We start from the raw sequence: 57671 nt of genomic DNA on the forward strand, positions 1-57671 counted from the left end.
GCAGCTCGGCGCGCTCGGACGCGGCCTTCAGCGCGGCCCGCTGGACGGCGGTGAGGGCGGTGCCGACCTGGGCGAGTTCATCGCCGGCGAGGCGGCGCATGGGGGCCTCGGCGTCGATGTCGACGCCCTGTCCGGCGTGCAGCTTGCGCATGGCCTGCGGCAGCCGGTGGCCGGCCACCTCCAGCGCGGAGTTGCGCAGGTCCAGCAGTTCGACGATCAGGCCGCGGCCGACGATCACGGAGACCAGCAGCGACAGCAGCACACCGACCAGACCGAGCACCACGGCGATCCCGGACGCGCCGAGCGTGTCCCAGCCGAACGGGTCGGCCTTCGCCGTCTCGCCCGTGCCGGCGCCGTCCTCGGCGGCGGCGAGTCCCTTGAGGACGCCGGACACGGCCGTGTCCCAGCCCGTCAGCGCGGACGCCGACACGGCCTTCTCGCCGGGGCCCGCGCTCTGCACGCCGTCCTCGACGCTCCGCACGCGCGCGTACGCGTCGGCGTCCAGTACCTCCTCGTACGCCGGCCGGTGTGCGGACTGGAGGTCGGAGACGCCGGGGGCGAGCAGTTCGCGCTGGGTGGCGACGGCGCCGACGAACAGCGCGTACTCGTCCTTCGTGAGCTTTCCGCGGGCCTGCGCGGCCCCCAGCAGCGCCTGCTCCCGGGCCACCGCCTCGCGGGCCCGGCCCAGTTCGAGCAGCACGCGCGCCTCGGACGCCGAGTCGGTGGTGTCGTCGCCGGTGAGCGCGCCGATCGCGGCGAAGCCGTGCTGGACGATCGTCGAGTAGCGCGTGTAGGCGACGGAGGCCGAGGCGCCCTTGGCGGTCGCCTCGTCGCGCAGTGCGGTGAGCCCGCCGGCGTCGGCCTCCAGGGCGTCCAGCCGCTTGGGGAGCGCGGTGTCGAGGAGTGCGGCGTCGGAGCTGGAGGAGTTGATGCCGTCCACCAGGTCGGCGGCGGCCTCGTTGGTGACCGTGCCGGCCTTCCGGAAGGCGTCGGGCGCGTCCGCGTACCGCAGGGCGGCGGTCCGCTCGGCCTGCAACGCGTTGATGAACTCGCCGACCGGCTGGAGCAGTTCGGCGTTGACGTCCTTGGCCCGCTCGGTGTCCCCGATGCTGGAGGCGGTCGTCACCGCCGCGAAGCCCCACAGGGCCATGAGGGACACGACGGGAAGCATGAGCAGGGCGACGATCTTCGCCCGCACCGATCTCGGGCGCAGACGGGCTGATGTGCGGAGGATGCGCATGGTGCCTCGTTGGGTGGGTGAGGTGAGGTGGGGTGGCGATGCGGGGGGGGCGGGCGCGGTGTCCCGTGGAGGCGTGTGGCAGGCGTGGGCACCGCTCGGGACCGGCGCGTGCGCGTCCCGTTCACGCCTCCCCCGTCTCGGCGTGCGGCCGGTGACTCGGGGTCAGGCGGCGGTCGGTTGCGCGTACCGGGCGGACGGTTCACCGTGCACGCCCGCGCGCACGCCGGTCGGCGTGAGCGCGCGGGCCTCGCACACCGCTCAGGCCGTGGTCAGTTCGACCTGGCGCAGGAGTTCCGCGGCGACCGCCGCCTCGTGGCGCTTGCCGGTCGGGGAGAGGGCGACGTACGCGGAGGTGAGGAAGAGGAAGGAGCCGAGCACGACGGCCAGCGGGAAGATGAACTCCGTGGCGGTGGCGCCGGGCAGGGCGGCGCTGCTGGGCGCGAGGTTGATGCTGACGGCCCACATCGCGGTGTAGTGCATGCTGCTGACCGCGAGCCCCATGACGAGGGCGGCGACGGCGGCCAGCACGGGGCCGCGCACGATCAGGGTGAGGGTGAGCGCGGCGGTCGCGGCGACGACGGCGATCGCGACCGAGGCGATGACCAGGGTCGGGTCGTAGCCGACCCGGCCGTGCAGGTTGAGGGCGGCCATGCCGGTGTAGTGCATGGCGGCGACGCCGAGCCCGGTGCCGAGGCCGCCGAGGACGACCGACGTCACGCGCGAGCGGCCGTAGCCGGCGGTGAAGACGCCGGCCGCGACCACGCCGACGGCCATCAGCAGGCTGAGGACGGTGAGCGGGACGTCGAAGCGGATCGGGGTGCCGTCGACGCTGAAGCCCAGCATGGCGATGAAGTGCATCGTCCAGATGCCGGAGCCGATGGCGAGGGAGGCCAGCAGGAGCCAGTTGCGTTTGGAGGCGCCGTCCGCCTCGAGTGCCCGGACGGTGCAGCGCAGTCCGAGCGCCGAGCCGACGCAGGCCATTGCATAGGAGAGGACGGGGGTGACCCATCCGGCGCTGAAGTGATCCATGTGCCCCATGGGGACTTCCTCTCGGCCGTGGCGCGAACAGGGCGCGCACACGCGGTACCGCCGGTAACAGCAGACGGGGGTTGGCTGATCATGCCATCCGCCCCTGAGACACAGACGGCGCGAAAGGGACCATGGAGACCATGTCGAACATCGAGTTTCCGTGACGTGGGTTACACCTCCGAACGTATAACTATGCAGGTCAAACGCATTCCTCACACCCTCCCCGAGCCCTTCACCTCGCCCCGCTCGTACCTCCACATCGCATCCACAAGGTCTGCATCCGGCCACCTTTCGGCATCGAGCGGTCGCAGTCGGCGCGCGGCCTCCGCACAGCGCGGATCACCGCGCAGCGCGAGCCCGCGGGCGGCGTGCACCCGGGTCTTGCGCAGTTCGTCGTCGCCGAGTCCGGCGAGCACGTCGGTGAGCCCGGGCGCCTCCCCGCGACAGTGCGTCAGCCAGTAGGCCGCGCGCTCGCGCACGGCGGGATCGGGGTCCCGCGCCAACGCGTACACGGCGTCCAGCTTGTGCCGGGGCATGGCCGTGAGCTCGTAGCGCAGGGTCTCGATCGCCTCGCGCCGCACCCGCGGATCCGGATGCCCGACGTACGACAGCCCGACGGCGTCGACCTCGTCGGAGCGGTCCGAGCCCCCCGACTCCTCGCTCAGCCCGCTCAGCACCTGGGCGAGCACCTCGGGGTCCCGCTCCTCCCGGGCCCAGGGCAGGAACACCTCGGACGCCTCCTTCTCGACCACCGTCGAGGACCGCGGGAACATCCCGCCGAACCCGATGACGAGGCACCGCAGCACATCCGCGGCGAAGAGCCGGCGCAGCCGGTCGGGATGATCGCGCAGCGCCTCGGCGGCTGCCCAGTCCTCGGCCCCCAGACAGCCGGCGAGGCGGATCACCACATCGGTCCAGACCCCGTGGTCCCGGTCCGGACGGGTCAGCGCCCGCGCGAGCAGCTCGTCGAACGGCACCGGCATCCGGAAGCGCTCCTCCAGCACGGTCAGGACGCCGAGATGGCCGTCCCACACGGTCCGGCCGCCGAGCGAGAAGCTCTCGTAGCAGGAGGTGCGCAGGGGCTCCTCCCACACCCGCCGCCGTGCGACCGGCCCGTCCGCGCCCGTGCTGCGGCGCAGCTCGGCCTCGATGTCGGCCTCGGCCCAGTACTGGGCGCGGGCGAGCAGTGCGGCGCGGGCGTCGGCGTCGAGGAGCACGGGCTCCGGCAGCAGCCGAGCGCTCATCGTGGACGAGCCGCCGTCCACCGCCCGGGTCAGCGCGGTGTCGCCGCCGGGCAGTCCCGGATCCCCGCCCGGCACCCCGTCCAGCGGGCGCAGCGGATCGGCCCCGGCGTCCATCAGCGCCTCGGCGACCGGTTCGTCGTACGCGGCCACGGCCAGGCAGAGCAGCGGAACACCGTCCGCGGGGTCGCAATGCTCGGGGTCGCCCCCGTCGTCCAGCAACTCCCGCACCGCGTCCGCGTCCCCCCGCCGAACAGCCGCGACGAGCTCGACCGACCCCATGCGCCCACCTCCCCCACGCCGGTCCTCTCAACGGACCGACAGCCGGGGGATCCTAGGACGCGCAGGCCCTTCGGGGCAGCCGAATTACCGGGGGCCGCCCTCGATCACCGTCGCGCCCGGTGCCGGGCCCGACGCCACGCGCACGCTCCTGCAGGTGCCCGAGACGGTCAGCGCTTCCGCGATCTTCGCCGCGGAGGCGGCATCGCGGGCGAGGTGGGCGGTGGTCGGGCCCGAGCCGGAGACGAGGGTGGCGAGGGCGCCGGCCGCACGGCCCGCGGCGAGGGTGTCGGCGAGTTCGGGGAAGAGGGACAGCGCGGCGGGCTGCAACTCGTTGGAGAGGGTGGCCGCGAGGGCGTCGGGGTCGCCCTTGGCGAGGGCGTCGAGAAGATCGCGCGAGGCGATCGGCTCGGGGATGTCCCGGCCCTCCGCCAGCCGGTCGAACTCCCGGAACACCGCCGGCGTCGACAGCCCCCGCTCGGCCATCGCGAACACCCAGTGGAAGGCGCCGCCGACCTCCAGCGCCGTCAGCTTCTCGCCGCGCCCGGTGCCGAGGGCGGCGCCGCCGACCAGGCTGAACGGCACGTCGCTGCCCAACTCGGCGCAGATCTCCAGGAGTTCGTCCTGGGAGGCGCCCGTGCCCCACAGCGCGTCGCAGGCGACCAGCGCGCCCGCGCCGTCCGCGCTGCCGCCCGCCATGCCCCCGGCCACGGGGATGTCCTTGGCGATGTGGAGGTGCACATCGGCCTCGCGGCCGTAGCGCTCGGCCAGCGCGATCGCGGCCCGCGCCGCCAGGTTCGTGACGTCCAGGGGGACCTGGTCCGCGTCCGGGCCCTCGCAGGTGACGCGCAGTTCGGCGGCCGGGGTCACGGTGACCTCGTCGTACAGACCGACCGCGAGGAAGACGTTCGCCAGGTCGTGGAAGCCGTCCGCGCGGGCGGCGCCCACCGCGAGCTGCACATTGACCTTGGCGGGCACCCGTACGGTGACGCTCACTCGGAGTCCTTCTGCTTGTTCTCGGCGATGGCGGCGAACTCCTCGACCGAGAGGGCCTCCCCGCGGGCCTGCGGAGAGACGCCGGCCGCCACGAGGGCCGCCTCCGCCAGCGCGGCGGAGCCCGCCCACCCGGCGAGCGCGGCCCGCAGGGTCTTGCGGCGCTGGGCGAACGCCGCGTCGACGACGGCGAAGACCTCGCGCCTCGACGCCGAGGTCTTGATCGGCTCGGCCCGCCGCACCAGCGACACCAGCCCGCTGTCGACGTTCGGCGCGGGCCAGAACACGTTGCGGCCGATCGCACCGGCCCGCTTGACCTCCGCGTACCAGTTCGCCTTGACCGACGGCACGCCGTACACCTTCGAGCCGGGCCCGGCGGCGAGCCGGTCGGCGACCTCCGACTGGACCATGACGAGGGTCCGCTCGATGCTCGGGAACGTCTCCAGCATGTGCAGCAGCACGGGCACGGCCACGTTGTACGGCAGGTTCGCGACCAGCGCGGTCGGCGCGAGCCCCGGCAGCTCGGTCACCTGCATCGCGTCGGAGTGCACCAGTGCGAAGCGCTCCGCGCGCTGCGGCATGCGCGCCGCGATCGTGGCGGGGAGCGCGCTCGCCAGGACGTCGTCGATCTCGACGGCCGTGACCCGGTCGGCGGCCTCCAGCAGCGCGAGGGTGAGGGAGCCGAGCCCCGGGCCGACCTCGACGACCACGTCGTCGGGCCGGACCCCCGCGGTGCGGACGATCCGGCGGACCGTGTTTGCGTCGATCACGAAGTTCTGGCCGCGCTGCTTGGTGGGCCGCACGCCGAGGACGGCCGCCAGCTCACGGATGTCGGCGGGGCCCAGAAGGGCGTCGGGGGCGGGGCTGGTACTCACGGGACAAGGGTACGGGGCCGCACGGTCGCCTCCCGTCCCTCACCCGTGCAGCCGCTTCCCGCAGTGCGGCCAGGGGCTCGCCCCGCGTCGCACGTACAGCTTCTTGGCACGCGACGTCTGCTCCGCCGCCGGTGCGTCCTGGGGGCGGCCGCTGCCGCCGAGGCTCTGCCAGGTACGGGTGTCGAACTGGTACAGCCCGCCATACGTGCCCGAGGGGTCGACGGCGTTCGGCCGGCCGCCCGACTCGCAGACCGCGAGCCCCTGCCAGTCCAGACCGTCGGCCCCCTGCACGGACTTCGGCAGTGGCTTCGTGCCGACCTTCACCACCTGCGCGCGCGGCTCGCGCACGACCTCGTCCCGGATCCGCCTCGGCTTCTGCCGTACGCCGTTGACCGTGCGCAGGGAGTACGTGATCCGCCGCAGCCCGGGCTGCCCGGCCCGCTCGACCACCTCCGTGCCCTTGAACAGCGAGGCGTCCTCGGCGCGGCGCACCTCGAACGGGATCTGCTCCTCCCGCACCTCCTCGGCGCCGGTGATCCGCAGCACGGTGACCGTCTGTCCGTCGCGCGGGAAGCTGCCGGGCGCCACCGACGTGGCGTCCTGCCCGCGCAGGGTGATCCCGGCCGCCTGCACGGCCTCCTGCACGGTCGCCGCGTTGGTGCGGACGGTGCGGGCCCGGCCGTCGGCCATCACCGTGACGGAGCGCTCGGTGCGCACGTCCAGCGCGAGCCCCGCGCGCCCGATGGGCTGGGAGCGCGAGACGGACATGTACGCGCCCTGCGCACGCACCCCCAGCTGCTGGAGCGCCTCCTCCACCGTGTCCGCGGTCGTCCACAGCTCGTGCCGCCGGCCGTCCAGGGTGAGCCGGACGGGCCGCCCGTAACGCACCGCGATCTCGTCGCCGCTGGCGAGGGCCGTGCCGGGGGCGGGGGCCACCACGTCGTGCTCGCCCACCTGCACGCCCTCCTCGGCGAGGAGTTCGGTCACGTCGTCGGCGAAGGTGTGCAGGGCGCGCGGCTTGCCGTCGACGGACAGCTCGACCGCCTTGTCCTCGGCGACGAACGCGGTGGTGCCGCCGGCCAGGAAGGCGACGACGAGCGCCTGCGGAAGCAGTCGGCGCATCGTGGACTCCGGGCGCTCGGCGGAGCGCGTCCTGCGCCGGCGCGCGGCCCGGCCTCCCCCGCCCGGACCCGTGCTCTGCCGCGGAAACAGCGGCTCGGACAGCTGGAGCGTCTCGGACAGCTGGAGCGTCTCGGGCGGCTGGAACGCCTCCGGCGGCCGGGGCGGCGCTTCACCGGCGTCACCGGCCGCGTACACCCCGAACTGCTCCTCGTACGCGGGCCGGTAGGTGTCGTCGTACGTCCCGGGGGCCGCGTACACGCCGTAGGCGACCGTCTCGGCGTTGTGCAGGTCCACGTACGGCCCGTCACCGCCGTACGGCTCGTACTCGAGGTGCTGGGAATTGCTCACGCCGACACGCTCCAGGAGTGGGGTCCGGATCGGGCCCCCAGAACCTAGCGGAGTGGCGGTCACTCTCCAAAGTGGCGCGGCTACCGAGAGTTGTGTTCGAGCTGGTCGCGTCGGGGTCAGTAGCCGAACGCGCGTGCCGTGTTGACGGCGAGTGCGGTGGCCAGGGCGTCCTCGTCGAGACCCCGGACGGCGGCCATGGCGCGCACCGTGACCGGAATGAGATACGGGGCGTTCGGCCGTCCGCGGTAGGGCGCCGGGGTCAGGAACGGGGCGTCGGTCTCCACCAGGAGCAGCTCAAGCGGGGCCACGGCCACGGCGTCCCGGAGGCTCTGGGCGTTCTTGAAGGTGACGTTGCCGGCGAAGGACATGAAGTACCCGGCGCGGGCGCAGATCTCGGCCATCTCGGCGTCGCCGGAGTAGCAGTGGAAGACGGTGCGCTCCGGGGCGCCCTCCTCCTTCAGGACGCGCAGGACGTCCGCGTGCGCGTCCCGGTCGTGGATGACCAGGGCCTTGCCGTGCCGCTTGGCGATCTCGATGTGGGCGCGGAAGGAGTCCTCCTGCGCCTCCTTGCCCTCGGGGCCGGTGCGGAAGTAGTCGAGTCCCGTCTCGCCGACGCCCTTGACGTGCGGAAGCGCGGCCAGGCGGTCGATCTCGGCGAGCGCCTGTTCGAGCGCCCCGGAGCCGCCCGGCTCGCGCGCGCTCTGCCGGGACCAGCCGTCGGGGTCGCCGTGCACGATGCGCGGAGCCTCGTTCGGATGCAGGGCGACGGCGGCGTGCACGTTGTCGTGCGCCGCCGCCGTCTCGGCCGCCCACCGGGAGCCCCGTACGTCACAGCCGACCTGGACGACCGTCGTCACCCCGACCGACGCGGCCTTCGCCAGAGCCTCCTCCACCGTCCCCGACTGCATGTCGAGGTGCGTGTGGGAGTCGGCGACCGCCACCCCGAGGGGAGCCGGAAGCGGCGGCGCGTCGTTCTTGTCGGAGTACGAAGACATACCCCGATCCTACGAAGGCGCAAGGACCAGCGCCCCAAAGGGGCGCGGGGAACTGCGCGACCAGCCACGACGGAGCCGCGGGCAAGCACGGCCCGTCCGGCGGAGCCCTCAGCCGGCCTTGCGGAACGGATGCAGCAGGTCCGACAGATGCCAGTGGTGGTGCTCCCCGGGCCGGTCCTCGGACTGCTCCCCGGACCGCTCCTCGGTCGCCGCCGTGACCGGCTCGGCGACCGGACGGGCCGGGGGCACCGTGCGCTGCCGGGCAGCGCTCTGCACCGATGACACCTGCCCCGCCCGCATGATCCGCACGACGTGCCCCTCGCAGTTCTGGCACGCGGGCCGGCTCAGCGGCGACGGCACGACGCGGCCGTTCGCCACGTAGAGAACGAACTGGTGGCCGTCGGCGTCGGTGTGGTGCTCTATCTCGTACGACTGCTCCCAGCCGTGTCCGCAGCGCATGCACGCGAAGGAGTACGACTCGTTGACGACGGCGCTCGCGCCGCTGCGGAGGCCGGTCTGCCCTGTGATCTCACTCATGCCAGCTCCTGTGGAAGCGAGGGACGGGTGCCGTCCCCGTCACCCAGTGGACTCCTCGGCCCGGGTGAACGCAGCAGGCCTGTGCACTGTTGGAGGCGATTTGGGCTTCCCTTGCCGAAGAGGCCTCGCACAGGGGGGTGGGCTTTGCCTTCGGTGACAGTCCTTTGCCCGCACATGGGGCGCACGCTCAGACGACATGCGCCCTGCTCAGAGGGGGTGTGCGCCGGGTGTGAGCCCCTTCATGACCCGGCGGTGACAGCCGTCACAGAGCCCCGGCGTTCTTCGCCGCGACCACCGCGTCGAACACCTCCCGCTTGGGCAGACCGGCCTCCGCCGCCACCGCCACGATGGCCTCCTTGCGGCGCTCGCCCGCCTCCTCGCGCACCCGCACCCGCCGCACCAGCTCCGCCGCGTCGAGCTCCTCGGGCCCGCGCTCGGGAGCCCCGGTGACGACGACGGTGATCTCGCCGCGCACGCCCTGCGCGGCCCACTCCGCGAGCTCGCCGAGCGGCCCGCGCTTGATCTCCTCGTAGGTCTTGGTCAGCTCACGGCACACGGCGGCCCGCCGGTCCGCGCCGAACACCTCGGCCATCGCGGCGAGGGTGTCGTCCAGCCGGTGGGGGGCCTCGAAGTAGACCAGCGTCCGGCGCTCCTCGGCGACCTCGCGCAGCCGCGACAGCCGCTCGCCCGCCTTCCGCGGCAGGAACCCCTCGAAGCAGAACCGGTCGACCGGCAGCCCGGACAGCGCCAGCGCGGTGAGCACCGCGGACGGGCCGGGGACGGCCGTGACCTTGATGTCCTGCTCCACGGCCGCCGCGACCAGCCGGTACCCGGGGTCGGAGACGGACGGCATCCCGGCGTCGGTGACGAGCAACACCCGCTTGCCGGCGACGAGTTCCTCGACCAGCTCGGGCGTGCGGGCGGACTCGTTGCCCTCGAAGTACGACACCACCCGGCCCTTGGGCGTCACGCCCAGCGCCTGGGTCAGCCGCCGCAGCCGGCGCGTGTCCTCGGCGGCGATCACGTCGGCGCCGGTCAGCTCCTCGGCGAGGCGGGGCGGGGCGTCGGAGACGTCGCCGATGGGCGTCCCGGCGAGGACGAGGACTCCGGGCTGGGTTCCGGGCGTGGTTCGGGGCATGGCTGTCACGTTTCCATCCTCCCAGGGGGACGGACACGGGACTCACACAGCCGTGTTCCCTACGATGGCGCGGTGACCAGTACCGCGTCCTCCACGGACTCCACGGACTACCGGCCGGGCCGGCCGCCGCACGATCAGCGGCCGACATGGCAGCAGCGGCTGCGGCGTTTCGGATACACGGCGGAGCCCTCCGCCGACGTCCGGGAGCGGCTGGTGCCACCGTTCGCGCAGCCCAGCCCGCGGTTGTGGCAGGCGCTCGGCATCCCGCACGCGTGGGCGGAGCGGATCGCGCGCTGGTCCTCCTGGGGCGGCCCGCTGCTGGTCACGCTGCTGGCGGGCGTGATCAGGTTCTGGCACCTGGGCAGCCCGAAGAAGGTGATATTCGACGAGACGTACTACGCCAAGGACGCGTGGGCGGTCGTCCACCGCGGATTCGAGGTCAACTGGCCCAAGACCACCGACGCCCTCCTCGCCAAGGGCGGCGAGGTCTCGATCCCGACGGACGCGGCCTATGTGGTGCATCCGCCGGTCGGCAAGTACGTCATCGGGCTCGGCGAGCTGATCTTCGGGTTCGATCCGTTCGGCTGGCGCTTCATGACGGCCGTCCTCGGCACCCTCTCCGTGCTGCTGCTGTGCCGGATCGGCCGCCGGATCTTCCGCTCCACCTTCCTCGGCTGCCTCGCGGGCGCGCTGATGGCGGTCGACGGGCTGCACTTCGTGATGAGCCGCACCGCGCTGCTCGACGGGGTGCTGATGTTCTTCGTGCTGGGCGCGTTCGGCTGCCTGGTGGCCGACCGGGACTGGGCGCGCCGGAAACTGGCCGCCGCGCTCCCGCCGGACGTGGACGGCCGCTACCGCCCCGACGCGCACCTCGCCGAGACCACCCGCATCGGCTGGCGGCCCTGGCGCTGGGGCGCGGGCGTGATGCTGGGCCTGGCCATCGGCACGAAGTGGAACGGCCTCTACATCCTGGTCGCGTTCTGCCTGATGGCGGTGTTGTGGGACGTCGGCTCGCGCAAGGTGGCGGGCGCCCAGCACCCGTACCTGGCGGTGCTGAAGCGGGACACGCCGCTTGCGTTCCTGTCCACGGTCCCGGTCGCGCTGGCCGTCTACCTGGTGTCGTGGACGGGCTGGATCCGCTCCTCGGCCGACGGCTCCGGCGGCTACTACCGCAACTGGGCGGCCACCGACGGCGAGGGCGGCAACTGGACCTGGCTCCCGGACTGGCTGCGCAGCCTGTGGCACTACGAGCACGAGGTGTACGAGTTCCACACCCACCTGACCTCGCCGCACACCTACCAGTCGAACCCGTGGAGCTGGCTCGTCCTGGGCCGCCCGGTCTCGTACTTCTACGAGTCCCCCGCCCCGGGCGTCGACGGCTGCCCGACCGACGCGGGCGAGAAGTGCGCCCGCGAGGTCCTGGCGATCGGCACCCCGCTGCTGTGGTGGGCGGCCTGCTTCGCGATCCTGTTCGTGCTGTGGCGCTGGTTCTTCCGCCGCGACTGGCGCGCGGGCGCGATCGCCTGCGGCATCGCGGCCGGCTACCTGCCCTGGTTCATGTACCAGGAACGCACGATCTTCCTCTTCTACGCCGTCGTCTTCCTGCCCTTCCTCTGCCTGGCGGTGGCGATGATGATCGGCGCGCTGGTCGGCCCACCGGGTTCGACGGACACCCGCCGGGTCGCAGGAGCAACAGGCGCAGGAGTCCTCGTCCTGCTCATCGCCTGGAACTTCATCTATTTCTGGCAGCTCTACACGGGCCAGGCGATCCCGATCGATGACTGGCGGTCACGTATGTGGCTGGACACATGGGTCTAACGATTGAGGAAACTGCTGCCCCTGTCGCCACTCTTTCCGCTTACTGTGAGCCCGGACAGTACTTTCTGAACGTGTTCAGAAACGCCCGTCCCCGCCCAGGGCGGGGAGGGCGCCAACGGGGAGGGTGCACAGCATGCGCAAGGGGGCCAAGGCAGTCATAGTCGGCTCGGTCTTCGCCGTGATGGTGGGCGGAGCCGGGTACGGCGCCTTCAACATCGTCAACGCGCTGAACGGGGGCGGCGGGGGCGGGGGCACGGCGGGATCGAGCGAGCCGGTGGTGGTGAAGACCGGGCCGCCGAGCGGTTCCGAGGTCAAGGACACCAGCACCAAGTTCTTCACGGCCTGGGAGCAGGGGCAGGCCGCGGCCGCCGCCCAGCTCACCAACAACGCGGCGAAGGCCGAGCCGCTGCTGACCTCGTACGGCCAGGCCGCGCACATCACCGGGGTGAAGATCACACCGGGCGCGGCCGTCGGCGACAGCGTGCCGTTCAGTGTGCGGGCGACGGTGTCGTACGAGGGGAAGTCCAAACCGCTCGTCTACAAGAGCGAGTTGACGGTCGTGCGGGGCGTCACCACCGGGAAGGCGCTGGTGGACTGGGAGCCGTCGGTCGTCCATCCCGAGCTGAAGAGCATGGACGACACGCTGGTCACGGGCGCGTCGTCGGCGCCGCCGATCGAGGCCGTGGACCGGGACGGCACGGTGCTGACGAAGGAGAAGTACCCCTCCCTGGGACCGATCCTGGACGAGCTGCGCGCCAAGTACGGCGACAAGGCGGGCGGCACCGCCGGCGTCGAGCTGGCCATCAGACACGCCACGACGGACACCGCGGACACGCCCCTGCTGACCCTCGCCGAGGGCAAGGCGGGCAAGCTGCCCACCACCCTCAGCGCGGGCGTGCAGGCGGCCGCGGAGAAGGCCGTGAAGAGGTACGCCCAGTCGTCGGTGGTGGCCGTCAAGCCGACCACCGGCGAGGTGCTCGCGGTCGCCAACAACCGGACGGACGGCTTCAACGCCGCGTTCCTGGGCGAGGTGGCGCCCGGCTCCACCATGAAGATCATCAGCTCGGCCACCCTCATCGACAACGGGCTCACCACCGCGAACGGACCGGCGCCCTGTCCGTCGTCGGCCGTGTCGGAGAGTCAGACCTTCCAGAACATCACGGGCATGAAGCCGAACGAGAACGCGACGCTCTCCGAGAGCTTCGCCCGCTCCTGCAACACGGCGTTCGTGAAGTTCGCGGACGAGGTGAAGGTCGACTCGCTGACCAATGAGGCCCGCGACCGCTTCGGGATCGGCCTCGACTGGCAGACCGGCATCCCGTCCTTCGACGGCTCCGTCCCGGCCGCCGGCGGCCCGGACACCGCGGCCGGCCTGATCGGTCAGGGCAAGGTCCAGATGAACCCGCTGAACATGGCCTCCGTCACAGCGACCGCGATGACGGGCGCCTTCCGACAGCCGGTGATCGTGCCGCTGAGCCTCGACGACCGCACTCCGGCCAAGGCGAGCGGACTGTCGTCGAGCACCGTGCAGCAGCTGCGCTCGATGATGAACCGGACCGCGACCAGCGGCACCGCCGCCGAGGTGATGGCCGGGCTGAGCGGCAGGATCGGCGCGAAGACCGGCTCCGCCGAGGTCGACGGGAAGGCCACGTCCGACAGTTGGTTCACCGGGTACCGCAACGACATCGCCGCGGCCGCACTGACCCAGGGCGGCGGCCACGGCGTCGACGCGTCCGGCCCGATCGTGGTGCAGGTGCTGCAGGCGGGGTGACCCGGAACGGGCGTGGCCTGAACCGGCACAAGGGTGGCTGACGTCACACGTGACGTCACCCGCACAGGACGGGACTCTAGTGTGGTTGCCGTCGTTGGGGTCAGTGAGGGCAACGAGGGCAGCGGGGCTGGGGGGAGAGCCCCTGGGGATCCGGAGGATCTGGCAGTGGGCAAGAGAAGGCGTGTCGAAGAGCAGCGCAAGAAGCGGCGTCCCGCCGTGGCCGGCGGCATGATCGCCGTCGTGGTCGGCGGGGCCGGCTTCGGCGTCTACGCGCTGTACGCGGGCGGGGCGGCCGCCGACGAGGGCTCGGCCGCGGCGGCCAACGGCCGCCAGGTGCCGAGAGTCAGGGCCGACGCGCCCTCGGCGACCGAGGCGAAGACCGCCGCCACGCAGTTCCTGACGTCGTGGCAGCAGGGGAAGGTCGCCCAGGCGGCCGCCGCCACGGACGACTCGACGGCCGCCACCGCCCTGCTGACCGGCTACACCAAGGACGCCCACATCACCGGTGTCACGCTCACCGCGGGCAAGGCCACCGGCACCAAGATCCCGTTCTCGGTGAAGGGCACGGTGAAGTACAAGGACGTCAGCAAGCCGCTGACGTACTCCAGCGCTCTCACCGTCGTCCGCAACTCCAAGAACGGCAAGGCGCAGGTCGACTGGCACGCGTCCGTCGTCCACCCGGATCTGCAGGACGGCGACAAGCTCGTCACCGGCGAGGCCGGCACCCCGCCGGTGAAGGCCGTCGACCGGGACGGCGGCGAGCTGACGGCCGCCAAGTACCCCTCCCTGGGCACGGTCCTGGACGGGCTGCGGGAGAAGTACGGCAAGAAGGCCGGCGGCAAGGCGGGCGTGGAGCTCCAGGTCGTCCGCGGCAAGGCGGCCAAGGCGAAGAAGGCCTCCGACAAGACGCTGCTGGAGCTCAGCGAGGGCACGCCGGGCACGGTGAAGACCACGCTGAGCCCGACCCTCCAGGCCGCCGCCGAGCGGCAGGTGGCGGCCACCGCGCGCTCGTCGGTCGTCGTGATGCGGCCCTCCACGGGCGAGATCCTCGCGGTCGCCAACGCGAGCAAGGGCTTCAACACCGCGTTCAACGGCTCGCTCGCGCCCGGCTCCACGATGAAGGTCATCACGTCGTCGCTGCTCATCGAGAAGGACCTGGCCTCGGCGGACAAGGTGCACCCCTGTCCGAAGACGTTCACCTACGGCGGCTGGAAGTTCCACAACGACGACGACTTCCAGATCGACGGCGGCACGTTCAAGGCGAGCTTCGCGCGCTCCTGCAACACCGCCTTCATCAGCCAGGCCCCCGAGCTGAGCAACGACAGCCTGACCAAGCAGGCGCAGCAGGTGTTCGGCCTGTCGATGAACAACTGGGCCATCGGGGTGCCGTCCTTCGACGGTTCGGTGCCGGTGCAGTCGGCGGCCCAGATGGCGGCCTCGCTGATCGGTCAGGGCGGGGTCCGGATGAACCCGCTGAACATGGCGTCGGTCGCCGCCACCGTGAAGGCGGGCACCTTCCACCAGCCGTATCTGGTCGCCCCGTCGGTGGACGACCGCACGCTGGCGACGGCCTCGCGCACGATGTCGGCGTCGACGCTGTCGCAGCTGCGGGAGCTGATGAACTACACGGCCGCGGCCGGCACCGCCGCCGAGGCGATGTCCGGTCTGGGCCCCGACTACGGCGCGAAGACGGGCTCGGCGGAGGTCGACAACCAGGACAAGCCCAACGGCTGGTTCACCGCCTACCGCGGCGATCTGGCGGCCGCGGGCGTCGTCCAGGCGGGCGGCCACGGCGGCGACACGGCAGGCCCGATCGTGGCGGCGCTGCTGAAGCTGGGCGGCTGAGCCGCGGCCGTCAGTGGGTGCCCGGTCAGCGGGTGTCCGGCTAGTGCGTCACCGGCTGCGCCGTGGCCAGATAGGTGCGGCGCAGGAACCGCAGCAGCGTCTTGGACTCGAACTGCACGACCGAGACGCCCTGCGCGGAGTGGAACTCGACGACGGCCTGTACGCGCCCCAGCGGCCACACCCGCACCTCGCCGGTGCCGGTCGGGGCGCGCAGGCCCTGTTCGAGGAGGGTGCGGGAGAACGTCCACTCGTGGCGGTCGGGCAGTCCGACGCGCACCGCGCGGGGGTCGTCCTCCGGGTCGTAGCGCAGGATGACGGGGACTGACTCGCGTTCGTCCTCGGCCTGATCGGCGTCCGTGACGATGTGGGCTCGCGCGTACTGTTCGACTACAGACATCGGCCGACCCTCTCACGCAGCGTTACCTGTGCGGAAGCTGTGCGTCCGCTCCCCTCCCAATGTCCCATATTTTGCGGAATACGCTTCCTGTCGCAGGCGTATCTCACATGTGCGATATGGAAGCGGTGCCGGAACGGTGCGGGAGTGACGCGGCACCGGGATGCGAGTAACAAGCTCCTCGCTCTTGCGAACCGTTCGCATTAAGCCACTATCATCGTCGGGTGCACGTACCCGACGGATTCATCGACGCCCCGACCTCCGCTGCCGCCGGAGTCGTCGCCGCAGGCGCCATCGCCGTGGCCCTGCGCGGCGCGCGCCGCGAGCTCGACGAGCGCACGGCGCCGCTGGCCGGCCTCGTCGCGGCGTTCATCTTCGCCGTGCAGATGCTGAACTTCCCCGTCGCCGCGGGCACCAGCGGCCATCTCCTGGGCGGAGCGCTGGCCGCGATACTCGTCGGCCCCTGTACAGCGGTCCTGTGCGTCTCCGTGGTGCTGCTGATGCAGGGCATCCTCTTCGCCGACGGCGGCCTGACCGCGCTCGGCGTGAACATCACCGTCATGGCCTGTGTGACGACGGTCGTCGCGTACGCCGTCTTCCGCGGCCTGGTGAAGGTGCTGCCGCGCACCCGCCGCTCGGTGACCGGGGCCTCCTTCGCCGCCGCGCTCCTGTCCGTCCCGGCCGCGGCTCTCGCCTTCACCCTCATCTACTGGATCGGCGGGACCACCGACATCCCGATCGGCAAGGTCGCCACCGCGATGGTCGGCGTGCATGTGCTGATCGGCATCGGCGAGGCTACGATCACCGCGCTCACCGTGGGCGCCGTCATCGCCGTCCGACCGGATCTCGTCCATGGCGCGCGCGGCCTCACGCAGAAGCTGCGGCTGCGGGTGAACGGCGACCTCGTGGACGCGCCCGCCGCCGAGGAGGCGCGCACGGCGCCCGCGGCGGCGCGCACCTCCCGGCGCACGCTGTGGGTGACCGGTCTGGTCACCTCCCTCGTGCTGGCCGGCTTCGTCAGCTTCTACGCCTCCGCGAACCCCGACGGCCTGGAGAAGGTCGCCGCCGACAAGGGCATCGACGAGAAGGTCGAGGAGCACGCGGCCGCCGACTCGCCGCTCGCCGACTACGGCGTCAAGGACGTCGAGAACGCCCGCCTGTCCGGCGGCCTCGCGGGGGTCGTCGGCGTCGGCGTGACCGTCGTCGCGGGCACCGCCGTGTTCTGGGCGGTCCGCAGGCGCCGGGCGGACGACGTGTCCCCGGCGAGCACGGGCGTCTGAGGTGGGCGCGGGCCACGCACACCGGCTCTACCGGCACGGGCACTCGCCGGTGCACGCCCTGCCGCCGCACACCAAGCTCGCCGCCGCCTTCGGCTTCGTGGTCGTCGTGGTGTCGACGCCCCGCGAGGCGATGTGGGCGTTCGGCCTGTACGCCGTCCTGCTGGCCTTCGTCGCGCATCGCGCGCGCGTGCCCGCCGGTTTCCTGCTGAAGCGGCTGCTGATCGAGGTGCCCTTCGTCGCGTTCGCCGTGCTGATGCCGTTCGTGGCGGAGGGCGAGCGGGTGGACGTCCTCGGGCTGTCCCTCAGCGTCAACGGGCTCTGGGGGGCGTGGAACGTCCTCGCGAAGGGCACGCTGGGCGTCGCCGCCTCCGTCCTCCTGGCGTCCACCACGGAGCTGCGGGAACTCCTCCTCGGCCTCCAGCGCCTGAAGCTGCCCCCGCTGCTCGTGCAGATCGCGTCCTTCATGATCCGCTACGGCGATGTCATCGCGGACGAGATGCGGCGCATGCGGATCGCGCGGGAGTCGCGCGGCTTCGAGGCGCGGGGCGTGCGGCACTGGGGGGTGCTCGCGAAGTCGGCGGGCGCGCTGTTCATCCGCTCCTACGAACGCGGCGAGCGCGTGCACCTGGCCATGGTCAGCCGCGGGTACGCCGGTTCGATGCCGGTGATCGACGAGGTGACCGCGTCCCGGGCGCAGTGGTCGTACGCGCTGACCCTCCCGTTCGCCGCCCTCGTCGTCTGCGTGTTGGGATGGGCCCTGTGAGTACTGCTTCCGCCCCGGCTTCCCTCGAGGTCTCGGGCCTCGCCTTCGCCTATCCCGACGGCCATCAGGCCCTGTTCGGCGTGGACTTCTCCGTCGCGCGCGGGGAACGCGTCGCGCTGCTCGGGCCGAACGGCGCCGGCAAGACCACCCTCGTGCTGCACCTCAACGGCATCCTGACCGGCGGCGCGGGCACGGTGACGGTGGCCGGGCTGCCCGTCGGCAGGCAGCACATGGCGGAGATCCGACGGAAGGTCGGCATCGTCTTCCAGGACCCGGACGACCAGCTGTTCATGCCGACCGTCCGCGAGGACGTCGCCTTCGGACCGGCCGCGGCCGGGCTGAAGGGCCCGGAGCTGGAGGCGCGGGTCGACCACGCGCTCGCGCAGGTCGGCATGGGCGAGTTCAAGGACCGTCCGCCGCACCACCTCTCCTTCGGCCAGCGGCGGCGCGTCGCCGTCGCCACGGTGCTCGCGATGGAGCCGGAGATCCTCGTCCTGGACGAGCCGTCCTCCAACCTCGACCCCGCCTCGCGCCGCGAACTGGCCGACATCCTGCGGTCGTTGGACGTCACGGTGCTCATGGTCACGCACGACCTGCCGTACGCCCTGGAGCTGTGCCCGCGCGCCCTGATCCTGAGCGAGGGCGTGATCGCGGCGGACGGCCGGACCGGTGAACTGCTCGCCGACGACACCCTCATGCGCGCGCATCGCCTGGAGTTGCCCTTCGGGTTCGACCCGCGCTCCGCGACAATGGGCGCGTGACGAACCAGGCACCCCCCGCCGAGGCGCCCATCGCCGACGGCTCACTGCGCCTCGACGAGCAGCTGTGCTTCGCGCTGTACGCGGCCCAGCGCGCGGTGACCGCCGCGTACCGGCCGCTCCTGGACGAGCTGGGCCTCACCTACCCCCAGTACCTCGTGCTGCTGGTCCTGTGGGAGCGCGGCGAGACGACCGTCAAGGAGCTGGCGTCGGCCCTGCGGCTGGACTACGGCACGATGTCGCCGCTGCTGAAGCGGCTGGAGGCGGCGGGTCTGGTGCGCCGGGAGCGCTCGGCTCGGGACGAGCGCTCGGTCCTGGTGGCGTGCACCGGGCGTGGCGAGGAACTCAAGGGGCGCGCGGAGCGGGTGCCCGCCGGTCTGCTCGCGTCGACGGGGCTGGAGACGACGGAGGTCGCGCGGTTGCGCGCGGAGCTGTGGGGGCTCGCCGAGCGGGCGCAGGGCGCTGCGGAACGCGCCCGCTGAGCCACCCTCCCTGGTGTCCGCAGCCCCCACCTGAAGTTACCCGCGGTTACTACCCCCTGGTAAACAAGTGCCTCCGTACCGGCCGGTACCTTGTGCACGATGTAATCGGGGAAGATTTGGGGGAGGTACCGCCGTGACCGAAGGCTCCGCCGTCGACACTGCCGTCGAGGCCGTCGAGGCCGTCGACAGTCGTCCGACGAAGATCATGTACGTGGCCGAGGCGACCGCGCACGGAGGTCGCGACGGATACGTGACCAGTCAGGACGGCCAGATCGAGCTGAAGGTGGCGATGCCGCCGGAACTGGGCGGCGACGGCAACGGCACCAACCCGGAGCAGCTCTTCGCGGCCGGTTACAGCTCCTGCTTCCACAACGCGCTGATCCTCGTCGGCAACCGGGCCGGCTTCGACCTGACCGGGTCGACGGTGGCGGCGAAGGTCGGGATCGGCCCGAACAAGACCAAGGGATACGGGCTGGCCGTCGCCCTCAGCGTCTCGCTCCCCGTCCTGGACGCCGAGGTCGCCGCGAAGCTGGTGGACGCGGCCCACCAGGTCTGCCCGTACTCGAACGCCACCCGCGGGAACATTGACGTAACGATCCTGCTTGGCTGAAGGGAGAGCCCGGCGGCGAGACGAGGAGTGCGGACGTGAACGTGAACGGCGTGGTGGCCGAGGGCTTCGAGCCGGTCCGTGAGGCGTTCGCGGCGAACTTCGAGATGCTCGGGGACCGGGGCGCGGCGGTGGCCGTCTACCGGGACGGACACAAGGTCGTCGACCTGTGGGCCGGCACGAAGGACGTCGACGGCACGGCCCCCTGGGAACCCGGCACCGCGCAGATCGTGCGGTCGGCGACCAAGGGCGTCGCCTCCGCCGTCCTCCTGCTGCTGCACCAGCGCGGTGAGCTGGACCTCGACGCGCCGGTGGGGACGTACTGGCCGGAGTACAAGACCGCGGGCAAGGAGCGGACGCTCGTGCGGCAGGTGCTCGCGCACCGCGCGGGCGTGCCCGTGCTGGACCGCCCGCTGACGCCGGCCGAGGCCGCCGACCCCGATCTCGGCGCGGCGGCGGTCGCGGCCCAGACGCCCGTCTGGGAGCCCGGGACGGACCACGGGTACCACGCGCAGACCTACAGCTGGCTGACCGGCGAGCTGGTGCGCCGGATCACCGGGCGGCCCATCGGGGAGTGGATCGCCGAGGAGATCGCCGGCCCCGTCGGCGCGGACCTCTGGCTCGGGCTGCCCGCGGATGCCGCCGCGCGCGTGGGACGGGTGGGACACGTGGACGCGCCCGTCCGGGCCGGGGCGCTGAGGACCCGGCCCAAGCAGGCCGTCACCGACGCCTACGCCGATCCCGCCTCCCTCACCCGCCGCGCCTTCGCCGCGATCACCCCGCTCCCCGACGAGAACGACCCGGCCTACCGCGCCGCCGCCCTGCCCGCGTCCAACGGCATCGCCACCGCCGACGGTCTGGCCCGCTTCTACGCATCGCTGATCGGCGAGGTCGAGGGCGGACGCAGGCTGCTGCACCCGGAGACGGTGCGCCTCGCGCGCGGGGAACAGTCGTCCGGCCCCGACCGGGTGCTCGTGGTGAACACCCGGTTCGGCCTCGGCTACATGCTGCACGGCGCCGCGTCCCCGCTGCTGTCCCCCGGCGCCTTCGGCCACCCGGGCCGCGGCGGCGCCCTCGGCCTGGCCGACCCGGAGTCCGGGATCGCGTTCGGCTATGTGACGAACGGCTTCAGGACGAGCGTGACGGCGGACCCGAGGGCACAGGCGCTGCTGCGGGCGGTACGGACGGCAGCGGCCCGCTGACTCTCACACGTTGATCGAGTGGGACGTCCGTCCCGACGCGCCGTCGATCTCCATGTGGGCCTTGGTGAGCAGCTGCATGGCGATCTCGTTGAGGGCGCGGGCGCCGGCGATCTCCTCGCCGACCCGGGGCTGGTTGTCGTCCACGTTGTGCCGGCTGGCGTGCCCGTGGGACCGGACCTCGGTCCCGTCGGGCAGCCGTACCAGCGCGACCGCGCGTGTGTGCCGTTCGTCCTCCTCGAACTCCAGCTCGACATGCCATCCGACAGTGGTGTGCATCATGACGATCGCCTCCGGAACTCCTGTGTCTCCAGGGTGCTCCTCCGCGCGGTCGCCCGCAGTTCAGGACAGCAGGCGGATCCCGTCCGGCACGGCGATGCCGAACTCGACGTCCAGCACCCGGCGCGCCTCCGCCTCGTCGGTCAGCTCACGCTGCTCGACGATGCCGTCGGCGTGGGTCTCGGTGAGGAGTGGGCCGTTGAGCAGGACATGGCCGTCGGGGGTGACGCGCTGGACGTAGGCGCGGCGGCTGAACGGCGAGCGGGGGTTGGTGGCGATGTGCCAGTTGATCACCTCGAAGTCGGGCCGCTCGAAGGGTTCGACGGTGAACGCGTACTGCGCCCGCCAGAACTCCCCCGTGGCCCCCTCGGCCCCCGTGGCCCCCTCGGACCCCGCGTGCGCCTCCAGCACCCACAGCTCCAGCGGCCCGCGATGCGGGGCGTGCACCAGGCGATGACGGCGCCCCGCGCCGTGGAACTCGACGCCGGCGATCAGCGGGACGGGTTCGAGCAGCGCCCCCGGCGCACCGAACCCGACGTCGGCGAGGTACGGCTGCGGATCGCCGGGGGCTTCGACGAGGAGCGCCATGTGCGTGCGCGGCCGCTCCTCGAACCGCTCCGCGCCCACGACGACCCGAGCCGTCAACAGGGTCACCCGAAACCCCAACGCCTCCAGGACGAACGACAGCAGCGAGTTGTGCTCGTAGCAGTACCCGCCCCGCCGACTGCGGACGAGCTTGGCGATCAGATCGGCGGGCGCGAGCGAGGGAGCCGAACCGCCCAGCGGATCCAGGTTCTCGAAAGGAAGGGCACGCGTGTGCGCCAGATGCACCCCGCGCAGGGTCTGCAGATCGGCGCGGCGCTCCCCTCCCCAGCCGATCCGCCGGAGGTAGGCGTCGAGGTCGTCGGGGCCGAACGGTGTGGTCTCAACCATGAGTTCACGGTAGGCGCACGCTCACCCCGGCGACCTCGGCCACGGGCCCGGAGCGGCCTCGTGCGCTGGTCGTAGTCCCACCGGGGGCGGGTCAGCCCGTGTGCAGCATCAGCCCTATCCCTACGACGAGAAGGCCTGCGGCGACGAGCCGGGGCGCACCGAACCGTTCCTTGAAGAACAGGGCGCCGATGGCTGCTCCGACGAGGATCGACGATTCGCGCAACGCCGCGATCGGCGCCAGTTCGGCGCGGGTCTGGGCCCACAGGACGAGGGCGTACGCGAGGACGGACAGTGCGGCGCCGAGGAGGCCGACGGCGGCGAAGGGGCGCAGGAGGGCGACGGTCCGGCCGCGCCAGCGGTGGACGGCGTAGGCCGGGACGACGAAGCCCTGCACGGCCATCAGCCAGGCGATGTATCCCAGGGAGGACCCCGAGGCGCGGACGCCGAGGCCGTCGACGACGGTGTACGCGGCGATGGTCAGTCCGGTCGCCAGCGCGGCGCCGATCGCCGCCCAGTTCGGCCGCCGGCCGCGCAGCCCCCACAGGGCGACGCCGGTCAGCCCCGCGCAGGACACGGCGATGCCGGCGGCCGCCCAGCCGTCGGGCACCTCGTGCGCGAAGACGGCGGCCAGGACGGTGACGACGAGGGGCGCGGAGCCGCGCGCGATCGGGTACGCCTGCCCGAAGTCGCCGAGCCGGAACGACCGCATGAGCAGCGCGTAGTAGGCGATGTGGATGAGCGAGGAGCCCAGCAGGTACGGCCACGCGGCCGCCGCCGGGAACGCGGTGAACGGTGCGAGCGCGAGCCCGATGACCATGCCGCCGCCGGCGATCAGCGTGAACCCGACGAGTTTGTCGGTGATCCGGTGGGCGATGGCGTTCCAGCCGGCGTGGGTGACCGCGGCGACCAGGACGGCCGTGGTGACCAGCGGCGTCACGCGGTGCGCTCGCGGACGTCCACGAGGGTGGCGTCGGCGTGCTTGACGAGGTCTGCGGGGGCCATGGGGAACACGGTGTGCGGGGTGCCCGCGGCGGCCCAGACGACGTCGTGGGCGAGGAGACTGCGGTCGGCCAGCACCGTGGTCCGGGTGCGGTGGCCGAAGGGCGGGACGCCTCCGATCGCGTAGCCGGTCGTCTCGCGTACGACGTCGGCGGCGGCCCTGGTGACCTTCCCGGCGGCGAGTTCCCTGCGCACCAGCTCCACGTCGACCCGCGAGGCCCCGTCCATCAGCACCAGCACCGGCACGCCGTCCGCCGCGAAGATCAGCGACTTGCAGATCTGACTCAGCTCGCAGCCGATCGCGGCGGCCGCCTCGGCTGCGGTCCGGGTCGCCTCGGGGAAGCTGCGCGTCGGAAGGTCGTCCAGGCCGAGGGCGCGGAGGGCTTCGGCGAAACGGGGGTGCGCGGCAGACGTCGTCATGCGGGCACGCTAACGGTCGGTGTAGGGGGCAGGCGAGTGGATTCTGCGCGCGATGACGTGCCGTCAGGCGTCGCAGCTGTGCCGTCAGGCGTCGGGAACTGTGCCGTCAGGCGTCGAAGCTGTGGCGTGAGGCCTCGATGTGGCCGAGGTGGCGGTGGGTCCAGTCGCACATCGCGTCGACCGTCGCGCGCAGGCCCCGGCCCGCCTCGGTGAGGGTGTACTCGACGCGCGGCGGCACGGTGGGGTGCACGGTCCGCTCGGCGAGGCCGTTGCGCTCCAGCATGCGGAGGTTCTGGGTGAGCATCTTGTGGCTGATGCCCTCGACCTCGTCCCGCAGCTCGCTGAAGCGGAGGGTGCGTTCGCCGAGGGCCTCGATGATCAGGAGCGCCCACTTGTTGGCGACGTCCGAGAAGATCTCGCGCGCGAGGGAGTCGGCGCGCCTGAGGTCCGCCATTTCCTCGGGCGTGCCGTTGAACTGCTTGGTCACCATCAGGTTCCCCAGTCACCGAAAAGTGCGTTCTTCCATGTCAGCAGCCACTCTCTTACGGTTCCCCAGTAACCACAAGAGAGCACGGAAGCAGGCCATGTCATGCCCATCACCCTGATGAATCCCGCCGGACTGCCGACGATCGACGTCTACCGGCAGGTGTCGGTCGCGTCCGGTTCGAAGCTGGTCTTCGTCGCCGGACAGGTCGCCTGGGACGCCGACGGAGTCACGGTCGGCGAAGGCGACCTCGCGGCGCAGGTCGAGCGGTGCTACCTCAACGTCGGCACGGCCCTGGCGGCGGCCGGCGCCTCCTTCGACGACGTGGCGAAGCTGACCGTCTACGTCGTCGACTGGACGCCCGACAAGATGCCCCTGTTCCTGGAGGGCGCGGCACGGGCGTTCGCGAAGCTGGGGGTGACCCCGGTACCGCCGGGCACACTGCTGGGCGTCGCGGCGCTGGACGTCCCTGACCACCTGGTCGAGATCGAGGCGACGGCCGTCGTCGACTGAGCGCCGTCGGTCAGATGCGCCAGGTGCCGGAGTACTGGATGTGCAGACGGGCCGGCACGTGGCGACGGGCGTCGGCGTGCGGCCAGGGTCCGGTGCCGAGCTCGACGCAGAAGTGCCCGGCGCCGGCGTCCGGGTGGCGGTGTGCGTAGGACGGGGCCTCGTCGACCAGGCCGCGCAGCGCGGTGCCGTGTTCCCGGAACGCGGTGGCACTGCCCACGACGAAGAGGGTGTGCGCGGCGATGTCGAAGTCGAGGTGGTCGCGGTACTCGCGGTGGTGACGCCGGTCGTAGTCGATGGCCGTCTCGTCGGGGAAGTCCTGGTCCGGGGTGGTCGCGGTATGGGGTTTGCCCGCACCGAGGCGGGCTCTGATCCGCTTCCACGACGCGGTCGGAAACTGCAGGCTGTGGTGGGCCAGGACCAGATCCAGCGAGACCGGCTCACCGTCGCCGACGACGCCCTCGGGGACCGGGTTGGCCCGGATCGGCAGATGGACCAGCGACCGGGCGGACCGGGCGGCCAGCGCCCACAGCGCGACGAGCTGGGCCGCGCCGTCCCGGTCGGCGTACATCGACAGCCAGTGCCGGTCGTCGCGCAGCGCCAGCCGTCCGGGGGCCGGGTCCGCCCGGATCACCCGGAACTCGTCGCCGCCCAGCCGTACCTGGTGTATCCGTACCCGAGTGCTCATCCGGCCCAAGGATACGAAGATCTCTCGGATGCGGGATCGGGCGGTCCTTGAAGGCTGCCGCCCGGACCGACGCCCGGGGCATGGACGAGCGGCGCGCCCGACCCTGAAGGAAGGGTCGGACGCGCCGCGGGCCGTGCGGGTTGGTCAGTGGCGGTCGCCGCCGTGGTGCTGACGGTCACCGCCGTGGTCGCGGTCGCCGCCGTGGTGCTGACGGTCGCCGCCGTGGTTGCGGTCGCCGTGGTTGCGGTCGCCGCCGTGGTGGCGGTCGTGGCCCCAGGACTCCTCGTCGACGAAGCGGTCGCGGTCGTTGCGCAGGGTGGCGGTGTCGGCGCGGTTGCCCCACACCTCACGTCGACGGTCCTGGAACAGGTCGCTGCGGGTGTCGCGGCCCTCACCGGTGTGGATGCGGACAGTGGCGCGGGGGGCCAGACGGTAGCGGCGGAACGTGTAGGTCTCGCCGCTCTCGTCCGAGAGGGTCCAGCCGTGCAGGTTGATCTCGTGGCGGGTGGTGTTGGTCAGCTCCACCCACTCCTTGTTCAGGGAGCGGCCGGAGCGGTCGTCTCGGCCCGGTGCGTCGTACTGCACGGCGCTGATCTCCACCTTCGGCCGGTCCTGACGCGGGTGGTCGGCGGCGGAGGCCGGCAGCGCCACCGTCCCGACCACGGCGGCGGCGAGCGCGGCGGCGGCGAGACAGCGAGCGGAAACAGAAGCAGACACAAGGTCTCCTAATTTGTGCGGGTTTGCGGCCCAATCGGCCGCACGGCCAACACTTGACCATCACCACGCACCAAGCGCCCCATTGACACCGCTCGTTACGAACCGACCATATTTCGGTGACAGTAGCCTTCAATGTCCATGTATGTAACGAACGCTCCGAACCCTGGCTTGACCGGCCCGCATGGCTCCGGCCGGGACCGCGCCTCACCCGAAAGTGGGTCACAAGGCGGGTCACGAAGCGGGGCACGAAGCGGGGCACAAAGAAGAAGCCGGTGAGGGCGCCCCGTCCCCACGGAGCCCTCACCGGCGGTCCTTCAGTCGGGACGGGGTGTCAGGCGCGCACCAGTTCCCGGTCCTCGTCCGGATCCGAGTGCTGGGCCTCGGCGGGCTTCTGCAGGCCCTCGCCCTCGACGTCCACGTTGGGCAGCACACGGTCCAGCCACTTCGGGATCCACCAGGCCTTCTTGCCCAGCAGGGCGAGAACGGCCGGCACGATCGCCATGCGCACGATGAACGCGTCGAAGAAGACGGCGATCGCGAGGCCGAAGCCGATCATCTTGATGATCGACTCGGTGGAGCCGACGAAGCCGGAGAAGACGGCCATCATGATGACCGCGGCGGCGGCGACCACCCGGGCGCTGTGCCGGAAGCCGGTCACCACGGCCTGGCTCGCGCTCTCGCCGTGGACGTACGCCTCGCGCATCCGGGTCACGAGGAACACCTCGTAGTCCATGGCCAGGCCGAAGACCACGCCGACCATGAAGATCGGCATCATCGACATGATCGGGCCGGTCTCCTCGACGCCGATGAGACCGCCCAGCCAGCCCCACTGGAAGACCGCGACGACCGCGCCGAGCGCGGCCAGCACGCTGAGCAGGAAGCCGAGGGCCGCCTTCAGCGGGACCAGGATCGAGCGGAAGACCACGATGAGGAGGAGGAAGGCGAGGCCCACGACCAGGCCCAGGTACGGGATCAGCGCGTCGTTGAGCTTCTGCGAGAAGTCGATGTTCATCGCCGTGGTGCCGGTGACCAGCACCTTCGCGTCCGTGTCGGCCGTCACGTCGACGCCCGCGGCACGGATCGCGTGCACGACGTCCTCGGTCTGCGTCGAGGACGGCTTCGACTTCGGGATGACGGTGATCATCGCGGTGTCGCCGACCTTGTTGAACGTCGGCGGGGTCACCGTGACGACGTCCTTGAGGCCCTTGACCTCGTCGGTCACCGCGGTGGCGGCGGCCTGCGGGTCGGCGCTGCCCTTGGCGTCGACGACGAGCATCAGGGGGCCGTTGAAGCCGGGCCCGAAGCCCTCCGACAGCAGGTCGTAGGCCCTGCGCTGGGTGGTGGACGTCGGCTGGGAGCCCTCGTCGGGCAGGCCGAGTTCCAGCTGGGTGGCCGGCAGGGCCATCGCGCCGAGGCCGACCACGCCGAGCAGCAGCACGGCGACCGGGCGACGGACGACGAAGCTCGCCCAGCGGCTGCCCAGGTTGGGCCGGTCGGCGACGGAGCCCTCCGTGGCGGCCTTGGCGGACCCGGCCTTCTTGGCCTTGCGGCCGCCGAGCAGCTTGCCCTTCTCACCGGCCGGCTTGACCTTGCGGCCCGCGTAGCCGAGCAGCGCCGGGACCATGGTGAGGGCGATCAGGACGGCGATGACGACCGTGCCCGCCGCGGCGAGGCCCATCTTGGTCAGCATCGGGACGTTGACGACCGCGAGTCCGCCCAGCGCGATCACGACCGTGAGGCCCGCGAAGACCACCGCGGAGCCGGCGGTGCCCACGGCCCGGCCGACCGCTTCCTCGCGGTCGCGGCCCTCGGCCAGTTCGCCGCGGTAGCGGGAGACGATGAACAGCGCGTAGTCGATGCCGACCGCGAGGCCGATCATCAGGGCCAGCGTGGCGGTGGAGTCGCCGAGGTCGAACGCGCTGGCGAGGGAGGTGATGGTGGCGCCGCCGATGCCGACGCCGATGATCGCCGTCAGCAGCGGCAGTCCGGCCGCGACGAGCGAGCCCAGGGTGAGGACGAGGACGATCGCGGCGATGACAAGGCCGATGATCTCGCCGATGGCCTCCTGTCCGGGCTGGGCCTGGAGCGCGTCACCGCCCATCTCGACGGTCAGCCCGGCGTCCTTGGCCTTGTCCCCGGTGGCTTCCAGGGCCTCCCGGGTGGAGTCCTGGATCTCGACCGCGGAGACGTCGTACTTCACCGACGTGTAGGCGACCTTCCCGTCCTTGCTCACGGCGTTGGACGTGAACGGGTCGGTGGCGGAGACGACCTCGGAGCCGTTACCGAGCTCCTTGACGGTCCTCTCGACGATCGCCTTGTTGGCGGTGTCGGTCACCTTCTGGCCGTCCGGCGCCTTGAAGACGACACGCGCGGTGGCGCCGTCGGCGCTGCCGCCCGGGAACCGCTGTTCCAGCAGGTCGAAGGCCTTCTGAGCCTCGACGCCCGGGATGGAGAAGGAGGAGGTGCCGGCGGCGGGCGCGGAGGCGGCGCCCACGCCTGCGAGGGTCAGCAGCGCCACCCATATCAGGGCGGCGAAGTGTCGTCGGCGAAAGGCGAGTCGGCCGAGCTTGTAAAGAAACGTGGCCACGGAGGCGTACTCCCGGTCAGGTCGTGTGTGTGCAGGGCAGGTTGACCAACCCGGCGGGGAGAGCAGGGGTGATCGGCCCGACGACGTGAGCGGTGACGTCAGGAGGGCGGACCGTGGGGACGGTCAGGTGGTGATGGTGCGCGCACAGAGTGCGGGGAGCACCACTGCGTCGATGTACGAAAGGAGGAAGGCCTGCGTCGGCGGCTGCTCGTCGAGCATGGTGCGGGCGGCGAACGCGCCGATCATCATGTGCGGGACGAACGTGAGCGCCGGGTTGTCCGCGCGGATCTCGCCCCGGTCGATCGCCCGCTGCATGACACGGCGGAACTCGGCCATCTCCGGCTCGACCAGGTGTTCCCTGAACGCCTTCAGGAGGTCCGGGTTGCCGTGGACCGCCATGGCCAGGCCTCGCATCAGCGCGGAGTTCTGCTCCATCTTGCAGTCGTCCGAACGCATCGTGAGGGCGTGCAGGTCGCCTCGGACCGACCCGGTGTCGACCAGGTCGGCGGAGCCGCCCGGCTTGTCGTGCCGGACCGCCTTCGCCACCAGCTCGGCCTTGCCGCCCCACTGGCGGTAGAGGGTCGCCTTGCTGGATCGCGTACGAGCGGCGATGGCGTCCATGGTGAGGGCGTCGTAGCCGACTTCGCGGAGCAGTTCGAGCACGGCCTCGTAGAGCTCGGCCTCGCGCTCGGGGGTGATGCGGCTGCGACGCGCCGTTGCGACCTCAGTCATTCCGCTCACCTTCCCGCTCTCGACCCGGCTGAACCGACACGGTTCCGTATCCGTACACGACGAATGTAGCGCACTCTCGTGCGAAACGAAACTGTTTCGTACGTGCCCTGGCTCACGTCGACCGCGCCCACGCACACCGGTCGCACATCTGTCATAAGTTGCCCTGGTCCATCCCCCGGAAAAGCATGGGGAGGTGAGCTATCTGCGCCTGCCCCACCTCAGCGGTGACCTGTTGTGCTTCGTGGCCGAGGACGACCTCTGGCTGGCCCCCCTCGACGACCCGGGCCGCGCCTGGCGGCTCACCGTCGACCGGACGAAGGCCGGACACCCCCGCTTCTCCCCCGACGGCCGCCGGATCGCGTACACGAGCTGGCGCAGTCTCGTCCCCGAGATCCATCTGGTGCCGGTCGAGGGCGGACCGGGCCGGCGGCTGACCTACTGGGGCAGCTCCGACACACAGGTCCGCGGCTGGACACCGGAGAGCGACATCCTCGCCGTCGCCTCCCACGGCGAGCCCTTCTCCTACTTCACCTGGGCCTACAAGGTCGCCACCGACGGCTGCCCCGGCCGCAAACTCCCCTGGGGCCCGGTCTCCGACCTCCAGGTCGCCGACCTCGACGGCGAGCGTCGGACCCTCCTCCTCACCGGCACCCCACCGCATGAACCGGCCGCCTGGAAGCGGTACCGCGGCGGCGCCACCGGCCGGCTGTGGCTGCACGGGCAACGGCTCCTCGAAGGCCTCGACGGCCATCTCGACTCCCCCCTCTTCGTCGGCGGACGGATCGCGTTCCTCTCCGACCACGAAGGCGTCGGCAACCTCTACTCCTGCGCCTACGACGGCTCCGACCTGCGCCGGCACACCGACCACGACGCCTTCTACGCCCGGCACGCGTCGAGCGACGGGACCCGGGTGGTGTACCAGTGCGCCGGGGAACTGTGGATCGTCGACGACCTCGCCGCCGACTCCGAGCCGCGCCGCCTCGACGTCCGGCTGAACGGTCCACGGGCCGGGCGGCGGCCGTACCAGATCCCGGCCGCCCAGCACGTGGACGGCGTCTCCGTCGACGAGACCGGACGGGCGAGCGCCGTCGTCGTCCGCGGCAGCCTCTACTGGCTGACCCACCGGGACGGCCCCGCCCGGACGATCACCGACACCCCCGGGGTACGGGTCCGGCTGCCGGAGATGCTCGGCTCGGCCGGCCAGGTCGCCTATGTGACGGACGCGGAGGGCGAGGACGCCGTCGAGATCGCCTACCTGCCCCGGGCCACCGGCGGCCGCGAGCCCCGCAGGCTCGCCTCCGGGGAACTCGGCCGGGTCCTGGAGATGGTCTCCGACCCCCAGGGCGAACGCCTCGCCCTCGCCGCGCACGACGGCCGGCTCCTGCTCATCGACGCGACAGAGGACTCTGGGGGCGCCTCCCGGACGGAGTCTGGGGGAAGCGCGGTCACCGAGGTCATCTCGTCGACCAACGGACCCGTGCGCGACCTGGCCTTCTCCCCGGACGGAACCTGGCTGACCTGGTCGCATCCGGGCATCGGGCGCTCCCTGCGGCAGATCAAGATGGCCCGCATCAAGGACCGGCTGATCGTGGACGTGACCAACGGCCGGTTCGAGGACGAGAACCCCGTGTTCACACGCGACGGCCGCTACCTCGCCTTCCTCTCCTGGCGCGGCTTCGACCCCGTCTACGACGTCCACACCGGCGACCTGTCCTTCCCGCTCGGCTGCCGCCCCTACCTGGTGCCGCTCTCCTCGGCGACCCCCTCCCCCTTCGCCCTGACCCCGGAGGGCCGACCGGCCGCCGGCGGCCTGGACCCGGTGGAGGACGACGAGGGCGGCGGCGACGGGACCGTGACCGTCGAGATCGAGGGCCTGGAGAGCCGGGTCACGCCCTTCCCGGTGACGGCGTCCAAGTACTCGGCGATGTACCCGGTCGCGGGCGGCGGACTGGTGTGGCTGCGCTGGCCGATCTCCGGCGCGCTGGGCGAGACGTTCGCCAACCCGGACGACACCAGCGGGCGGCCCACCCTCGAACACTTCAACATCAGCAAGGCGAAGAAGTCCGAACTCGTGGACCACCTCGACTGGTTCGCGCTCAGCGGGGACGGCAGCCGGCTGGTCCTGGTCGACGAGGGCGAGCTGCGCGCGGTGCCGGCCGGCGAGTCCGGGGACGTCGACTCCACGGTCTGGATCGATCTGCGGCGCATCCTGCACGAGGTGGACCCGGGCGCCGAGTGGCGGCAGTCCTACGAGGAGGCCGGACGGCTGATCCGCGCGTACTTCTGGGACCCGGGGATGTGCGGGATCGACTGGGACGCGGTGCTGGACCAGTACCGGCCGCTGGTCGAACAGGTCGCCTCGCCGGACGAGTTCGCGGACCTGCTGCGCGAGGTGCTGGGCGAGCTGGGCACCTCCCACGCGTACGTCACCGCCGCCCGGCGCAACGAGGGGCCGCCGCACTACCAGCGCCTCCAGGGCCTGCTGGGCGCCAACTTCGTGCACCGGGACGGCGGTTGGACCGTCCGGCGGATCCTGCCCGGCGACTCCTCGGACTCCAAGGCGCGCTCCCCGCTGGCCGGGACCGGGATCCGGGAGGGCGCGGTGCTCACCCACGTGGACGGCCGGGAGGTCGACCCGGTGACCGGCCCGTACCCCCTCCTCGCCGGAGCGGGCGGCACGACGGTCGAGCTGACCTTCACCCCCGCAGAGGGCGACGCGGGCCGCTCCCGCCGAGTGGCCGTGGTCCCCCTGACCGACGAACGGCCCCTGCGCTACCAGGACTGGGTGGCCAAACGGCGGGCCGTGGTACGGGAGTTGAGCGGCGGCCGGTGCGGCTATCTGCACATCCCCGACATGGGCGGCTCGGGCTGGGCCCAGTTCAACCGCGACCTGCGCATGGAGGTGTCGAGACCCGCCCTGATCGTGGACGTGCGCGGCAACGCGGGCGGCCACATCAGCGAACTGGTCGTGGAGAAACTGACCCGCACGATCCTGGGCTGGGACCTGACGAGGAACGCCCAGCCGGTGTCGTACGCGTCGAACGCGCCGAGGGGCCCGGTCGTGGCCCTGGCCGACGAGGCGACCTCCTCCGACGGCGACATGATCACGGCCGCCTTCAAACTCCTCAAGCTGGGCCCGGTGGTCGGCCAGCGCACCTGGGGCGGAGTGGTCGGCATGACCGGCCGCCACCGGCTCGGCGACGGCACGGTCATCACCGTCCCGATGAACGCGGCCTGGTTCGACGCCTACGGCTGGTCCGTGGAGAACCGGGGCGTCACCCCCGACCTGGAGGTCCTGCGCACCCCCCTCGACTGGGCCGAGGGCCGCCACGCCCAACTCGACGACGCGGTCCGACTGGCCCTGGACCTCCTCGCCACCGGCCCCCCGGCGACCCCGCCCGACCACACGAACGTCCCGGACCGCAGCCGCCCGAAGCTGCCGCCACGGGCTGCTCCTTGAGCTCTACCCTTGCTTGCGCAACCGTCGGTCCAGCGCCAGTGACAGTTCCGCGTCCATGACGCTGGTGGCCAGGGGGCGCAGGCGGGGCAGGTCGTCCTCGGTCGCGTGGCGGAGGATCAGGGCGGTGAAGAGGTCGGCGAGGGCATCGGCGTGTTCGCGGACGCGCACGCCGGCCGCCAGGACCTCGGCGAGCGGGATGCCCTCGCGGACCAGGGCGGCGCAGCCGTCCAGCAGCCGTCGGCTGATGTGGACGATCTCGTCGCCGTCCGTGCCCAGATAGCCGAGGTCGAGGGCGGCGGCGAGGTTCTCCGGGGTGACCTGGCCCTCGAAGCGGGCGGCGAGTTCCTCGGGGGTGAGCCGGACCGGTTCCTCCTCGGTGGGTCCGCCGACGCCGAGGAGGTCGGCGACGTCACGGCCGTGATCGAGGGCGTCGGCCAGCTCCGCGATGCCGTTGAGGGTGTGACCGCGCTCCAGCAGTGCCGCGATCGTGCGCAGCCGGGCCAGATGATGGTCGTCGTACCAGGCGATGCGGCCCTCGCGGCGGGGCGGCGCGAGCAGTTTGCGTTCGCGGTAGAAGCGCAGGGTGCGCACCGTGATGCCGGCCTCCCTGGCCAGCTCCTCCGTCCGGTACTCCCGCTTCTCCGTCACGGGCGAAGCCTATGTTCTACCGCCGGTAACTCTCCCCCTCCCGGCCCTACCCATCGGTACGGAGCTGCTCTACGCTCCCATTGCGCCAGTGTTCACTGGCAAGGTCCGTAGAGTCGCACGCACGGCTAGGAGGCGTCGGGATGACCGAACACGTACGGGTGGCGGTGATCGGATCCGGCTTCGGTGGGCTGGGAGCCGCCGTGCGGCTGCGCCGCGAGGGGATCACCGACTTCGTCGTCCTGGAGCGGGCGAGCAGCGTCGGCGGGACCTGGCGGGACAACAGCTACCCGGGGTGCGCCTGTGACGTGCCCTCCCACCTGTACTCCTTCTCCTTCGCGCCCAACCCGGACTGGCCGCGCACGTTCTCCGGGCAGGAGCACATCCGCGCCTATCTGGAGCACGTCACGGACGTCTTCCGGCTCCGGCCGCATCTGCGTCTCGACTCCGAGGTGCTGCGGATGACCTGGGACCCGCAGGAGCTGCGCTGGGACATCGAGACGAGCGGCGGACGACGGTACTTCGCCGATGTGGTCGTGTCGGCCACGGGGCCGCTGTCCGATCCCAGGGTCCCGGAGATCCCCGGGCTCGATTCCTTCCCCGGCAAGGTGTTCCACTCCGCCCAGTGGGACCACGGCCACGATCTGCGCGGTGAGCGGGTCGCCATGGTCGGCACGGGCGCGTCCGCGATCCAGATCGTGCCGGCCATCCAGCCCGACGTCTCCCGGCTGACCCTCTTCCAGCGCACCCCGCCCTGGGTGATGCCCCGCGTCGACCGGGCCATCAGCGGCGCCGAACGCGCCCTGCACCGAGCCCTGCCCGTCACCGCCCAGCTGCGCCGCGGGCTCCTGTGGGGCCTGCGGGAACTCCAGGTCCAGGCGTTCACCAAGCATCCGAACGAACTCGGCCTGGTCGAGCAGATCGCGAAGCGGAACATGGCCCGCGCCATCAAGGACCCGGCGCTGCGTGCCAAGCTCACCCCCGACTACCGCATCGGCTGCAAGCGGATCCTGCTCTCCAGCGCCTACTATCCGGCCCTCGCACAGCCCAACGTGGACGTCGTCGCGAGCGGGCTGAGCGAGATCCGGGGGTCCACGCTGGTCGCGGCCGACGGGACCGAGGCCGAGGTCGACACGATCGTCTTCGGCACCGGGTTCCATGTCACCGACATGCCGATCACCGACCGGGTGGTGGACGCCGACGGGCGGACCCTCGCCGAGAGCTGGAAGGACGGCATGGAGGCCCTGCGCGGCGCCTCCGCCGCCGGCTTCCCCAACTGGATGACGATCATCGGCCCCAACACCGGCCTCGGGAACTCCTCCATGATCCTGATGATCGAGTCCCAGCTGAACTACATGGCCGACTATCTGCGGCAGCTCGACGTCCTGGGCGGGCGGGCGGCCCTGGACGCCCGGCCGAACGCCGTGCAGGCCTGGAACCGTCGGGTGCAGCAGCGGATGAAGCGCACGGTGTGGAACACGGGCGGCTGCACCAGCTGGTACCTGGACGCGAACGGCCGCAACACCACCGTCTGGCCGGGCACCACCGCCGAGTTCCGCAAGGCCACGCGGCGCGTGGACCTCGCGGAGTACGAGGTCCTGCGGGCCCCCGCCGTCACGGCTGGGAAAGATACGGCTGGGAAAGATGACGAGAGGGACGAGGTGACGGCGTCGTGACGTCCTACCGCGAACTCACCGCCGTCTCCGCCGACGGCACCCCGCTGCACGTCGAGATCCACGGCCCCGAACACGGCACCGAACGCGATCCCGGGACCGCGCCCGCCGTCGTCCTCGCCCACGGCTGGACCTGCTCGACGGCCTTCTGGGCGGCGCAGATCCGCGACCTCGCCGTCGACCACCGCGTCATCGCCTACGACCAGCGCGGCCACGGACGCACCCCGGCGAGCCCGGTGTGCAGCACGGACGCCCTCGCCGACGACCTGGAAGCCGTCCTCGACGCGACGCTCGCGCCCGGGGAGAAGGCCGTGATCGCCGGCCATTCCATGGGCGGCATGACGGTCCTGGCCGCGGCCTCCAGAGGCGTCTTCCGGGAGCACGCGGTGGCCGTCCTGCTGTGCAGCACCGGCGCCTCGCGGCTGGTCGCCGAATCCACCGTCGTCCCCCTGCGGCCGGGTCGGCTGCGGACCTGGCTGACCCGGCGCGTCCTCGGGTCGCGGGCGCCGCTCGGGCCGGTCACACCGGTCGCCAAACGGATCCTGAAGTACGCGACGATGGGCGCCGGTTCGGCCCCGCACCTGGTGGACGCCTGCGCCCGGATCGTGCACGCCTGTCCGCGCAGGGTGCGGCACGCCTGGTCGCACGTGCTGAGCCTGCTCGATCTCGACCACTCGGTACGGGAGTTGCGGGTGCCGACGGCGGTGCTGGTCGGCACCGGCGACCGGCTGACCCCGCCGGTCCACGCCCACCGGATCGCCGCGGCCCTGCCCCGGTCGCTCGGGGTCACCGAACTGCCCGGCCTCGGCCATATGACGCCGGTCGAGGCGCCCGACCTGGTCAACCGCAGAATCCGGGAACTCGTCACCGTGTACGCACAGTTGAAGGAGGGCGCATGAGCAGCAGGGTCAGCATGAGCAGCAGGGTCGGCCTCGAAGGGCAGGTGGCCGTCGTCACCGGGGCCGCGCGGGGCGTGGGGGAACTGCTCGCCCGCAAGCTCTCCGCACGCGGTGCGAAGGTCGCGCTGGTCGGCCTGGAGCCGGACGCGCTCAAGCAGGTCTCCGAGCGACTGCACAGCGACAGCGACCACTGGTACGCCGACGTCACCGACCACGAGGCGATGGCGCGGGTCGCGGCGGAGGTGAAGGAACGCTTCGGCAAGGTGGACATCGTGGTCGCCAACGCGGGTGTCGCCAACGGCGGTCCGTTCGCCGACTCCGATCCGGAGGCCTGGCGGCGGGTCATCGAGGTCAACCTGATCGGCTCGGCGGTCACCGCCCGCGCGTTCCTGCCCCTGCTGAAGGAGAGCCGCGGCTACCTGCTCCAGATCGCCTCGCTCGCCGCGATCACCCCGGCGCCGATGATGACCGCGTACTGCGCGTCCAAGTCGGGCGTGGAGGCGTACGCGCACAGTCTGCGCGCCGAAGTCGCGTGCCAGGGCGTCCGGGTCGGCGTCGGATACCTGTCCTGGACCGACACGGACATGGTGCGCGGGGCCGATCAGGACGAGGTGATGCGGGAGTTGAGGCAGCGACTGCCGTGGCCGTCGAACAAGACGTACCCGCTCGGACCGGCCGTCGACCGGATCGTGGCCGGCATCGAACGGCGCTCGTCGCATGTGTACGGACAGTGGTGGCTGCGGGGCATGCAGGGCGTGCGCGGCTACCTTCCCGGGATCGTCGCGACGGTCGGCGCGCGGGAGATGAAACGGTTCGCGCCCAGGCTGCAGGGGATTCGGACGGGGCTGGTGGGCGCGGGCGGCTCCGCCGACGAACAGGCCAGGACCACGAGGACTACACAGCGTAGTTGATCGACATGCGCGCCGTGACCGCCCATGTGAATCTGGTCGAGGCCCCACCACGGGGCCCCAACCCCCCTCATCTCCCACAGGAGTGAACCCACATGGGTATCAAGGACAAGTTCCAGGACCAGTCCGAGCAGTGGAAGCAGCAGGCCAAGCAGAAGGCCGAGCAGGCCAAGGAGCAGGCTCAGCCGCGTGGCAAGCAGCGCCCCGGCGAGCGTCCGGGAGAGCGGCCGAGCGAGCGGCCGAGCGAGCGTCAGGGTGCGCGCCAGGGCGTGCGGCCGGGTGCACGGCCGGGTGAGGGCGACGCGGAGCGGATGCGGCGCGAGCAGGAGGACCGGCTGAGCCAGGACTACGACATGTAGTCGTGTCCCAGGCGTAGCTGTACTGCTCGGCTTCCGCCGATGACTCAGGGCACCCTTCTTCTTGGAGGGTGCCCTGAGTTCGTTTCGGGTCCGCGCGGGTTCGGGTCCGTGCGGGTTCGGGTCCGTGCGGGTTCGGGTCCGCGCGGGTTCAGCTTCTGTGCGGCTTCGGGTTCCGTGCGGCTTCGGGTTCCGTCACCTGTCGAAGGTCACGGTGACCGGAGCGTGGTCGGACCACCGCTCCCCATGCGTGGCCGCCCGCTCCACGACCGCTTTGAGGGCGCGCGCCGCCAACCCGGGCGACGCAACGGCCAGATCGATCCGCCAACCTGAATCGTTGTCGAACGCCCGCCCCCGGTACGACCACCAGGTGTACGGCCCCTCCACGTCCGGATGCAGCTCGCGCACGACGTCGACGTAGCCGCCGTCCGTCGGCGCGAGGACCCGGCTCAGCCAGTCCCGCTCCTCCGGCAGGAAGCCGGAGTTCTTCTGGTTGGCGCGCCAGTTCTTCAGGTCGGCCTGCTGGTGGGCGATGTTCCAGTCGCCGCAGACCAGGACCTCGCGGCCGTCGGCGGCGGCACGGGCGCGCAGCTCCTTGAGGTGGACCAGGAACTCGGTCATGAAGCGGACCTTCTCGTCCTGCCGATCGGTGCCGACCTCGCCGGAGGGAAGGTAGAGGGAGGCGACCGTCACACCGGGCAGGTCGGCCTCGATGTAGCGGCCGCTGCCGTCGAACTCGCTCGAGCCGAAGCCGATCCGGACGGCGTCCGGTTCGCGGCGGGTGTAGAGGGAGACGCCGGCCCGGCCCTTGGCGGCGGCCGGGGCGTGGGTGACGTGCCAGCCCTCGGGCGCACGGACCGCCTCCGGCAGCTGCTCGGGCTCGGCACGCACCTCCTGCAGGCACAGCACGTCGGCGGAGGTGTCCGCGAGCCACTCGACGAAGCCCTTCTTCGCGGCGGCACGCAGTCCATTCACGTTCACGGAGGTCACGGTCAGCACCCGGGCACGATACCGGCACACTGGACGAGGTCCAGTTTCCCGACCAATTTCCGACCTTCACGATGGTGTACAAATTTACTGTGAGTGACATGAACATACGCCGGGTCCCCTTCGACCACCCCGACGCGGTCAAGCTCAACGACGAGGTCCAGGCCGAGTACCACGAGCGCTACGGCGACGGCGGCGACGCCACGGTCCTGGAGCCGTCCGACTTCCTCCCGCCGCGCGGGGTGTACCTCATCGCCTACGACGCGGCCGAGCGCCCCGTGGCCACCGGCGGCTGGCGCAGCCAGGACGAGAACGGCGAGGGCAACCAGGACGGCGACGCCGAGCTGAAGCGGATGTTCGTCGTGCGGGACATGCGCGGCCGGGGTCTGGCACGGCGGATGCTCACCGAGCTGGAGGCGGACGCGCGGGCGGCCGGACGGATCCGGATGGTCCTGGAGACCGGCTCCGAGCAGCCCGAGGCCATCAGCCTGTACACGGCCACCGGGTACGAGCCGTGCACGAAGTTCGGCTACTACCGCGAGTACGACTCCAGCCGCTGCTTCGCGAAGCCCCTCACCTCCCTGAAGCCCTCGATTTCTGTCCCCTCGGCTTCTGAGGACCCTCGGCGCTTCTGAAGCCCCTCAGCTTCCGCGAAGCCCTCAGCTTCTGAGGTAGGCCAGCACGGCGAGCACCCGGCGGTGGGTGTCGTCGGCCGGGGGCAGATCGAGCTTCGTGAGGATGCCGCCGATGTGCTTGCCGACGGCCGCCTCCGACACCACCAGCGCCCTGGCTATCGCCCCGTTGGACTTCCCCTCCGCGACCAGCGCCAGCACCTCCCGCTCGCGCGGGGTCAGCCGGGCCAGCGGGTCGCGACGCCGACGCAGCAGTTGTCGTACGACCTCGGGGTCGACGACCGTGCCGCCGGCCGCGACCGCGCGCAAGGCGTCCACGAACTCCTCGACCTGGCCGACGCGGTCCTTGAGCAGATAGCCGACGCCGCTGCCGTCCCCGGAGTCGAGCAGTTCGGCGGCGTACGCGCGCTGGACGTACTGGCTGAGGACGAGCACCGGCAGCCCGGGCCGCTCGGCGCGCAGCCGGACCGCCGCGTGCAGCCCCTCGTCCTGGAAGCCGGGCGGCATCCGGACGTCGGTGACGACGACGTCCGGCTCATGCTCCGCGACCGCCGCGAGCAGCGCCGACGCGTCGCCGACCGCCGCGACGACCTGGTGGCCGAAGCGGGTGAGCAGGGTCGTCAGGCCGTCGCGGAGGAGGACGCTGTCCTCGGCGAGGACGACGCGAAGTGCTCGTTCATCGGTAGGGGCGTCGGTGTCGACGTCGGTGTCGGCTCGCAAGGGATCTCCACACGCAGCAAGGTCGGTCCGCCGGGCGGGCTGGTCACGGACAGTGTTCCATCCAGCACTGACACTCGGTCCGCGAGACCGGTGAGCCCGGTGCCGCGCGCACGGTCGGCGCCGCCTCCGCCGTCGTCGGACACCTCCAGCACGAGCAGCCGGCCGTCCCGGTGCTCGACGCGCACGCGCGCGCGTGCCGCCCCGCTGTGCCGGGCCACGTTGGCCAGCGCCTCGCGGACCACGAAGTGGGCGGCGGCCTCCACCGCCTGCGGCAGCCGGGCCGCCCCCGGCAGCTCGCACTCCACGTCCACCGGGACCGGCGACCGGTCGGCCGCGTCGGCGACGGCCGCCGCCAGGCCGTGGTCGGCGAGCACCTTGGGGTGGATGCCGTGGATCAGCTCCCGCAGCTCGGCGAGCACCGCGCCCGCCTCGTCCTGGGCGCGCGCGAGCTGCTCGGCGAGCGGTCCGCCGGGCGGGGCGTCGAGCCGGGCCAGGCCCAGGGCCATGCTGAGGGCGACGAGGCGTTGCTGGGCGCCGTCGTGCAGATCGCGTTCGATGCGGCGCCGCTCCGCCTCGAAGGCGTCGACCAACCGCGCCCGGGACCGGGTCAGTTCGACGACCCTGGCCTCCCGGCCGCCGTCGCGCGGAGCGACCAGCCGACGGGTCAGCGCGGCACGCGCCCCGGCGGCGGCGCCGAGGACGTACGCACCGCCCGCCAGCAGCAGCACGCCCAGCACGGCGGAGCCGAACGCGGCGGGCTGACCGGTGACCGTCCACAGCTTCACCACCCGTACCTCCCGCCCGCCGCCGACCGTCGCCAGCAGCAGCGGGGTCGCGGCCATCGCCAGCGGCAGGACCAGAGCGACGGCGAGCAGGACCGCCTCGGCCGGCCAGAGGAGGCACGCGGCGAGGAGGGTATGGCCCAGCTCGCGCCAGGTGGCACGGTCGCGCAGGCGGGTGGTGAGCCAGGCGCGCGCGCCGGGCGTACGGAGCTCGACATGCGCGCCGGGCGCGGGCTCCCTGTCGATCCACCGCAGCCTGCGCCGCTCCAGCGCGCCCACGGGCAGCCCGGCGAGCACGGTGACCGCGAGCAGGGGCAGCCCCACCAGCACGACCGCGAGGACCCCGCCGACGGCCACCCACAGCACGAGCCCCACCAGCACGACCGCCCCGCCGACGGCCCCCGTCAACAGATAGGCGACGGCCCGCCAGGGCCACGGCGAGAGCAGATAACCCGGCCGGGACAGCGCCTGCCACACGTTCCGGGGAGGCAAGGGAGGCAAGGGAGGCAAGGGAGGCGAGGGAGGCGAGGGTTCCAAGGAATGCAGGGGATGCAGGGAGTGCCGGGGCTGCAAGGGATGCATACGGATCACCGTAGGAGTGCGGCCGACGGCCTGGCCATCCCTCTGGCCCGAGCCTTCGGGGTATGCCCAGCCCTACCCCAAGTCTCGTTCCTGCCCGACAGACCGGGCGGGGCGGCACACGGTTTCGTTGAGCCATGACCGCAGCGACGACCGCACCCATGAGCGCAGCCACCACCGCACCCACCGTCCAACTGACCTCCGTGAGCAGGCGATACGGCTCCGTCGGCACCACCGCCGGTGCAGGCACCGGCACCGGCACCGGCACCGGCGTGACCGCACTCGACGACGTCACCCTGGCCCTCCCCCGCGGCTCCTTCACCGCTGTCATGGGGCCGTCCGGCTCCGGCAAGTCGACGCTGCTCCAGTGCGCCGCCGGACTCGACCGGCCTACCTCGGGTTCGGTGCGGATCGGCGGGACCGAGCTGACCGGGCTGAGCGAGCGACGGCTGACGCTGCTGCGCCGGGAGCGGATCGGCTTCGTCTTCCAGGCGTTCAACCTGCTGCCCGCCCTCACCGCCGAGCAGAACGTCGCCCTCCCGCTGCGCCTGGCGGGCCGCCGCCCGTCGAAGGCGCGGGTGCGCGAGGCCCTGCGGCAGGTCGGACTCGCCGACCGGGCCGGCCACCGCCCCGCCCAGCTCTCCGGCGGCCAACAACAGCGCGTCGCCCTGGCCCGCGCCCTGATCACCCGCCCGGAGGTCCTGTTCGGCGACGAGCCGACCGGCGCGCTGGACTCCACGACCGGCCGCGAGGTGCTGAACCTGCTGCGCTCCATGGTCGACGAGACCGGCCAGACGGTCGTCATGGTCACCCACGACCCGCTCGCCGCCTCCTACGCGGACCGGGTGATCTTCCTGGTCGACGGCCGCGTCCACGCCGAACTCGCCAACGCGGGCGCGGGAGTGGGAGTGGGTCTGGTCGCGGGCGCGGGCGCGGGCGCGGGTGCAGGTCTGGTCGCGGGCGCAGGTGCGGGCGCGGGTCTGGTCGCGGGCGCAGGTGCGGGCGCGGGCGCGGGCACGGGCGCCTTCGCCGAGACGATCGCGGCGCGCATGGCGGGACTGGAGAGTGCCGCGTGCTGAGCGTCGCGCTGCGCACCCTGCGGGCCCGGTGGGCCGCCTTCGCCGGCAGTTTCGTCGCCCTCGCGCTCGGCGTCGCGCTGCTCACCGTCATGGGGCAGGCGCTGGCCGCGTCGCAGAACGCGCCCGCGCGCGCCCCGGAGCGTTTCGCGGCGGCGCCGGTGGTGGTCAAGGGGCAGGACACGCTGCGGGTAGCGACCCCGACCGGCGAGCGGACGGCCCCGCTGACCCGCCCCCGCCCGGTGCCCACCACGACCGTCGCCGCCCTGCGCGCACTGGGCCCGGTCACCGAGGACCGCTCCTTCCCGGTCACGGCGGAGGGCGCCCCCGACGACCTGGTCGGCCACCCCTGGTCGACGGCCCGTTTCGCCCCGTACCGCCTGAGCACGGGCCGACCGCCCGAGGCGGCCAACGAGGTGGTGGCATCCGGGGACTGGACGACCATCGGCACCCGACTCCGCACGCCAGACGGGCAATTGAGGGTGGTGGGAACGGCAGACGGCCCCGTCCGCTTCGAGAACGCCCTGTTCTACACCGACGCACAAGCGGCCCGACTGGCACCCGTATCCCACCAGTTGGTGGTGGAGACGACCGACCGGGCGGCCGTACGGGCGATCGTGGACGACGACGTCCGCGTCCTCACCGGGGACGACCGTCGGCTGGCCGACGCCGACCCCGGCCGAGACGCCGAGGCCCTGACCGCGCTGAACGCCCTGTTCGGCACGGCCGGCGGCGTGACCGCCTTCGTCTCCGTCTTCGTCGTGGCCTCCACCTTCGCCTTCGCGGTGGACCGCCGACGCCGCGAGTTCGGGCTGCTGCGCACCGTCGGCGCCACCCCGGCCCAGATCCGGCGGACGGTCCTGACGGAGGCCCTGCTCATCGGCGCCCTCGCCGCGGCGACGGGCTGCGCGCTCGGCGCGTATGCCGCCCCACTCCTGGCCGAGCTGGTCGTCGACGGCGGGCTGGCCCCGGCCTGGTACGCGATCGGAGGCCGTGACGAAGGGATCTGGCCGTACCACCTGGCCTTCTGGACAGGCCTGTCGGTCGCCCTCGGCGGCGCGGTCGCCGCGTCCTGGCGAGCCGGACGAACCGCCCCGGCCCAGGCGCTGCGCGAAGCCGCGGTCGACGGCCGCGCCCTGACCCGCGGCCGGTTCCTGTGCGGTACGGCGCTGCTGCTGACGGCCGTGGCGACCCTGGCGTACGCGCTGCTGACCGACCCGGGCGAACTGCTGCACCGCAAGACGTACATCAGCCGCCCCATGCTGCTCATCACGGCGGTGGCCCTGCTCTCACCCGTGCTGGTGCGCTCCCTGGTGCCCCGACTGCCCGGCACGACGGGCCTGTTGGTCCGCGCGAACGCCGTCACCGGGGTCCGCCGCACCGCCGCCATGGCCGCGCCGGTCCTGATCACCGTGGCACTCGCAGGCTCGCTGCTGGGCGCGACGGCCACCCTGAACGAGGCAAGGGCGGCGGAGGTGAGCCGACAAACGACCGCCGACCTGGTGCTGACCCCGACCGGAACGGCCCTGAAGGCGAAGGACGTCGAGCGACTGCGGCAGCTGCCCGACACGATCGTCTCCGCGGTCTCCTCCACCACGGTCTACACCGTCGAGGACGGCGTGGCACTGGTGAAGTCGCAGGCGAAGGCGGCCGATCCGGCGCTGCTCGCCGCCACCGTGGCACTACCCGTGACGGCCGGTCGCCTCACGGACCTCGACGACGACTCGATCGTCGTGACGGAGGAATGGGCGCACCACCGCGTGGGACAACAGGTGCGGGTGTGGCTCGGTGACGGTACCCCGAAGACCCTCCGCATCGCCGCCGTACTGGCCACCGGCACCGGGGACAACGGCGCCTACGTCACCCCGGCCAACGCGGGCGGAGCGGAGGTGAACCGGGTCGACGTACGGGTGCGCGCGGGCGCCGACAAGGCTGCGGTGGCGGCGCGACTACGGGCCATGGACGGGGTGAGGGTAAGGGTGATGGACAAGGCCCAGTGGGTTCGCGCCACTTACCCGGAGACGAACCGGACGACCCGCCTCGGCGTACTCCTCGTCCTGGGTGTCGCGCTCCTGTACACCGGCATCTCGCTCGCCAACACCCTGATGATGGCGACCGCCGACCGCCGAGGCGACCTGACGGCCCTGCGCCTGGCCGGCGCCACCACCGCCCAGATCCTGCGCCTGGCCACCACGGAGACCCTGACGGTCGTCACCCTGGGCGGCTTACTCGGCCTCCTGGTGACGGCCGTCAACCTCACCGGCATGACCGCCGCACTGCACCTGCTCTCGGCCCCGACACCACCGGTCCTGCCCTGGCCGGCCCTCGCCTGGACAACGACGGCATGCGCCCTGCTCGCAACAACCACAACACTCATATCAACGGCACTGGCCCTACGCCCCCGAAGGACATGAACACGGAGCCATGAACCCCGGGCCACGAACACGATAGAGCCCCCGTCGGTCTCCCGACGGGGGCTCTATGCTGCGTGGACCTGTGGGGATTTGAACCCCAGACCCCCTCGATGCGAACGAGGTGCGCTACCGGACTGCGCCACAGGCCCTTGCAACGAGTGAAACTCTAGCACCCCCATCGGGCTGCTTGGAAATCCGTTCCCGGAGGCCGATCGGAGCGGAGATTCCGTGCTGAGACGCAGGTCACTCGTTGGCCGCCCGGGGGCGGCCGCCTTCCTCGTACTGGTCGAAGAGGGGCGTGCGGCCCCGTTCGCGGGAGCGTCGGGCGGAGGCTGCGCGGCGCGCGTCGCTGCGTTCGTCGCCGCCCTCCGTCCTGCCGTCCGCCGGGTCCCCTTCGTCGGACTCGCCGTCGTCGGCTGCCGCCCCGGCCTCGTGGTGCTCGGCCGCGTCCTGGTCCGGCGCGACGGAGCTCGACCGGGCCGAGCTCCAGGCGTCCGGTGCGCCGAGGTCCACGTCGGAGGTGGCCCGCGGTGCGACCGGTGCGGTCACGTACGTCGGCAGGGGCACCGGTACCGGGTCCCAGCTGTCGCCGTGCCCGGGTCGGCGCTGGCGTTCGCGCTGCTGGTCGACCCACTCCGCGTGGTCGGTCTGCTCGACGAGCGCCCTGCGGTCCGCGGCGAGTGCCAGCAGGCCGGGGTCGGTCTCCGGTTCGGGGCCCTCGTGCGGCTCCTCTGCGCCGGCGTCGGGGCCGGGGTCGACCGACGACGCGGCTGCCGAAGCGGGCGCGCGTCGGCGCGGCTGGCGTTCCCGGAGCCGCTGCGCGGCGACCTCGGCGCGTCTGCGGTCCATCTGGAAGGCGAAGCGGCGGCGCTCCTGGGAGCGCAGGTAGGCGATGTACGCGCTGAGCAGGACGGCGGGCACGCCGGGCGCCCAGAGGAACGCGAGCCCGCCGACCGCGGCGACGATCGCGCCGAGCGTGAAGGCGAGGAAGAGCATCACGGTGGTGCGCCGACGGCGTGCGAGCGCCTTCGAGCGCTGGGCGCGCGCGGCGGACGCCTGAGCTGCAGCCTGAGCAGCGGCCTGCGCGGCGGTGGACGCCTGAATGGAGGGCGCGCGTCGCGCGACCGGCGCACGCCGGCCTGCGGGAGCGGCGCTTCCATCACGGTCACGCTGTTCCCGCGCGGGCTTGGCCACCGAGTCCCGGGCAGGCTCCCGCACCGACTCGCGCGCCGGATTGCGCTCTGGAGTGCGCTCCGGTTCGCGCGCCGTCTCCGGACGCCCCTGACCGCGCTCCTGCCCTCGCTCCTGACCGCGGTCCGAACTCCGCTCCTGGCCCCGCTCCTGCACCGGCGCCTTCACCTGCTGGCGGGCCGGGGGCATGGCGAAGGCCCGGACGTCCACCGATGCGGTGACGCCGTCCGGAACGTCGGCGGCGGGCTCCCCCTCCTCGGTGGAGCGCGCCCGCAGGTCCTTGGCGTAACGGCGCTCCATGCCCGCGCGTCCGGACAGCAGCCGGATGGCGGTGCTGAAGCGTTCCGTCGGACGGGCTTCGTTCAGCTCGTCCTGCCTACGGAGCCACATGGGCACCAAGTAGGCGGCCCAGGCCCCGACAATGACTGCGTAGATGAGGCCGCTGCTGCTCACGCCTCACACGGTAGAGGGGTTTACGTGAGGCCATCCGCCAATTGGGCCGGTGTGTCGCACGATCTGGCTGATATTTCGAACTTTTTTTGTGACCGATGCGATCAGCAGGCCGCCGGGGAAGCGAATTCCACGCCCCAGACGGTCACCACTCGATCATTATCGAACACTTATTCAATTTCCGGAGCCGCCGAGATTCCCGCCGAGATTCCCCCCGGCATTCCGCGCGCTCCGGGAGCGGGTGCGCCGCCAGCGGCTCAGCAGGCCCTCGGGGACCTCCTCCGCCGTGAGCGCGAACACAAGGTGGTCCCGCCAGGCGCCGTCGATGTGGAGATAGCGCGGCCGCAGCCCTTCCTCACGGAATCCGAGTTTCTCCACGACCCGGCGACTGGGGCCGTTCTCGGGCCGAATGCAGACCTCGATGCGATGCAGGCCGACGCTCCGGAAACAGTGGTCCACGACGAGCGCCACGGCCGTCGGCATCACTCCCCGGCCGGCCACCGATTCGTCCACCCAGTAGCCGACGTGCCCGGAGCACATCGACCCCCAGGTGATCCCGGCGACCGTCAACTGCCCGACGAGCCGCCCCTGGTACTCGATGACGAACGGCAGCATCCGCCCCGCGTTCGCCTCGGCCCGCAGATGCCGGACCATCTGCCGGTAGGTCGGCCGGTGCGCGATCGGCCCGCTGGGCGCGGGCGGCGGAATCGTCGCCTCCCAGGGGCGCAGCCAGTCCCGGTTGCGCCGGTTGACCTCGCGCCAGGCCCGCTGGTCGCGCAGCTTTATGGGCCGTAGGACGATGTCGCCCTCCGTCAGTTCGACGGGCCAGGATGCGCTGTTCAGCTCGCACCCCCGTGGCTGGGTCTGGGGTGGTCGCCGCCGCGGAGCTGGTCCACGGCGTGCTTCAGCAGGGGCTCCAGGACGGCCAGGCCGTCCTTCACCCCGCCGGTGGAGCCCGGCAGGTTGATGATCAGAGTGCGTCCCGCCACGCCGGCCAGACCCCGGGAGAGCGCCGAGGTGGGCACCTTCTCCCGGCCGTACGCCCTGATGGCCTCGGCGATGCCCGGCACCTCGTGATCGATCACCGCGCGGGTGGCCTCGGGGGTGCGGTCGGTGGGCGAGATCCCGGTGCCGCCGGTGGTGACGACGACGTCGTACCCGGCCTGGGCGGCGGCGCGCAGGGCGCTCTCCACGGGGTCGCCGTCGGGCACGACCTGCGGCCCGTCGACCGCGAAGCCGAAGCCGCGCAGCCCCTCGGCGATCAGCGGGCCGCCCTTGTCCTCGTAGACGCCGGCGGCCGCCCGGTTGGAGGCGGTCACGACCAGGGCGCAGTACGGAGCGAGCAGGGCACCGCCGACCGAGTCGTCGAGTGTCATGTCCGGCTCCAGTCGCCCGACTTGCCGCCCGTCTTCTCCTCCACGCGCACGTCCGTGATCACCGCTCCCTTGTCGACCGCCTTGACCATGTCGATCACGGTGAGCGCGGCGACGGAGACCGCGGTGAGGGCCTCCATCTCGACGCCTGTGCGGTCCGTCGTCTTCACCGTGGCGGTGATCTCCACGGCGTCGTCCGCGACCGACAGATCCAGTTTCACACCGGAGACGGCCAGCGGGTGGCACAGCGGGATCAGATCCGGGGTGCGTTTGGCGCCCATGATGCCCGCGATCCGCGCGGTGGCGAGCGCGTCGCCCTTGGGGACGCCCTCGCCGCGCAGCAGCTCGATCACGCGGGGCGAGACGAGGACGCGCCCGCTGGCACGCGCGGTGCGGGCGGTGACGTCCTTGCCGGAGACGTCGACCATGCGGGCCGCGCCCGCGTCGTCGATGTGCGTCAGTCGGTCCTGCGTAGTCATGCTCGTGGCGCTCCCGGTCCGGGCCCGGCGCGGTGCGGCGCACGGGCCTGTTGTGCGCGACACGGTACCCCCAACCAGGAGGGCTCAGCCGAGCAGGACGACCTCGACGTCGGCGCCGGGCTCGACGGACTCCACGTCCTCGGGGACGACGACCAGCGCGTCGGCGTGCGCGAGGGCCGCGACCAGGTGGGAGCCGGCGCCGCCGACCGGGCGGACGGCGCCGTCGGCGTAGGTGGCGCGCAGGAACTGTCTGCGGCCCTTCGGCGAGGTCAGCGCCTTGTCGGCGATGAGTTTCGCGCGCGTGGTGGGCCGGTGGACGTCCGCCAGCCCCATGAGGGTGCGGATGGCGGGGCGGACGAACAGTTCGAAGGAGACGTAGGACGACACGGGGTTGCCGGGCAGAGCCAGCAGGGGGATGTGGTCGGGGCCGATGGAGCCGAAGCCCTGGGGCTTGCCAGGCTGCATGGCGAGCTTGCGGAACTCGATGCCGCTGCCCTCCTCGTCCTCGTCGCCGACGTGCTCCAGCGCCTCCTTGACGACGTCGTACGCGCCGACGCTCACCCCGCCTGTGGTGACGACGAGGTCGGCGCGCACGAGCTGGTCCTCGATGGTGGAGCGCAGGGTCTCGGCGTCGTCGGCGACCGCGCCGACCCGGTAGGCGATGGCGCCGGCGTCGCGGGCGGCGGCGGTGAGGGCGAAGCTGTTGGAGTCGTAGATCTGGCCGCTGCCCAGCTCCTCGCCGGGCTGGACGAGTTCGCTGCCGGTGGACATCACGACCACGCGCGGGCGCGGGTGCACGCGTACGGAGGCGCGGCCGATGGCGGCGAGCAGGGCGATCTGGGGCGGGCCGAGGACGGTTCCGGCGTCGAGAGCGCGGTCTCCCGCCTTCACGTCGCTGCCCTTCGCGCGTACGTGCGCGCGTGCCTCGGCGGGCCGGTACACGCGTACGTGCCCCAAGGCCTGCTCGGGGGCGAGGCTGCGGGCGCGCATCCCGCTGACCGGGCCCTCGCCCAGCCCGCCGTCGGTCCACTCCACGGGGACGACGGCCTCGGCGCCGGGCGGCAGCGGGGCGCCTGTCATGATCCGGGCGGCCTGGCCCGGCCCGACGTGCAGCAGGTCGGCCGCCTGTCCCGCCGCGACGTCCCCGACGACGTCCAGAGCCGCCGGGAACTCCTCGCTCGCGCCCGCGACATCCGCGACCCGCACCGCGTACCCGTCCATGGAGCTGTTGTCGAAGGGCGGCAGCGAGACCGGCACCGTGACGTCGTCGACCAGGACGCAGCCCTGGGCGTCGGGGAGTTGCAGCTCGATGGGTTCCAGGGGGCGGACGGTGGCGAGGATGTCCTCCAGGTGTTCGTCCACCGACCAGAGGCGGTCCTGGGCGGTGGGGTGGGGCGCGGCGGTGCTCAAAGTGGCTACATCTCCTCGGTGACGTAACTGCGAAGCCAGGACCGGAAGTCCGGACCCAGATCTTCACGTTCGCACGCGAGTCTGACAATGGCACGCAGATAGTCGCCGCGATCGCCGGTGTCATAGCGCCGGCCCTTGAAGACGACGCCGTGGACGGGGCCGCCGGCCTTCTCGTCCTGTGCGAGTTGCTGGAGGGCGTCGGTCAGCTGGATCTCGCCGCCGCGGCCGGGCTCGGTCTCGCGCAGCACGCCGAACACGCTCGGGTCGAGGACGTAGCGTCCGATGATCGCGTAGTTCGACGGGGCGTCCGCCGGGTCCGGCTTCTCCACGAGGCCGGTCACCTTGACCACGTCGCCGTCCTCGGTGGCCTCCACGGCCGCGCAGCCGTAGAGGTGGATCTGCTCGGGGGCGACCTCCATGAGCGCGACGACGCTGCCGCCGTGCCGCTCCTGCACCTCGATCATCCGCTGGAGCAGCGGGTCGCGGGGGTCGATCAGGTCGTCACCCAGCAGGACGGCGAACGGCTCCTGCCCGACGTGCGGCGCCGCGCACAGGACGGCGTGTCCGAGGCCCCTGGGGTCGCCCTGGCGCACGTAGTGCATGGTCGCGAGGTCGCTGGACTGCTGAACCTTGGCGAGCCGGGCGGCGTCGCCCTTCTTCTGCAGGGCCGACTCGAGTTCGTAGTTGCGGTCGAAGTGGTCCTCCAGGGGGCGCTTGTTGCGGCCCGTGATCATGAGGACGTCGTCGAGACCGGCGGCGACGGCCTCCTCGACCACGTACTGGATGGCCGGCTTGTCCACGACCGGCAGCATCTCCTTGGGAGTGGCCTTGGTGGCCGGCAGGAACCGGGTGCCGAGGCCGGCTGCGGGGATGACAGCCTTGCTGATCCTGGGGTGGTGCTGAGTCATGTCCGCAACCTTATCCGGTGACTTTGAGACGAATCTGTGCGTTCGGTTAATTCATGATCATATGAGCGTAGTAAAGCTGTGTGCGAGCAATGTGGGACCGGCGCGGGAGCGACAGATGAGCCACCTCGAAGGCGGACCAGATCCTGACAAAAGAATGTTGCGGCGAGGGTTCCTCACCGTGAGGAACACGTTGACGACTGATGACGTGCGGACGGCGGCCTCGGCGCTGGCCGAGCATGCCCTGGAGCTGCCCGAGTTGGCGCACGCGCGCACGGTCGCCGCGTACGTCTCCGTGGGCTCCGAGCCCGGCACTCTGGCGCTGCTGGACGCGCTGCGCGCGCGAGGCGTGCGCGTCCTGCTCCCCGCGCTGCTGCCCGACAACGATCTGGACTGGGGCGCCTACGCGGGCGAGGGCTCGCTCGCGCGGGTCCAACACGGCGGGAAGATGGCCCTCTTGGAGCCGGCCGGGCAGCGCCTCGGCCCCGACGCCGTGACCTCGGCCGACGTGGTGCTGCTGCCGGGGCTCGCGGTCGACGGGCGCGGAATGCGGCTGGGCCGCGGCGGCGGATCGTACGACCGGGTGCTGGCCCGGCTGGCGGACTCCGCGGCCAGTCCCTCCCTGGTGGTGCTGCTGTACGACGCCGAGGTCGTCGAGCGCGTTCCCGAGGAGGCGCACGACCGGCCGGTGCACGCCGTGGTGACGCCGTCGGGGGTGCACCGCTTCACCTGACACGCGCGCGTACGCGAAAGGGGCCCTCCACGCGCACGCGTGAGGGCCCCTTCTCGCTGCTCGGTCGCTCAGGGCTTGAGGACCAGGGTGTCGCTGGTGCTGTCGTCGACGGCCTTCTTGGAGAAGGACCAGTCGAGGAGCTCACCGTTGGCCCACTTGCCCGTCTGGTCGGTGTAGTGGGCGCTGAAGGCGTGTCCCGAGGCTCCGGAGAGGTTGATCCACTTCGACTTGTCGAGGTCGTCGAGGTTGACCACCATCCGCATCGACGGCACCCAGACGACGCCGTAGCCGCCGGCCGCGTTCCAGCCGGTCGCGTTGACCGTCCCCTCGCCGCCGCCGAGCTTCCACGGGCCGCGGTTCAGGATGTACTGCAGGAAGCCGGGGCCGCTGGTGCCCAGGGTCTGGTTCTTCAGGAACAGGCGGTGCAGCCGGCCCCAGCTCCAGGTGTCGATGTCCTTGCCGAGCTTGGCGGTCAGCTCCCAGCGGGCGTCGATCATGGCGCGCTCGAACAGCTTGTCGCGGTTCTTCTCCGCGCCGGGGCGGGTGCCCGACTCGGGAGTCGTCCACCACTCGCTGTCGGTCTTCTCCAGGAGGTTGCGCACGACCTCGAACCAGCGGTCGCCGCCGTCCGGCTGCGCCTGGTCGGCCTCGCGCTCGCCGCACTCGATGACCTTGTCGGTGTCGTCGACGGGGCCGGTGCTGTCGACCGGGTCGACCCACAGGCACTGGTCCTCGACCCGCAGTTCCTTGGGCAGCTTGTTGCCGAACGCCAGCTTGAGGATGTTGCGCCACACCGCGTTGAAGTAGGCGGCGGCCGCCGAGTCGGCGTCCTGGGTGTAGTCCCAGCCCTGCAGCAGTTTCTGCGCCTCGCGGACGTCCGGGTCGTCCAGGTTGATCTTCAGCAGGATGGGCACGAGCAGTCGGGCGATCTGGCTGTCGTTGTCCAGCTGCATCTGCCGCATGTCGTCGGTGGAGATCTTGCCGCCGCCCTTGATCTTGCCCTTGATCAGGTCGGTGATCCGCTGGCTGCGCGCGCCGTAGCCCCAGTCCGTGGTGAGCGTGTAGGGGTACTTGTCCTTGTCGATCACGGCCTGGTTGGCGGTGACGATGTACCCGCGCGCGGGGTCGTACTCGTAGGGCAGCTCGTCGAAGTCGATGTAGCCGGTCCACTTGTACTTGGAGTTCCAGCCGGGCGCCGGGATCGAGCCGTCCACGCCCTTCGCGCGCGTGGGAATCTTTCCGGGCAGCTGGTAGCCGATGTGGTTCGAGGTGTCGGCGTAGACGAGGTTCTGCGAGGGCACGTCGAACTTCTTGGCCGCGGCGCGGAAGTCGTCCCAGTCGGCCGCCTTGTTCATGGCGAAGACGGCGTCCATGGAGGTGCCCGGCTCGAGCGCGGTCCACTTCAGGGCGACGGCGTAACCGTCGCCGCGGTCGGGCGCGGCCGCGTCGACGGTGGCCTTCTTGCCGACGTCGACGAGTTCGTCGTCACGGTCGGACAGCAGGGGCATGCCGTCCTCGGTCTGCCGGACGACGATCTTCTTGGACGTGCCGCCGGCGACCTTGATGGTCTCCTCGCGCGTGACGAACGGCTTGACCTTGTTGTTGTACTGGTAGCCGTCGTCGCCGGAGAGCTTCTCCAGGTAGAGGTCGGTCACGTCGACGCCGGAGTTGGTCATGCCCCAGGAGATCGTCGCATTGTGGCCGATTATGACGCCGGGCATGCCTGCGAAGGTGTAGCCCGAGACGTCGTACTGGCACTTGGCGGAGACGGTTCGGCAGTGCAGGCCCATCTGGTACCAGACGGACGGCAGTGAGGCCGACAGGTGCGGGTCGTTGGCCAGCAGCGGCTTGCCGGTGATCGTGTACTTCCCGGCGACGACCCAGGAGTTCGAGCCGATGCCGTTGCCGTTCACGCCGACGGCCGTGGGCAGGTCGTCCAGGACGTCGTAGAGGCCCGAGAGCTGGCTCGTGAGGGCCGATCCCGTGCCGTCCGAGGTGCCGGTGCCGTCACCCGTGCCGTCGCCCGTCCCGCCGTTCGTGGACGCGTCGCCGGAGTCGCTGTCGTCGTCGCTCTGTTCGAACGTCTTGGTCAGCTCGTCGTACTGGCCCTCCTGGACGATCGCCTGGTTGCGGTCGTACGGGTACTGCGGGTACAGGTCGGCGATCTGCTGCGGGCCGAGGCGGCTGGTCATCAGGGCGCGGTCGATCTCGTCCTGCATGTTGCCGCGCAGGTCCCAGGCCATCGCCTTCAGCCAGGAGACCGAGTCGACCGGGGTCCACTCGGCGGGCTCGTAGTCGTTGGTGAACCCGAGGGCCGCGTACTCCAGGGAGATGTCCGCGCCGTCCTTGCCCTTGAGGTAGGCGTTGACTCCCTTGGCGTACGCCTGGAGGTACTTCTTGGTGGAGGCCGACAGCGTGGTGTCGTACTCCTCCTTGGCGACGCGGTCCCAGCCCAGGGTGCGCAGGAACTCGTCGTTGTCGACCTGGCTCTTGCCGAACATCTCCGACAGGCGCCCGGAGGTCATGTGCCGGCGTACGTCCATCTCGTAGAACCGGTCCTGCGCCTGGACGTAGCCCTGCGCCATGAAAAGATCTTCGTCGGAATCCGCGTAGATCTGCGGGATGCCGTAGCCGTCCCGTTTCACGTCGACGGGCCCGGACAGGCCCTCGAGTGTGATCGATCCCTTGGTCTGCGGGAAGGACGCGCGGACCGTGCTGATGGACCAGTAGGCGCCGTAGGCGATGCCTCCGATGATGGCCAGCACCAGCACAAGCACGATCAAACGGGCTTTGCGCCCCTTCTTCCTGCCGGACTTGCCGGGCTTGTCACCCGATGTGGCGGTGGTGTTGGGGGGCATCGCTGTCCTTGCTGTCCTAACGCGAGCGGCAGGCGGTCCTGGAGTGCTGGAGCAACCATAGGCGCAGGGCCTCGCGGCACTTGACGCGGAGTCCGGTACCAGCACGGAAGGATGTTCGATCTTGCCTCGCCCAACGTCAAGAAATCGTCAAGAGTTAGGTAAGGTAACGAAGTAGTTGGACACGGGGCGCACACCTTCGTGTCCGATGTATCCGATGCACATGTGCGTCCGCGCGCCAGGCGCGCGCGCCGGTGAAGGGAAGCGCCGCTGACTGTCCACCACCTCAACCAGCTCCTGCTCGTCTGCTCGCTCGTCCTGCTCGTCGCCGTCGCAGCGGTCCGGATCTCCTCGCGCAGCGGGCTCCCCAGCCTGCTCGTCTACCTGGGCATCGGCGTCCTCATGGGCCAGGACGGCATCGGCAACATCCACTTCGACAACGCCGAGATGACGCAGGTCATCGGCTACGCCGCCCTGGTCGTGATCCTCGCCGAGGGCGGACTCGGCACGAAGTGGAAGGAGATCGAACCGGCCCTGGCCTCCGCCTCCGCGCTGGCGCTGGTCGGAGTCGCGGTGAGCGTGGGCGTCACGGCCACGGCCGCGCACTTCGTGACGGGGCTGGAGTGGCGGCAGGCGCTGATCATCGGTGCGGTGGTGTCCTCGACGGACGCGGCGGCGGTCTTCTCCGTCCTGCGCAAGATCCCCCTGCCCGCGCGCGTGACGGGCACGCTGGAGGCCGAGTCCGGCTTCAACGACGCCCCGGTGGTCATCCTGGTGGTCGCCTTCTCCACGGCGGGCCCCGTGGAGCACTGGTACGTGCTGGTGGGCGAGATAGCGCTGGAGCTGGCCATCGGCGCCGCCATCGGCCTCGCGGTCGGCTGGCTGGGCTCCTGGGGCCTCAGACACGTCGCCCTGCCCGCCTCCGGCCTCTACCCGATCGCCGTCATGGCGATCGCGGTCACCGCGTACGCGGCGGGCTCGCTGGCGCACGGCAGCGGCTTCCTGGGCGTCTACCTCGCCTCGATGGTCATGGGCAACGCGAAGCTGCCGCACTGGCCCGCCACGCGCGGGTTCGCCGACGGCCTCGGCTGGATCGCCCAGATCGGCATGTTCGTGCTGCTCGGCCTCCTGGTCACCCCGCACGAGCTGGGCGACGACGTGCTGCCCGCGCTCGTCATCGGCCTGGTGCTGACCATGGTGGCCCGCCCACTGAGCGTCGTGGTGTGCCTGACGCCGTTCCGGGTGCCCTGGCAGGAGCAGACCCTGATGTCCTGGGCCGGGCTGCGCGGCGCGGTGCCCATCATCCTGGCGACCATCCCGATGGTGCAGGGCGTCGAGTCCAGCCGCCGCATCTTCAACATCGTCTTCGTCCTGGTCGTCGTCTACACCCTGGTCCAGGGGCCGACACTGCCCTGGCTGGCCCGCAAGCTGCGGCTGGGCAAGGACTCCGAGGCCGCCGACCTCGGCGTCGAATCGGCGCCCCTGGAGCGACTGCGCGGCCATCTGCTGTCCGTCGCGATCCCCACCGGCTCGAAGATGCACGGCGTCGAGGTCAACGAACTGCGACTGCCGGCCGGGGCCGCCGTGACCCTCGTCGTGCGCGGCGGAACGTCGTTCGTGCCGCTGCCGACGACCGTCCTGCGGCAGGGCGACGAACTCCTCGTCGTCGCCACCGACCCGGTCCGCGACGCGGCCGAACAGCGCCTGCGCGCGGTGGGACGCGGCGGCAAGCTCGCGGGGTGGCTGGGCACGGGCGGCGAGCCCCGTTAAGTGCGTGTTTCGCACTGTTCACACCCCATGGTTTCAGGGGTGCCCCAGCCCTGTGGTGCTCATCTTCACAGGCGTCATCGGCCTTGACCCCTGTACGATGAAGGCAGACCTTGATCGAACCAACTCTGCCTGATGCAGAGCTGGCGCGACCGTATGGCGGCCGGGACACCTCCTCGCAGCGGACTCCGGCATCTACCGCAGCACGCGCAAGAGGACAGCTCTCGGCGCCCCCGCACGGGCGCGCCACCAGGCGGCAGAAAGGCACGGGCCGTGGCATCCACGGTCACCACCGAGCCGTCGAAGAACTCGTCGGCCTCCGCCCGCCCGGGATACGGGCAGCTGCTGCGCACCCGCGGCGCATGGACGTTTCTGCTCCCCGGCTTCGCGGCACGCCAGCCGTTCGCGATGCTCACCATCTCCATCGTGCTGCTCGTCCAGCACACCACCGGTTCGTACGGCGCGGCCGGCGCCGCCGCGGCCGTCACCGGCGTCTCCATGGCGCTGTGCGCGCCCTACAGCGGACGCCTGGCCGACCGCTACGGGCAGCGCGCGGTGCTGGTCCCCGGCGTTCTCGTGCACACGCTGTCGGGCCTCACCCTGACCGCGCTCGCCCTCTCCCACGCGCCCCTGTGGGCGCTGTTCGCGGCCGCCGTGCCCACGGGCGCCTCGGTGCCGCAGATCGGGCCCATGGTGCGGGCCCGCTGGGGCGTCACGCTGAAGGGCTCGCCCCTGATGACGACCGCGGCGGCCTTCGAGTCCGTCACCGACGAGCTGACCTTCGTCTTCGGCCCGCTGCTGGCGACGGCCCTGTGCACCGCCGTGAACCCGGCCGCCGGTCTGATCACCGAGGCCTCGCTGACCCTGCTCGGCGGCCTGCTGTTCGCCGCGCAGAAGAACACCCAGCCCCAGGTCGCCGGCGCCGGACACGCGCGCGTGGCACACGCCTCGGCGCTCAGCGTCCCCGGTGTGCGCGTGCTGATCGCGGCCTTCCTGGGCATCGGCGCCGTCTTCGGCGGCATGCAGGTCTCGCTGGCCGCGTTCACCGAGTCGATCGGCGAGCCCGGTCTGAACGGCGTCCTGTACGGGACCTTCGCCGCCGGCAACATGCTCTCCGGCCTGGTCTGCGGCGCCATCGCCTGGAAGACGGCCCCGCAGCGGCGCCTGGTCGTCGCCTACACCGCGCTGGCGCTCGTCGCCTCCGGGCTGTGGGCCGCGCACTCGGTGCTCGTCCTCGCGGGCCTGGGCCTCCTGGTCGGCATGTGCATCGCGCCCGCGCTGATCACCGGCTACACCCTGGTCGAGGGCCTGGTCCCGGCCGGGGCGCGCACCGAGGCCTTCACCTGGCTGACCGGCGCCGTGGCGCTCGGGCAGGCGGCCGCCGTCACGGTCGCCGGACAGCTGGAGGACCGCTTCTGGGGCGGGGCCGGTTTCCTGGTGCCGATGGGCGGCACCGTGCTGGCCCTGGCAGTCCTGCTGGCACTGCGTTCGCGGCTCGCTCCACGCCCGCGTGGCCGTACCGTCGCACGTGGCGTCGGTCACCGCGTGCCGGTGACAGTGGACTGATCCCCGGGAATGCGTCAAGATAGACCGTCGTTAGCACTCACTGAGTGAGAGTGCCAGGAGGAAGACAGTGCCGACCTACCAGTACCAGTGCACCGAGTGCGGCGAGGGCCTCGAGGCGGTGCAGAAGTTCACCGACGACGCTCTGACCGAGTGCCCCAACTGCTCGGGACGCCTCAAGAAGGTGTTCTCCGCGGTCGGCATCGTCTTCAAGGGCTCCGGCTTCTACCGCAATGACAGCCGCGGCTCGTCCTCGAGCAGCTCGCCGTCGTCGTCGCCCGCGAAGTCGTCGACGTCCGGCTCCGACACGAAGTCCTCGAGTTCGACCTCGTCGACGTCGTCGTCCTCGGACTCGAAGTCGTCGAGCACCGGCACCTCGACCGGCAACAGCTCCGCCGCGTAGGACCCCCTGCTCAAGGGGCCTCTTCCTTACGGCCTCACGGGACCCTGTCGTCATCCGACGACGGGGTCCTTCGGCGTTCCTCAAGACCGCCTGGGGTACGGCTCAGGTATGAGGAACGTGCGGCTAGGGTGCGACGCATGGCGAACATGGCGAACGCTGAGATCGGTGTGATCGGCGGCTCCGGTTTCTACTCGTTCCTCGACAACGTGACCGAGCTCCAGGTCGACACCCCCTACGGGCCGCCCAGCGACTCCCTCTTCCTGGGCGAGATCGCCGGCCGGCGGGTCGCCTTCCTGCCCCGGCACGGACGCGGCCACCATCTGCCGCCCCACCGGATCAACTACCGGG

The 57671-nt window shown here is 71.8% G+C and carries 53 protein-coding genes and 1 tRNA gene (2 of these 54 running past the window's edge); 23 read left to right on the forward strand and 31 right to left on the reverse strand.

The window, feature by feature from the left end; all coding sequences use genetic code 11:
- The 9 genes from ABZ725_RS16610 to rsmI all read right to left on the reverse strand — a co-directional run.
- Positions 1–1240, reverse strand: partial view of an ATP-binding protein gene (locus tag ABZ725_RS16610; RefSeq protein WP_358803378.1) — the 5' portion only. It extends 722 nt beyond the left edge of the window; 1240 of the gene's 1962 nt are visible here — the first part of the coding sequence; the start codon lies at positions 1238–1240; its stop codon lies beyond the left edge, outside the window.
- A 258-nt stretch (positions 1241–1498) separates the two neighbouring features.
- Entirely contained in the window at positions 1499–2278 is a 780-nt protein-coding gene (locus ABZ725_RS16615) for an MHYT domain-containing protein (protein ID WP_358803379.1), read from the reverse strand.
- 203 nt (positions 2279–2481) lie between these two features.
- Positions 2482–3792: a hypothetical protein gene (locus ABZ725_RS16620; RefSeq protein WP_358803380.1), complete on the reverse strand. Its 1311-nt coding sequence runs from the start codon at positions 3790–3792 to the stop codon at positions 2482–2484.
- Between the two features lie 84 nt (positions 3793–3876).
- Positions 3877–4785 carry a 4-(cytidine 5'-diphospho)-2-C-methyl-D-erythritol kinase gene (locus ABZ725_RS16625; protein ID WP_358803381.1) on the reverse strand — a complete coding sequence of 303 codons (909 nt, stop codon included), beginning with the start codon at positions 4783–4785 and terminating at the stop codon, positions 3877–3879.
- The gene (rsmA, locus tag ABZ725_RS16630; RefSeq protein ID WP_358803382.1) at positions 4782–5657 is read right to left on the reverse strand and encodes a 16S rRNA (adenine(1518)-N(6)/adenine(1519)-N(6))-dimethyltransferase RsmA; all 876 of its coding nucleotides are present in this window, start codon (positions 5655–5657) and stop codon (positions 4782–4784) included. Before rsmA ends, ABZ725_RS16625 begins: the two co-directional genes overlap by 4 nt.
- Before the next feature lie 39 nt (positions 5658–5696).
- A complete protein-coding gene (locus tag ABZ725_RS16635; RefSeq protein ID WP_358803383.1) occupies positions 5697–7127 on the reverse strand; it encodes a ubiquitin-like domain-containing protein in 1431 nt (476 codons plus the stop codon).
- A 116-nt stretch (positions 7128–7243) separates the two neighbouring features.
- The gene (locus tag ABZ725_RS16640; RefSeq protein WP_351914410.1) at positions 7244–8122 is read right to left on the reverse strand and encodes a TatD family hydrolase; all 879 of its coding nucleotides are present in this window, start codon (positions 8120–8122) and stop codon (positions 7244–7246) included.
- Positions 8123–8230: 108 nt separating this feature from the next.
- Positions 8231–8659: a hypothetical protein gene (locus ABZ725_RS16645; RefSeq protein ID WP_358803384.1), complete on the reverse strand. Its 429-nt coding sequence runs from the start codon at positions 8657–8659 to the stop codon at positions 8231–8233.
- Positions 8660–8921: 262 nt separating this feature from the next.
- Positions 8922–9797, reverse strand: coding sequence for a 16S rRNA (cytidine(1402)-2'-O)-methyltransferase (gene rsmI, locus ABZ725_RS16650; RefSeq protein ID WP_358803385.1), 876 nt, complete (start codon positions 9795–9797; stop codon positions 8922–8924).
- Between the two features lie 72 nt (positions 9798–9869).
- Between rsmI and ABZ725_RS16655 the strand changes: the two genes are divergently transcribed.
- The 3 genes from ABZ725_RS16655 (at position 9870) to ABZ725_RS16665 (ending at position 15231) form a co-directional block, all read left to right on the forward strand.
- Positions 9870–11615 (forward strand): phospholipid carrier-dependent glycosyltransferase, encoded by a 1746-nt coding sequence (locus tag ABZ725_RS16655; RefSeq protein ID WP_358803386.1) that lies wholly within the window; start codon positions 9870–9872, stop codon positions 11613–11615.
- A gap of 133 nt (positions 11616–11748) precedes the next feature.
- Positions 11749–13386, forward strand: coding sequence for a penicillin-binding transpeptidase domain-containing protein (locus ABZ725_RS16660; protein ID WP_358803387.1), 1638 nt, complete (start codon positions 11749–11751; stop codon positions 13384–13386).
- Positions 13387–13551: 165 nt separating this feature from the next.
- Complete coding sequence (locus tag ABZ725_RS16665) at positions 13552–15231, forward strand: penicillin-binding transpeptidase domain-containing protein (RefSeq protein ID WP_358803388.1); 1680 nt, start codon at positions 13552–13554, stop codon at positions 15229–15231.
- Between the two features lie 40 nt (positions 15232–15271).
- On the opposite strand, the gene ABZ725_RS16670 is transcribed toward ABZ725_RS16665, so the two are convergent.
- Complete coding sequence (locus ABZ725_RS16670) at positions 15272–15628, reverse strand: SsgA family sporulation/cell division regulator (RefSeq protein ID WP_351914398.1); 357 nt, start codon at positions 15626–15628, stop codon at positions 15272–15274.
- 221 nt (positions 15629–15849) lie between these two features.
- On the opposite strand from ABZ725_RS16670, the gene ABZ725_RS16675 reads away from it, so the two are divergent.
- The 6 genes from ABZ725_RS16675 (at position 15850) to ABZ725_RS16700 (ending at position 20717) form a co-directional block, all read left to right on the forward strand.
- Positions 15850–16905 carry an energy-coupling factor ABC transporter permease gene (locus ABZ725_RS16675; protein ID WP_358803389.1) on the forward strand — a complete coding sequence of 352 codons (1056 nt, stop codon included), beginning with the start codon at positions 15850–15852 and terminating at the stop codon, positions 16903–16905.
- Position 16906: 1 nt separating this feature from the next.
- Complete coding sequence (cbiQ, locus tag ABZ725_RS16680) at positions 16907–17668, forward strand: cobalt ECF transporter T component CbiQ (protein ID WP_351914395.1); 762 nt, start codon at positions 16907–16909, stop codon at positions 17666–17668.
- Positions 17656–18429: an ABC transporter ATP-binding protein gene (locus ABZ725_RS16685; protein WP_358803390.1), complete on the forward strand. Its 774-nt coding sequence runs from the start codon at positions 17656–17658 to the stop codon at positions 18427–18429. The genes cbiQ and ABZ725_RS16685 overlap by 13 nt, the downstream gene beginning before the upstream one ends.
- Positions 18426–18908 carry a MarR family transcriptional regulator gene (locus tag ABZ725_RS16690; RefSeq protein WP_351914392.1) on the forward strand — a complete coding sequence of 161 codons (483 nt, stop codon included), beginning with the start codon at positions 18426–18428 and terminating at the stop codon, positions 18906–18908. Before ABZ725_RS16685 ends, ABZ725_RS16690 begins: the two co-directional genes overlap by 4 nt.
- Positions 18909–19113: 205 nt before the next feature.
- On the forward strand, positions 19114–19518 hold the full coding sequence (locus tag ABZ725_RS16695; protein ID WP_351914445.1) for an organic hydroperoxide resistance protein: 405 nt from the start codon (positions 19114–19116) through the stop codon (positions 19516–19518).
- Positions 19519–19553: 35 nt separating this feature from the next.
- Positions 19554–20717, forward strand: coding sequence for a serine hydrolase domain-containing protein (locus tag ABZ725_RS16700; protein WP_358803391.1), 1164 nt, complete (start codon positions 19554–19556; stop codon positions 20715–20717).
- 3 nt (positions 20718–20720) lie between these two features.
- Here the strand turns inward: ABZ725_RS16700 and ABZ725_RS16705 are convergent, their stop codons facing one another.
- The 5 genes from ABZ725_RS16705 to ABZ725_RS16725 all read right to left on the reverse strand — a co-directional run bounded on the left by ABZ725_RS16705 (position 20721) and on the right by ABZ725_RS16725 (position 23835).
- Positions 20721–20996, reverse strand: a complete 276-nt coding sequence (locus ABZ725_RS16705; RefSeq protein WP_351914389.1) for a DUF1876 domain-containing protein — start codon at positions 20994–20996, stop codon at positions 20721–20723.
- A gap of 60 nt (positions 20997–21056) precedes the next feature.
- Complete coding sequence (locus ABZ725_RS16710) at positions 21057–21926, reverse strand: arylamine N-acetyltransferase (protein ID WP_358803392.1); 870 nt, start codon at positions 21924–21926, stop codon at positions 21057–21059.
- A 91-nt stretch (positions 21927–22017) separates the two neighbouring features.
- The gene (locus tag ABZ725_RS16715; protein ID WP_358803393.1) at positions 22018–22863 is read right to left on the reverse strand and encodes an EamA family transporter; all 846 of its coding nucleotides are present in this window, start codon (positions 22861–22863) and stop codon (positions 22018–22020) included.
- The gene (locus tag ABZ725_RS16720) at positions 22860–23345 is read right to left on the reverse strand and encodes a YbaK/EbsC family protein (protein ID WP_358803394.1); all 486 of its coding nucleotides are present in this window, start codon (positions 23343–23345) and stop codon (positions 22860–22862) included. The genes ABZ725_RS16715 and ABZ725_RS16720 overlap by 4 nt, the downstream gene beginning before the upstream one ends.
- Before the next feature lie 106 nt (positions 23346–23451).
- Positions 23452–23835, reverse strand: coding sequence for a helix-turn-helix domain-containing protein (locus ABZ725_RS16725; protein WP_351914382.1), 384 nt, complete (start codon positions 23833–23835; stop codon positions 23452–23454).
- Positions 23836–23934: 99 nt separating this feature from the next.
- On the opposite strand from ABZ725_RS16725, the gene ABZ725_RS16730 reads away from it, so the two are divergent.
- Complete coding sequence (locus tag ABZ725_RS16730) at positions 23935–24342, forward strand: RidA family protein (RefSeq protein WP_351914380.1); 408 nt, start codon at positions 23935–23937, stop codon at positions 24340–24342.
- Positions 24343–24352: 10 nt separating this feature from the next.
- On the opposite strand, the gene ABZ725_RS16735 is transcribed toward ABZ725_RS16730, so the two are convergent.
- From ABZ725_RS16735 to ABZ725_RS16750, 4 genes are all read right to left on the reverse strand, one after another.
- Positions 24353–25027, reverse strand: coding sequence for a hypothetical protein (locus ABZ725_RS16735; RefSeq protein ID WP_358803395.1), 675 nt, complete (start codon positions 25025–25027; stop codon positions 24353–24355).
- 144 nt (positions 25028–25171) lie between these two features.
- A complete protein-coding gene (locus ABZ725_RS16740) occupies positions 25172–25744 on the reverse strand; it encodes a lamin tail domain-containing protein (protein WP_358803396.1) in 573 nt (190 codons plus the stop codon).
- 331 nt (positions 25745–26075) lie between these two features.
- Positions 26076–28331 (reverse strand): MMPL family transporter, encoded by a 2256-nt coding sequence (locus ABZ725_RS16745; protein ID WP_358803397.1) that lies wholly within the window; start codon positions 28329–28331, stop codon positions 26076–26078.
- Between the two features lie 123 nt (positions 28332–28454).
- Positions 28455–29063 (reverse strand): TetR/AcrR family transcriptional regulator, encoded by a 609-nt coding sequence (locus tag ABZ725_RS16750; RefSeq protein WP_358803398.1) that lies wholly within the window; start codon positions 29061–29063, stop codon positions 28455–28457.
- 193 nt (positions 29064–29256) lie between these two features.
- Here ABZ725_RS16750 and ABZ725_RS16755 point away from each other — a divergent pair, with 193 nt between their 5' ends.
- Positions 29257–32523 (forward strand): S41 family peptidase, encoded by a 3267-nt coding sequence (locus ABZ725_RS16755; RefSeq protein ID WP_358803399.1) that lies wholly within the window; start codon positions 29257–29259, stop codon positions 32521–32523.
- Positions 32524–32526: 3 nt separating this feature from the next.
- Here the strand turns inward: ABZ725_RS16755 and ABZ725_RS16760 are convergent, their stop codons facing one another.
- Positions 32527–33171 (reverse strand): MerR family transcriptional regulator, encoded by a 645-nt coding sequence (locus tag ABZ725_RS16760; RefSeq protein ID WP_358803400.1) that lies wholly within the window; start codon positions 33169–33171, stop codon positions 32527–32529.
- Positions 33172–33311: 140 nt separating this feature from the next.
- On the opposite strand from ABZ725_RS16760, the gene ABZ725_RS16765 reads away from it, so the two are divergent.
- The 4 genes from ABZ725_RS16765 to ABZ725_RS16780 all read left to right on the forward strand — a co-directional run bounded on the left by ABZ725_RS16765 (position 33312) and on the right by ABZ725_RS16780 (position 37007).
- A complete protein-coding gene (locus ABZ725_RS16765; protein ID WP_358803401.1) occupies positions 33312–34844 on the forward strand; it encodes an NAD(P)/FAD-dependent oxidoreductase in 1533 nt (510 codons plus the stop codon).
- Positions 34841–35740, forward strand: coding sequence for an alpha/beta hydrolase (locus ABZ725_RS16770; RefSeq protein WP_358803402.1), 900 nt, complete (start codon positions 34841–34843; stop codon positions 35738–35740). The genes ABZ725_RS16765 and ABZ725_RS16770 overlap by 4 nt, the downstream gene beginning before the upstream one ends.
- 14 nt (positions 35741–35754) lie before the next feature.
- Positions 35755–36651, forward strand: coding sequence for an SDR family oxidoreductase (locus ABZ725_RS16775; RefSeq protein WP_358803744.1), 897 nt, complete (start codon positions 35755–35757; stop codon positions 36649–36651).
- A 92-nt stretch (positions 36652–36743) separates the two neighbouring features.
- Positions 36744–37007, forward strand: a complete 264-nt coding sequence (locus ABZ725_RS16780; RefSeq protein WP_358803403.1) for a hypothetical protein — start codon at positions 36744–36746, stop codon at positions 37005–37007.
- A gap of 192 nt (positions 37008–37199) precedes the next feature.
- Here the strand turns inward: ABZ725_RS16780 and ABZ725_RS16785 are convergent, their stop codons facing one another.
- The gene (locus ABZ725_RS16785; RefSeq protein ID WP_358803404.1) at positions 37200–38003 is read right to left on the reverse strand and encodes an exodeoxyribonuclease III; all 804 of its coding nucleotides are present in this window, start codon (positions 38001–38003) and stop codon (positions 37200–37202) included.
- Positions 38004–38092: 89 nt separating this feature from the next.
- On the opposite strand from ABZ725_RS16785, the gene ABZ725_RS16790 reads away from it, so the two are divergent.
- Positions 38093–38626, forward strand: a complete 534-nt coding sequence (locus tag ABZ725_RS16790) for a GNAT family N-acetyltransferase (RefSeq protein WP_358803405.1) — start codon at positions 38093–38095, stop codon at positions 38624–38626.
- A 24-nt stretch (positions 38627–38650) separates the two neighbouring features.
- Here ABZ725_RS16790 and ABZ725_RS16795 read toward each other — a convergent pair whose 3' ends face one another.
- Positions 38651–39343, reverse strand: a complete 693-nt coding sequence (locus ABZ725_RS16795) for a response regulator transcription factor (protein ID WP_358803406.1) — start codon at positions 39341–39343, stop codon at positions 38651–38653.
- Positions 39244–40617, reverse strand: a complete 1374-nt coding sequence (locus ABZ725_RS16800) for a sensor domain-containing protein (RefSeq protein ID WP_358803407.1) — start codon at positions 40615–40617, stop codon at positions 39244–39246. The genes ABZ725_RS16795 and ABZ725_RS16800 overlap by 100 nt, the downstream gene beginning before the upstream one ends.
- 248 nt (positions 40618–40865) lie before the next feature.
- On the opposite strand from ABZ725_RS16800, the gene ABZ725_RS16805 reads away from it, so the two are divergent.
- Entirely contained in the window at positions 40866–41783 is a 918-nt protein-coding gene (locus tag ABZ725_RS16805; RefSeq protein WP_358803745.1) for an ABC transporter ATP-binding protein, read from the forward strand.
- Complete coding sequence (locus ABZ725_RS16810) at positions 41777–44194, forward strand: ABC transporter permease (RefSeq protein ID WP_358803408.1); 2418 nt, start codon at positions 41777–41779, stop codon at positions 44192–44194. Before ABZ725_RS16805 ends, ABZ725_RS16810 begins: the two co-directional genes overlap by 7 nt.
- Positions 44195–44269: 75 nt before the next feature.
- On the opposite strand, the gene ABZ725_RS16815 is transcribed toward ABZ725_RS16810, so the two are convergent.
- The 7 genes from ABZ725_RS16815 to galU all read right to left on the reverse strand — a co-directional run bounded on the left by ABZ725_RS16815 (position 44270) and on the right by galU (position 50005).
- A tRNA-Ala gene (locus ABZ725_RS16815) sits at positions 44270–44343 on the reverse strand.
- 94 nt (positions 44344–44437) lie between these two features.
- A complete protein-coding gene (gene glpR / locus ABZ725_RS16820; RefSeq protein WP_358803409.1) occupies positions 44438–45838 on the reverse strand; it encodes a gephyrin-like molybdotransferase receptor GlpR in 1401 nt (466 codons plus the stop codon).
- 171 nt (positions 45839–46009) lie between these two features.
- Positions 46010–46678: a GNAT family protein gene (locus tag ABZ725_RS16825; RefSeq protein WP_358803746.1), complete on the reverse strand. Its 669-nt coding sequence runs from the start codon at positions 46676–46678 to the stop codon at positions 46010–46012.
- Positions 46675–47211 carry a MogA/MoaB family molybdenum cofactor biosynthesis protein gene (locus ABZ725_RS16830; RefSeq protein WP_358803410.1) on the reverse strand — a complete coding sequence of 179 codons (537 nt, stop codon included), beginning with the start codon at positions 47209–47211 and terminating at the stop codon, positions 46675–46677. Before ABZ725_RS16830 ends, ABZ725_RS16825 begins: the two co-directional genes overlap by 4 nt.
- A complete protein-coding gene (gene moaC, locus ABZ725_RS16835; RefSeq protein WP_351914347.1) occupies positions 47208–47687 on the reverse strand; it encodes a cyclic pyranopterin monophosphate synthase MoaC in 480 nt (159 codons plus the stop codon). The genes ABZ725_RS16830 and moaC overlap by 4 nt, the downstream gene beginning before the upstream one ends.
- Before the next feature lie 84 nt (positions 47688–47771).
- A complete protein-coding gene (gene glp / locus ABZ725_RS16840) occupies positions 47772–49097 on the reverse strand; it encodes a gephyrin-like molybdotransferase Glp (protein WP_358803411.1) in 1326 nt (441 codons plus the stop codon).
- 5 nt (positions 49098–49102) lie between these two features.
- Positions 49103–50005, reverse strand: a complete 903-nt coding sequence (gene galU / locus ABZ725_RS16845) for a UTP--glucose-1-phosphate uridylyltransferase GalU (protein WP_351914343.1) — start codon at positions 50003–50005, stop codon at positions 49103–49105.
- Between the two features lie 115 nt (positions 50006–50120).
- Between galU and ABZ725_RS16850 the strand changes: the two genes are divergently transcribed.
- Positions 50121–50735 (forward strand): 5-formyltetrahydrofolate cyclo-ligase, encoded by a 615-nt coding sequence (locus ABZ725_RS16850; RefSeq protein ID WP_358803412.1) that lies wholly within the window; start codon positions 50121–50123, stop codon positions 50733–50735.
- Positions 50736–50803: 68 nt separating this feature from the next.
- Here the strand turns inward: ABZ725_RS16850 and ABZ725_RS16855 are convergent, their stop codons facing one another.
- Positions 50804–53593, reverse strand: coding sequence for a penicillin acylase family protein (locus ABZ725_RS16855; RefSeq protein WP_358803413.1), 2790 nt, complete (start codon positions 53591–53593; stop codon positions 50804–50806).
- 267 nt (positions 53594–53860) lie between these two features.
- Here ABZ725_RS16855 and ABZ725_RS16860 point away from each other — a divergent pair, with 267 nt between their 5' ends.
- The 4 genes from ABZ725_RS16860 to ABZ725_RS16875 all read left to right on the forward strand — a co-directional run.
- Complete coding sequence (locus tag ABZ725_RS16860) at positions 53861–55360, forward strand: potassium/proton antiporter (RefSeq protein WP_351914439.1); 1500 nt, start codon at positions 53861–53863, stop codon at positions 55358–55360.
- 270 nt (positions 55361–55630) lie between these two features.
- On the forward strand, positions 55631–56923 hold the full coding sequence (locus tag ABZ725_RS16865) for an MFS transporter (RefSeq protein WP_358803414.1): 1293 nt from the start codon (positions 55631–55633) through the stop codon (positions 56921–56923).
- 67 nt (positions 56924–56990) lie between these two features.
- Entirely contained in the window at positions 56991–57323 is a 333-nt protein-coding gene (locus ABZ725_RS16870) for an FmdB family zinc ribbon protein (RefSeq protein WP_358803415.1), read from the forward strand.
- A gap of 137 nt (positions 57324–57460) precedes the next feature.
- A protein-coding gene (locus tag ABZ725_RS16875) for an S-methyl-5'-thioadenosine phosphorylase (protein WP_358803416.1) crosses the window boundary here: on the forward strand, positions 57461–57671 show its beginning. 632 nt of this gene lie beyond the right edge of the window; 211 of the gene's 843 nt are visible here — the first part of the coding sequence; its start codon is at positions 57461–57463; the stop codon falls past the right edge of the window.

This window comes from Streptomyces sp. NPDC006872 (genome assembly GCF_040635845.1).
Lineage (GTDB): Bacteria > Actinomycetota > Actinomycetes > Streptomycetales > Streptomycetaceae > Streptomyces.

Coding starts and splice junctions, on each gene's coding strand:
- ABZ725_RS16615 (WP_358803379.1), bottom strand. CDS start 2,278: ATGGGGCACATGGATCACTTCAGCGCCGGATGGGTCACCCCCGTCCTC.
- ABZ725_RS16620 (WP_358803380.1), bottom strand. CDS start 3,792: ATGGGGTCGGTCGAGCTCGTCGCGGCTGTTCGGCGGGGGGACGCGGAC.
- ABZ725_RS16640 (WP_351914410.1), bottom strand. CDS start 8,122: ATGTCTTCGTACTCCGACAAGAACGACGCGCCGCCGCTTCCGGCTCCC.
- ABZ725_RS16645 (WP_358803384.1), bottom strand. CDS start 8,659: ATGAGTGAGATCACAGGGCAGACCGGCCTCCGCAGCGGCGCGAGCGCC.
- rsmI (WP_358803385.1), bottom strand. CDS start 9,797: ATGCCCCGAACCACGCCCGGAACCCAGCCCGGAGTCCTCGTCCTCGCC.
- ABZ725_RS16660 (WP_358803387.1), top strand. CDS start 11,749: ATGCGCAAGGGGGCCAAGGCAGTCATAGTCGGCTCGGTCTTCGCCGTG.
- ABZ725_RS16670 (WP_351914398.1), bottom strand. CDS start 15,628: ATGTCTGTAGTCGAACAGTACGCGCGAGCCCACATCGTCACGGACGCC.
- ABZ725_RS16685 (WP_358803390.1), top strand. CDS start 17,656: ATGGGCCCTGTGAGTACTGCTTCCGCCCCGGCTTCCCTCGAGGTCTCG.
- ABZ725_RS16695 (WP_351914445.1), top strand. CDS start 19,114: ATGTACGTGGCCGAGGCGACCGCGCACGGAGGTCGCGACGGATACGTG.
- ABZ725_RS16705 (WP_351914389.1), bottom strand. CDS start 20,996: ATGATGCACACCACTGTCGGATGGCATGTCGAGCTGGAGTTCGAGGAG.
- ABZ725_RS16710 (WP_358803392.1), bottom strand. CDS start 21,926: ATGGTTGAGACCACACCGTTCGGCCCCGACGACCTCGACGCCTACCTC.
- ABZ725_RS16720 (WP_358803394.1), bottom strand. CDS start 23,345: ATGACGACGTCTGCCGCGCACCCCCGTTTCGCCGAAGCCCTCCGCGCC.
- ABZ725_RS16725 (WP_351914382.1), bottom strand. CDS start 23,835: ATGGTGACCAAGCAGTTCAACGGCACGCCCGAGGAAATGGCGGACCTC.
- ABZ725_RS16730 (WP_351914380.1), top strand. CDS start 23,935: ATGCCCATCACCCTGATGAATCCCGCCGGACTGCCGACGATCGACGTC.
- ABZ725_RS16735 (WP_358803395.1), bottom strand. CDS start 25,027: ATGAGCACTCGGGTACGGATACACCAGGTACGGCTGGGCGGCGACGAG.
- ABZ725_RS16750 (WP_358803398.1), bottom strand. CDS start 29,063: ATGACTGAGGTCGCAACGGCGCGTCGCAGCCGCATCACCCCCGAGCGC.
- ABZ725_RS16765 (WP_358803401.1), top strand. CDS start 33,312: ATGACCGAACACGTACGGGTGGCGGTGATCGGATCCGGCTTCGGTGGG.
- ABZ725_RS16775 (WP_358803744.1), top strand. CDS start 35,755: ATGAGCAGCAGGGTCGGCCTCGAAGGGCAGGTGGCCGTCGTCACCGGG.
- ABZ725_RS16780 (WP_358803403.1), top strand. CDS start 36,744: ATGGGTATCAAGGACAAGTTCCAGGACCAGTCCGAGCAGTGGAAGCAG.
- ABZ725_RS16790 (WP_358803405.1), top strand. CDS start 38,093: ATGAACATACGCCGGGTCCCCTTCGACCACCCCGACGCGGTCAAGCTC.
- ABZ725_RS16805 (WP_358803745.1), top strand. CDS start 40,866: ATGAGCGCAGCCACCACCGCACCCACCGTCCAACTGACCTCCGTGAGC.
- ABZ725_RS16830 (WP_358803410.1), bottom strand. CDS start 47,211: ATGACACTCGACGACTCGGTCGGCGGTGCCCTGCTCGCTCCGTACTGC.
- moaC (WP_351914347.1), bottom strand. CDS start 47,687: ATGACTACGCAGGACCGACTGACGCACATCGACGACGCGGGCGCGGCC.
- galU (WP_351914343.1), bottom strand. CDS start 50,005: ATGACTCAGCACCACCCCAGGATCAGCAAGGCTGTCATCCCCGCAGCC.
- ABZ725_RS16850 (WP_358803412.1), top strand. CDS start 50,121: ATGAGCCACCTCGAAGGCGGACCAGATCCTGACAAAAGAATGTTGCGG.
- ABZ725_RS16855 (WP_358803413.1), bottom strand. CDS start 53,593: ATGCCCCCCAACACCACCGCCACATCGGGTGACAAGCCCGGCAAGTCC.